This window comes from Paludisphaera sp. (genome assembly GCF_037189885.1).
Lineage (GTDB): Bacteria > Planctomycetota > Planctomycetia > Isosphaerales > Isosphaeraceae > Paludisphaera.
Genome location: NZ_JBBCIR010000009.1, coordinates 57,196 through 111,799, shown reverse-complemented (window position 1 = coordinate 111,799; position 54,604 = coordinate 57,196). Strand labels below are relative to the sequence as shown.

Here is a 54,604-nt window from a genome sequence, read left to right as displayed (position 1 = left end):
CCCCCCCCCCCCCCGACGCCGCTCGTCGTGTTGAGCGGCGTCGGGCATCTGGCATACGATGGCGGAGATTGAAAACCCCATGGCCACTCCGGGCGGCGATTCCATCATGATGGGGCAATGGCGCGTCGTGCTGCGGCAGGCCGAGGAGGCGGCGCGGGGCGGCCGTTACGAGGAGGCCTACGCCCTGGCCCGCCGCCCCGAGGCGGCCGACCACCAGCAGGTGGCGCGGTTCCGCGCCCGCCTGGCCCTGGACCTGATCGCCCGGGCCTCGCGCCGGGCGGCCTGCGACGACGTGGCCGGGGCGATCGCCGACCTGCGGCTGGCCGAGCGGTTCGAGGCCCCCCCCGACGCGCTGGCCGCCGCCCGGCTCGACCTGGCGGACCGGGCGGCCGGGGAGATCCGCGACGACCTCGACGCGGGCGAGCCCGGCCGGGCGCTGGAGCGGATCGACGCCCTGGGGCGCGACAAGGTGAGCGGCCCGGCGCTGCGGCGCTGCCGGGAGGTCGCCGAGGCCTGGGCCGTCGCGACCGCCGAGGGCCGCCGCGGCGAGTTCGGCCGGGCCCTCGAAGGGCTGGCCAGCGCCGAGCGGCTCGCGGCCGGCGCCGGCATGGACGCGGCGCGCGAGGCCGTCGCCGCCGCGCTTCGCGACCTGGAAACCCGCCGCAAGGCCGCCGGCCCCCTGGCGGAGGCGCTGTACGCCGCGCTTTCCGAGGGCGACTGGGCGCGGATCCTCGCCGCCGCCGAGGCGGTCCTGGCCGGCGTGCCGGAGCACCCGGCCGCCCGCGAGGCGCGGGCCCGCGCGTGGCAGCGGATCGCCGCGGTCGGCCCGTCCAGCGGCTCGCGATGGGCCCCCCGGCGGAGCGGCGCGGCCCCCACGCTGGACGTCGCCGCCGCGAAGCCCCCGCGCGAGCCGGAGCCCGACCGGCCCGTCGCCCGCTCCTCGGGGGATGGCCCGAGCGGCCGGTTCCTCCTGTGGGCCGACGCCGTCGGCGGCTACCTCGTCTGCCTGGACGAGCGCGTGCTCATCGGCCGCGCCGGGCCCGACGCCTCGGCCGACATCCCCCTGATGGGGGACCTCTCGCGGCGACACGCCGTGGTCGTCCGGGGCGGCGAGGGCTACACGATCGAGCCGATCCACGACACGTTCGTCAACGGCCGCCGCGTCGAGGGCCCCGCGATCCTCCGCGACGGCGACGTGATCCGCCTCGGCCCGACGGTCGAGCTGGAGTTCCGCCAGCCCAGCCCCTACAGCGCCACGGCGAGGCTGACGGTCGTCAGCCGGCATCGCCTGCCGATGGCCGTCGACGGCGTGCTGCTGATGGCGGAGACCTGCATCGTCGGCCCGGCCGCGCAGGCCCACGTGCCGGCGCCGGATCTGCGCGAGGCCGTCGTCCTCTATCGCCAGGGGGGCTCGCTGTGGTGCCGGGCCCGCGGCGGCTTCGAGGTCGACGGCCGGCCCGGCGCCGCGAGGGCGGCGCTCTCCCCGTCGTCCGGCGTCCGCGGCGAGGGCTTCTCGTTCAAGCTGGAACCCCTGGGGGCCTCCCCGGCCTGAGCCCGATCCCGACGGGAAATCGGCCGCCCCCGATCAAGATCCTCTCACGCTCGGCGAATCCTCTTAGGCCGGGAAGGACGAAGACGTGGCTCGACGCGACCTGCCGCCGGACCCTGGATTCGAGGAACCGATGAACGCGACGGCCGCCCATCGCCCCCTGTCGCCGCTCGAGGAGACGGTCCCCGAGCGCCTCGACGACGCCACCCGCGCCGGGGGCATCTCCCCGGGGCGCTACTCCATGCGATCCGCCGCCCCCTCGCGCGGCCCCTCCGGCCGGTTCGCCTTCGCCGGCGGCGAGCGCCCGCTGGACGGCTACACGATCAAGCGGGCCGTCGGCCGCGGCGGCTTCGGCGAGGTGTACTACGCCGTCTCGGACTCCGGCCGCGAGGTCGCCCTGAAGCTGATCCTCCGCAATTTGGAGATCGAGCGCCGGGGGGTCGTGCAGTGCATGAACCTCAAGCACCCGAACCTGCTGACGATCTTCGACCTGAAGGACAACGAGGCGGGGGACTCCTTCGTCGTGATGGAGTACGTCGCCGGCCAGAGCCTGGCCGACGTCCTCCGCCAGCACCCGGGCGGGCTGCCGATGGACGAGGTCCGCCACTGGCTCAAGGGGCTGGTGGAGGGGGTCGCCTACCTGCACGACCACGGCGTCGTCCACCGCGACCTGAAGCCGGCGAACCTCTTCCTGGACGGGGGGGTCGTCAAGATCGGCGACTACGGCCTGGCCAAGCTCATCACCGCCAGCCACGGCAGCGACCACTCCGAGAGCATCGGCACCTGCCAGTACATGGCGCCGGAGATCGGCTCGGGCAAGTACAGCCGGGCGATCGACGTCTACGCCGTCGGCGTGATCCTCCACGAGATGATCACCGGCCGCGTCCCGTTCGACGGCGAGACCGTCAACGAAATCCTGATGAAGCACCTGACCGCCCGCCCCGACGTCTCCGCCCTGCCGGAACCATACCGCGGGATCGTGGCGAGGGCCCTGGCGAAGGATCCCAACCAGCGCCCCGCCCGGATGCACGACATGCTCCCGGCGGGCGACGCCCCCAGGACGCCCGAGATCCGCGTCATCGGCGCGAGGGGGCCGGCCGAGGCCCCGCCCGCCGAGGAGATCCATCGGATCGAGGCCGAGGAGCCGGTCTTCTACATTGGCCCGGACACCGTGCCCCCCCGGCCGTCGATCCAGGAGCGGGTGAAGTCCGACTGGCGACGGATGCGCCAGCGACAGGGGGGCCGACGCGGCCGCCCCGCCCCCGACGTCCCGCCGCGCGGCCACCGCCGCGACGAGACGCCCCCGCCCGCCCCGCCGCCGGCCGCGACCGGCCGGGCGCGCGTGGCCGAGGTCACGGCGTCGATGCTCTGGGCGGCGCTGCTGATCGCGCTGCTGGTCGCGCCGGCCGTCGCCCTGCTGGGGATCGACGCGGCCCACGAGACCGCCCGCGTGGTCTTCCTCTACGGCGTCGCCCTGCTGGCGACCTGGGCCGCCCTGGTCCTGAACAAGGCGCTGGAGGCCCGCGAGGTCGACTCGACCGGCCGTCGCGTCGCCGCGGCGATCGTCGGCGCGGCGGTCGGCGGCGGCGCCTGGCTGCTGGCCCGGGGGCTGATGCTGGACGAAGGCGAGATCGTCGCCGCGCCGATCTATTTCGCGGGGCTGGCCGTGGCGACCTCGGCCTGGTACGGGCAGACCGTCCGCGATCGCAGGCGGCGATTCGGCCTGCTGCCGGTCGCCTGGACCTTGATCGCCGCGTCGGTCCTATCGCCCTTGCTCTCCTCGCCCCCCGGGGAACGCGCGGCGGAGGGCGTGGCGATCGCCGCGATCGCCGTCGTGGCGATCCAGTTCGTCAGCCCCTGGGACGAGCAGGCCGCGCGATACGCCCGATACGTCAAGAAGCTCGGCAAGCGCCCCGGCCGCGCCCGGACGGCCTGAACGCGGATCGAAGAGGTCGTCGAACAGCCTTCGGACGGTGATGGACCCAACGCCATGAAGACCCTGATGAAGCTCCTGCTCCTCGGTTTCGCCGCCCTGTTGCTGCTGGGCTTCGTCGTCGTGTCGCCCGAGCATCGCGGCCACGGCCCGCGTCGCGCCCACGAGCACCACCGGCGCGTCTCGCACGACCGTCGCCAGGTTAACGCCCCGGAGACGCGCCAGGTCGCCGGTCGCGTCTCGGCCACGCTGGACCGGGCCAAGGAGGACGCCCGTCGCCGGCTCGACGCCGAGATCCGCGAGTGGCTGGCGCCGGACGCGGCGACTTCCTGGACACCCCCCGCGGCGCTCGTCGACGCGATGGTCGAGCAGGTCCGGGTCGCGCCGGAGGAGAAAGACTACGGCACGGTCTACACCGCGGTCATCGACGCCGACTTCGGGGGCGGCCACCGCGCCCGCCTGGTCGACGCCTACCGACGCGACGTGACCCGCGACCGGACGATGAAGTTGGCGGCGACTTTGGGCTTCGTCCTGGTCTGCCTGGGGGCGGTCTCCGGCTACATCCGCGCCGACGAGGCGACGCGGGGCTACTACACGAACCGCCTCCGCCTCGCCGCCGCCGCCGCCGTGGGCGCCTCGGGCGTCGCGCTCTACCAATTCCTCGCCTGACGCGGGACGTCCGCGAGTTGGCTTCGTTCGCGCGCCGACGTTTCCGCCTCCATGCGACTAAGCCATGGAATTTAACAGACTTGCGTCGAAAACACCTTGGCTTCGTTCGTCGTCCTCGAAGTGGTTTTTTCGTCCCCCGCCGGACTCGGCGAGGGTGAAACGCGTCCCCTCTCCCGCCGGGTGAGGGTCGTCGGATCGTGGAGATAGCGGCGGGCCATGGCAGGCGCGGCCGACGCCGTCCCCGCAGCGTGACGGCTCTCGCCCGCCGCTGGCGCGGCCGCCCTCGCCCGGCGGGGGAGGGGACGGGATCGGGCCGGAGACCCGCGTTTTGTTGTCGCGCGGACGGCCGCCCTCCGCCCGAAGGAGAGGGACCGGTCCCGCGTGATCTTCCGGGGCCGCTGGCCCATTGATGCTGACTGCTTCCGGGATGCCAAGGAACATCGTCATCAAACACCCTCATGGTCAGCGCCGGGGTCGACGAGATTTCACGAATCCGGATTTTTTCTCGGGACTCGGCCACTGTTCAGCGGCCCTTCGGCTTCGCGGCCCGTGTCCGACGAGATCGAAAGGGATTCCCTCGGGGCGGAATCGATACCAATAAACCGCCGGGGGAGATAGAATCCCCTCAGAGGGCCGGCCGCGACGATCGCGGGCCGGGCCCCAGCCCGGCGGGATCCCATCGATGGCCACGTCCGAATCCGACCTCCTGCTCGTCCGTCAGGTCCGCGCCGGCAGCGCGCCGGCGTGGCGTCAGCTCATCGAGCGGTTCGAGGGCCGGCTGCTGGCGTTCATCGACAGCCGCCTGCGCGACCGCGCCGCCAGCGAGGACGTCGTGCAGGAGGCGTTCATCGGGTTCCTGACCAGCCTGCCGCACTACGACGAGCGTCGCGACATCGAGGCGTACCTGTTCTCGATCGCCGCCCACAAGCTGACCGACCACCTCCGCAAGCAGGGCCGTCGGCCGATCGACCAGTTCGGCTCCGACGATCACGGCCGGCCGCTGGACGAGGTCCCCGGCGAGGCCCGAGGCGCGTCCAGCATCGCCCGCAGCGGCGAGCGCCGGCGCGAGGAGGAGCGGGTGCTGGGCGAGTCGATGGGCAAGCTGGTGCGCGAATGGCTCGCCCGCGGCGACTTCGACCGGATCCGCTGCCTGGAGCTGCTGATGGTCAAGGGGCGGGCCAACAAGGACGTGGCGCGCGACCTGGGCCTCACCGAGCAGGCGGTCGCCAGCTACAAGTTCCAGACCATCGCCCGGCTCAAGGACATGGCCCGACGCGCCGGGCTGAGCCTCGACGCCGCCCCCCCCGAGGGCTGACGCCGCCATGAACCGCGACGAACCGACCGCGATCGACATCGACGAGGCGACGCTCCGCGACTACCTGGCCGACCGGCTCGCGCCCGGGGAGTCCGCCCGGGTGGAGAAGGCCCTGCGCGACTCGGCCTCGCTCCGCGCCCGGCTGGAGGACGTCCGCGACGATCGCGAGGACCTCCAGCTCCACAGCCTGGGCGCCATCTGGATCCGGGCCCGGCTCACCTGCCCCACCCGCCAGCAGCTCGGCAGCCTGCTGCTGGACGCCCTCGACCCCGACCTGGCGGACTACTTCCGCTTCCACCTGGAAGTCGTCGAATGCCCCTTCTGCCGGGCGAACCTCGCCGACCTGGAGGCCCAGGGGGCCGCCGCGGACGCCTCGCGCGGCCGTCGCCAGCGCATCCTCAAGTCGAGCGCCCACCTGCTCGGCGACGAGGCCATCTGAAGGGATCGCTGGTAGAATGGCGAGGTCGGGACGCGGATCCTTCTCCCGGGCTTGGTCGCGACCCAGCCCGCGCATGCCGAAGCTTATCCCGGAGATTGGTCGCGACCCAGCCTACGGGAACTAGACTCGGAGGGCCGAGCGATGGGAACCTCGATCGCGCGATCGCCGGAAGACCTGCTCCTCTATCCCGACGACGACGGCGAGCCGATGTCGGACAACACGGTCCAATTCCGCTGGATATGCACGATCGTCGAGGGCCTGCAATTCCTCTTCCGCGACCGCCCCGACGTCTTCGTCGCCGGCAACCTCCTCTGGTACGCGCGAGAAGGATTCCCCGAGGTCCGCACGGCGCCCGTCGCCATGGTCGTCCTCGGCCGTCCCAAGGGGGAACGCGGGTCGTACATGCAGTGGCGGGAAGCGGGCGTGCCGCCGACCGTCGTCTTCGAGGTCCGCTCGCCCAGCAACACCGACGCCGAGATGAAGCGTAAGCGAGTCTTCTATGAGCGACACGGGGTCCGGGAATACTACTTCTTCGACCCCGACGGTCGAACTCTCCAGGGCTGGATCCGCCGCGGCGACCGGCTTGATGAGATCGACGACATCCGCGGCTGGACGAGCCCGCTGCTCGGGATCCGGTTCGAGCCCGAGGGCCCCGAAGGCCTGACCATCTATCACCCGGACGGCTCCCCCTTCGACACCGCCCTGGAAGCCCGCGAGGACGCGCTCGCGGCGCGCGAGGCCGCCATGGAAGCCCTCGAGGCCGCGCGCGAGGAGCGCGGCCGCAAGCTCGCCGAGCGTCGTCGCGCCGAGGAGGCCGAAAGCCTCGCCGAAGCCGAACGCCAGCGGGCCGAGGCCGAGCGGGAGCGCGCCGAGCGATATCTGGCGAGGCTGCGAGAGCTGGGCGAATTGGAAGACTGACCGCCGCCGGCTCCGGCCGTCAGGGCCGCGGGCCGACTTCGGCCGGGTTCGCGCCATAGGAGGCGCCGCCGGGGCCGAGGAGCGAGTAGGAGGAGGGGAGCAGGCGGCCGTCGGGGGTCTGGCCGTTCATCGAGAAACGCACGCCCGTCTCGTCGAGGTTCCTTTCGGGGTAGAGCCGGGACCAGTCGGCCGAGGTCGCCGCGATGGCCTCCGACACGCCGGCCGTCGCCCAGGTCTCGCCCGTCACGTCGAACCGATTGCCGGAACCTTCCCAGGCGAGGGCCTTCGGGTCCCAGGGGGGCGAGGCGTCGACCAGCCGTTCCACCCTCGCGGCGCACGAGACGGCCTCGACCCGCAACGGCGACGTCTCGGGGAAGCCTTCCAGCTTCAGCAGCCCCTCGCCGGCGATGGTGCAGCGGGTGATCCCCACGAGCCGGCGGCCGTCGCGGACCCCGCCCCCTTCGAACACGGCCCGCGCGGCCCAGCCGCGGCGGACGGGGAGGTCCGCGTTCGCCGCCTCCATCGGCGTCCCGCCGGGCACGAACATCGAGCCCCGGAGCCGATGCTCCACGCCCGCCATCGCCCGGATCTCGACCGCCGCGTCGAAGCCCTCGAACCAGCAGCCCTGGGCCTCCAGGGCCCCCCCCTTGGCGACCACGGCGGTCGAGCCCGCGTATCCCAGCGCCGGGATCGTCCGGAACGCGCAATTTTCGAACTTCGCCCGGCCAGTCGCCAGGAACAGGGGAGGCGGCGGCTGGTCGGATGACGCGGATCGGGCGACCTCGATCGTCAGGTCGCGGAGCACCAGGTTCGCGCTCGAACCGGTCGAGATCCAGGGCTTATCCCCCAGCTCGACGCGCAGGACGGCCGCCCCGCCCGCCTCCCCCTCGATCTCGATCGTCCCCCGGCCGGAGAGGGTGCGGGCGGCGTCTGCCGGGATCGCGACGGGTTCCCCCCCCTTCACGACGACCACGCCCCGTCCCCCCAGCGCGGCCTCCAGCGCCGCGGAGAGGTCGGGCGCCGGGCGAGTGGAGCCGTCGCGGGCTCGGATCACGGCCGATGCCCCGCCCCAGTCGATCGTCGGCGCCTTCTTCGTCGCGGGCCTCGCCTTCGCCTCGATCGTCTCCGCCCCGCCGGTCGGCCACGCCTCCCCGAGCTTGCCCCGGCGGGCCGCCTCGACCCCCACCCCGACGGCGACGACCGCGAGCGCCGCCGCGGCGATCAGCCAGGGCCGTCGGGCCGGGTCGCCGACCCACGAGCCGACGGCCACGGTGCCCGTCTCGGCCGACGGGGTCGCCGAGGTCGAGGACGGCCTGGAGCCCGACCCGCCGAACCGCGCCCGGGGATTTCGGACGGATTCGGTGAGCGAGGGCCGCGGCCCCAGGTCGACCCGGAAGGGGAACGCCTCGGCGGCCGTCGCCGGCGCCGGATCGGCGTCGGGCGTGCTCGCCGCGAGGCCCTCCCCCGAGCCATGCCCCGCCCGCCGCGCCCCGACCAGGGCCGTCGGCTCCGAGGCCCCTCCCCCGGCGAATGGCAGGAGGGCGGCGGCGACCTCGCCGGGCGTCGCGAACCGCTCGCTCGGGTCCTTGCGCATCATCTTGCGGACGACGTCGGCCAGCCCCGTCGGCACGCCCGGCGCCTGCTCCTCCAACCGCGCCGGCTCCCGCGACTGGTGGGCGAACAGCTTCTCGGCGAGGCCGGGCTGAGGGAACGGGACCTGCCCGGCCATCGCGTGATAGAGCGTGCATCCCAGCGAATAGACGTCGCTGCGGATGTCGGCCGAGTGCGAGTGTCGCGCCTGCTCAGGGGCCACGTAGTCGAACGTGCCGACGGTCGCGCCGTCGCGCGTCACCTTGCCGTCGTCGGCCAGGTCCATCGCCAGGCCCATGTCGGCGAGCTTGGCGACCCCCTCGTGGGTCACGATCACGTTGTACGGGTTGACGTCGCGGTGGATCAGGCCCTTCTGGTGGGCGTGGTCCAGCCCCAGCGCGATCTGCCGGCCGAAGCGCGCCGCGGCCTCCGGCGCCAGCCTCCCCTGCGTGGCGATGTGGAACCCCAGCGTCTTGCCCTCGATGTACTCCATCACCAGGAAGTGGCGGCCCTGGACCTCGCCGAAGTCGTAGAGCCGCACCAGGTTCTCGTGCTGGAGCTGCGCCCCGACTCGCGCCTCGCGCTGGAAGCGGGCGATGGCGCGAGGGTTGTTGATCCGCTCCGGCGACAGGATCTTCAGCGCCACCTGGCGGCCCAGGCGGGAGTCGCGAGCCAGGTAGACTCGCCCCATCCCCCCCTGCCCCAGCAGGTCCAGGAGGACGTAGCGGTCGACCTTGAAGCCCGTGGACCGCCCCGCCAGCAGTTGCTGCGCCTGCCAGAGCGTCAACAGCTTGAGCTGCACCGCCTGGCGGCCGAGCCGGCGGTCGACGTGGTCCTCGTCGTGGCGCTTCTCCGGGACGATCGCCTCCCAGCACGCGGCGAGGCCCTCGGCGTCGATCAGCCCGCTCTGGAGCGCGGCCTTCCAGAATCGCGTCTTGGTCGGGTCGAGCATGGCGCGTCCAGGGCCGACCCGCGTCGCGGCGGGAGGGTCGGTGGGGTCGTCTCGGTGCCGAGGTCATTTGCCTCGCAATCGCGACTCTTAATCTAACCCGCGAGCGGCCCTGGCTTCAACCAAGCCCCCGCGCGAGGGGATCCGCCTCCCGCGGATCGGCGACGGACATCGGCGAAATCGGGCCGGCCTCACCTGGAATCGGCGTCACCGAACGGGCCCCGACTCCGTTACTCTCTCGCACGCATTGAGCCATTGAGGCACGCGGTGATCCCGCACGCCAAAACGCGAGGGCGGCGGTCAGGAAGGAAGGAGGGGGAAGGGACATGGAAGCTGGACGCCTGCTCCACGATCCCCGGAGGTTCCCGCGCATGTGGACGAATCTGATCCAACCGAAGTTCGACCCGACGTGCCGACGCGTGTTCCATGCCGATCGACAGGGCGCCCAGGCGCAGCTCGTGGCGCTCGAGGTCTGGAATCGGGCCACCGGGAGGGATCTCGGGGGGCGTCGCCTGGTCGTCTATCAATGCCCCCGATGCGGCGGGTATCACGTCGCGGCCCGCTTCGCCCCCCCGCCGAAGCGGCGCCAGGCGTCGGTGGCCATCGCCCGGGAGGCCGACGTGCTGTCAATCGACGCCGGCGACGAGGCCGACGTCGATTGACCGCGTGTCCGATCAGCGCGAGGAGGCGGCGATGTCGTCGGCGAGGCGTTCGACGACCTCGCGGGTAAAGTGGCAGCGGGCGGGCGACCGGAGCCGCTTGACCTCGTCGAAGGTGACGCGCTCGACGCGGCAGACGCCGTCGCGGCCGAGCCAAATCTCGTAATAGCCGCGGACGTCGCCGCGCCGGGAGGGCTCGCGGCTGCGGAGCAGGACCAGCCCCGCCCCGGCGTCGCTCTCCAGGATGCCGACCGGCTCCAGCAGGTACGTCAGCCGGGCGGACAGCCGCTCGCCCCAGGCGTTCAGGGCTTGCGGCGTCCAATCCCGGCGGTCGAGGGCCGCGTACTCCAGAGCGTCCAGGGCGACGCCCACGGAGTCCAGCGCCGCGATCTCGAGCCTCACGCGGTCGGGGCCGTCATGCACCTCGGTGGTGTAGGGCGGGGCGATGACCCGGGTGCTCTCGTCAAGCGCGTCGGCGATCTTTCGGCTCAGCGTCATGGGGAACGCCTCCCAGTGGTCGGATGGTGTGATCGGTCCCGTCGAACGAGAGGAGCGTCGGCCGACCGTCCACGACGGTCTCCAGGTTGACCGGGCGCGTCCACAGGCGGTGCAGGTGCCGGATCGTGTCCTGGGCGTAATCCAGGCGCAGGTCGACGCCGAAGTGTTCGTGCGTCAGGTACATCTCGCCCCGGTTGCGATGGTTGCCGTCCTTCACGCGGATGATCGGCTGGCCGAAGTTGGTCAGGTTGAACAGGAGCCGCTCCTTGATCTTCTTGAACTCGCGGCTCTCGATCTCGTACAGGTCGCTCTGGTCGTTGTGCTTGAAGCTGAAGAGGTTGTAGCGCTTGCAGAAGTCCTGGGTCAGGAAGGTGTCGATGAACGTGACGTCGTTGTGGATCTTGCGGACCTCGAAGATCTTCTGGCGCCCCAGGCCGAGCTGCCTGTCCCAGCGGCGCTTCTCCTCGTAGTCGTCGCACGCGTCCCACTCGGGCCCGAACTGGCCCTTGTTCCAGCGCTCCTCGACGTCGCGCAGCAGCTCGATGCCGAGCTTGTACGGGTTGAGGCGGCCGGGCTGCGTGGCCATGGTGCCGGAGTGATGATCGGCATAGTCCAGCACCTCCGATGAGTGCAGGAGTTTCTGCGTCATCATGGTCGAGTGCCAGTATGACGCCCATCCCTCGTTCATGATCTTGGTCTGGCCCTGGGGGGCGAAGTAGTACGCCTCGTCGCGGATGATCGCCAGGACGTCGTGCTGCCAGGGCTTCAGCGGGGCGTGCTCCAGCAGGAACAGGAGGACGTCGCGCTCGGGGCGGTCGGGGAACGACGAAGGCCGGGCATTGCGGCGCTCCTCCTCGCGGGCGAGACGCTCGCGCTCCAGGACGTCCTTCGGGTTGATGAAGTCGTCCATGTACGGCTTGCTCTGGAACCTCGACGGCCGGGCCTCGTCCTCGGCCTCCTGCTCGAAGTCGTAGCGGTCGACGGGATCCCTGCGCTTGATGTGGGGGGAGTAGACGTCGATCAGGTTCTCCAGCGACAGGCACGAGTCGATGAAGCCCTCGACCTCGTCCTCGCCGAAGCGGTCCATGTGCGACCGGATCCGGCTGCCGTGGTTGGCCGTCTCGTCCATCATCTTGCGATTCGTCTGGCCGAACCAGATGTTGTTCTTGAAGAAGTCGTTATGCCCGTAGACGTGGGCCATCACGAGCTTCTGGTCGACGAGCTGGTTGCAGCGCAGGAGGTAGGCGTAGCAGGGGTCGTTGTTGATGACCATCTCGTAGATCTTCTGGAGCCCGTAGCGATAGCCCTTGGAGAGCTGCTGGTACTCCATCCCGAACCGCCAGTGAGGATAGCGGGTTGGGAAGCCGCCGAACGCGGCGATCATGGAGATCTCGTCGTAGTCGCAGACCTCGAAGATGCAGTCGTAGAAGTCGAGCCCGTACTCGCGGGCGTAGCCCTCGGTCTCGACCTGGATGGCCCGAAGGTCGGCGGGCAGGTCGTGGCTGTTGGCGATCGACATGGCTTCGGCCCTCCGTCTCGGGATCGGTCGCGAATCACAGGCCCGCGGGCGAATCTCGTCGGCTCATGGCCTCCCCCCGCGACGGCGAGGGGCGACGACCTCGGCGGCCCAGCGCCGGACCTCGTCCATCCAGGCGGTCACGCCGGCGGCGTTCGCCCGCGCGACCCAGTCTCGGACCTCGGCGGGCTTGACGCCGGGGATCGCCACGCTCGCCTCGGCCCCGGCGTATCGGCCGTCGTCCCCGAGGACGAGCATGAGCACCTCCTCGGGCGTGCAAATCCAGACCTCCGGCACGCCTAGCCGCCGATAGACCTCGATCGAGTCGTCGGCGTCGTGGGCGACCACCACCTCGACCGCCAGGTCGGGGGGCGGGTCGCGCCTCGGGTCGATGGTCGCCTTCCCCTGGATCCGGGCGTGGTTGGCGATGTAGTAGGTCTCGTCCCCCTCGACGCCCCCCCTCTTCCCACGGCGGCGGAAGGTCGTCGAGCCCGCCGGGATGAACGCCAGGCCGAGCCCGGCCAGGGTCGACGCGATGAAGTAGTCGACGAGCTTCTTCAGGTTCTCGTGGCGATAGGAGGGCGACACCAGCGACAACCTCCCGTCGAGATAGGTGATCCGGGGGAGGCCGCGCGGGCCGCGCAGGCGGAGCATCGCCACGTAGCCGGCCCAGTCGACCCCCTCCAGGGCGACGAGCTGGTCGCCGTCGGCCTCGCGCGTGGAACCGGTCGTCGCGGCGGTCGCCATCTCATCGCCCCCGGCCGAGGAATTCCTTGATGGACTCGTAGATGCCTTCCTTGTTTCGGATCTCGGACAGGGCGAGGTTGGGGACGTTCTCGAAGGCGTCCTCCAGCTCGCGGTAGAACTCGCCCGAGCCGTAGGGGCTCTCGACCTGGCCGTAGCCGAAGAGGTTGCACCTGGGGAGAAGGCGGTCGCGCAGGAGCGAGATGCAGTTGCGGTTGTCCTCGCCCCAGTTGTCGCCGTCGGAGAAGTGCAGGACGTAGACGTTCCAGTCGATCGACGGGTGGTCCTCCTCGATGATCTTGTCGGCGAGGGTGTAGGCCGAGCTGATCCGCGTCCCGCCGCTCTCGCGGGTGTGGTAGAAGGTGTGCTCGTCGACCTCGCGGGCGAGGGCGTCGTGGATGATGTAGCGGGTCGTCACGCCGTCGTACTGGCTCTTGAGCCAGGCGTCGATCCAGAACGCCTCGGTGCGGACGATCTCCTTCTGGTCGTCGGTCATGGAGCCGGAGACGTCCATCAGGTAGAGGACGACGGCGTTGAACCGCGGCGCGGTGATCGGGTTCCACGAGCGGTAGAGCTTGTCCTCGCGGATCGGGATCACCAGCGGGTCGCGCGGGTCGTACTGGCTGGAGGCGATCTGCCGCCGCAGCGCCTTCTTGTAGGTCCGCTTGAAGTGGCGGAGGCTCTCCGGGCCGGTCTGGCGGATCCCGGTGTACTTGTCCTTCTCCTCGACGATGTTGGCCTTCCCCTTCGGCTCGATCCGGGGGAGGGCCAGCTCCTCGCCGAGGATCTCGGCGAGGTCGTCGAGGGTCATCTCGACCTCCAGGATGTGCCGCCCGGGGGCGTCGCCGGCGCCGGGGCCGGACTCGCCGTCGCCGGAGCGGCCGATGGGGTCGCCGACGTCGCCGGGCCCCTGCCCCACGCCGCCGCGATTCTTGTCCCCGTAGCGGAACTCCGGGATCTCGATCTGGGGGAGCGGGATCGACACGAACTCCCCGCCCGTCTTGCCGATCAGCTCGCCATGCGTGATGTACTTGCGCAGGTCGGACTTGATCTTGCCCCGGACGATCTGCTTGAAACGATTGGCGTCGCGATCGATTTTTCGCACCACGGCTGATTGGCCCCCGCCGCTCGCTTGTGGTTGACGGTTCCCTTCCCCCGCGCCTCCGGCGCGTGCGGGACGTTGGACGCTCCGGCGGGCTTCATCCCGCCGGATCCCGGTTTGGCAAAGAGCGGTCTGGACGTCCCGGGCGGCGACGCCGGGGGAGGGTCTGGGACGAGGCTCGCGGTCGGAGGCCGGGCGAGCCGCCGCGCCGGGCCCCTCGCTGGCGAATTGTAGGGCTTCGCCGGGTTCGTTCAAGGCGTCGCGCGGGCGCCAGGTCGTCGCGGCTTCGGGAGGATCGTCGGCCCGCGGTCCGTCTCGGGCGCGTCTCCCCCCCCCCGCGAGGGGAGAACGGGGAGACGCGAGCCCGCGCCGGTTCGCGACGGCCCCCTGCCGACGGGCGGGGCCGCGGCCCGATCAGTGGCCGCCGCGCTTGACGTCGCCGCGGGCGAAGATGCTGGCGACGTAGTTGAGCACGTCGGTCGCCGAGTCCTCGTCGTATCCGTAGGTGCGGATCAGGCGGGACTTGACGATGTCGATCTTCTCCTGGGTGTCCTTGTCGACCACGCTGGAGACCAGGCTGGTGAGCTTGATCGTGTCCTTCTGGTCCTGGAACAGCTTGAGTTCCAGGGCCTTCTGGAGCCGCTCGTTGGTCCGGTAGTCGAACTTCCGGCCGTCGAGCGCCAGGGCGCCGATGTAGTTCATGATCTCGCGCCGGAAATCGTCCTTGCGGCTCTCCGGGATGTCGATCTTCTCCTCGATCGACCGCATCAGCCGCTCGTCCGGCTCCTCGGTCTGGCCGGTGTACTTGTTCTTGACCCGCTCGCGCTGGGTGTACGCCTTGACGTTGTCGATGTAGTTGCCGCAGAGGCGGGTCAGGGCGTCCTCGTCGGCGGCGATGGCCCGCTGGACCTCGTTCTTGACGATGTCCTCGTACTCCTCCTTCACCAGCGACAGCAGGTGGCGGTAGTGCTTGCGGGTCTCGTCGCTGTTGATGAGCGAGTGGTGCTTGAGGCCGGACTCCAGCTCGTTGAGGACCATGAACGGGTTGATGGACCGCTCGTTGGGGTGGGCGACCAGGGCGTTGGAGATCTTGTCCTGGACGTAGCGGGGGCTGATCCCCTGCATCCCCTCGCGCTCGGCCTCCTCGCGCAGCTCCTTGATGTTGTCCTCGGTGAAGCCGGGGAGGGTCTTGCCGTTGTACAGCTTGAGCTTCTGCATGAGCGTCAGCCCGGCGTTCTTCGGCTCCTCCAGCCGGGTGAGGACGGCCCACATGGCGGCGACCTCCAGCGTGTGGGGGGCCAGCCGCTTGCCGCGGACCTTGCGATCGTTGTAGTCCTTCTCGTAGATCTGGATCTCGTCGGCCAGGCGGGTGACGTAGGGGACGTCGATCTTGACCGTCCGGTCGCGGAGCGCCTCCATGAACTCGTTGGACTGGAGCTTCTTGTACTCGGGCTCGTTGGTGTGCCCGATGATCACCTCGTCGATGTCGGTCTGGGCGAACTTCTTGGGCTTGATCTTGTGCTCCTGGCTGGCGCCCAGGAGGTCGTAGAGGAACGCGACGTCGAGCTTGAGGACCTCGATGAACTCGATGATGCCCCGGTTGGCGATGTTGAACTCGCCGTCGAAGTTGAACGCCCGGGGGTCGCTCTCGGTGCCGTACTCGGCGATCTTGCGATAGTTGATGTCGCCGGTCAGCTCGGTGGCGTCCTGGTTCTTCTCGTCCTTGGGCTGGAACGTGCCGATGCCGACGCGGTCCTGCTCCGAGAGGATCACGCGACGGACCCGGACGTCGGCCGCGACGCGCGACCAGTCGCCGTCGTACCGCTCCATCCGATCGTTGAACATCTGGCGGCAGAACGGGCAGAGGTCGCCCGTGACGTCCAGCTCGTAGTGGTGCCCCCCGCCCTCGGCCAGCCTCGCCAGGACCTCGCCGCGGACGTCGCGGGGGATCAGGTGGAGCGGCTCCTCGTGCATGGGGCACTCGTGGTAGACCGTCTCTCCCTCGTGGCCGACGTCCTCCCAGCCGAAGCTGAAGAGCCGGCCCTCCTCGGAGCGGGAGTATCGCTCCAGCCCCTTCTTCAGCAGCCGGGCGAGCGTGCTCTTGGAGCTGCCCACCGGCCCGTGCAGCAGGAGCACGCGGCGCTCGGTGCCGTAGCGATGCGCGGCGCTCTTCAGGACGTTGACCAGGCTGATCATCGTCCGTTCCAGGCCGAAGATGGCGTCCTGGCCTCCGTCGTCGGGGTCGTCGAAGAACTTGTAGCGGACCAGCTTCTCCTTGTCGACGACGACTTCCTCGGTCCCCTTGCTGATGATCATGTCGTAGAGGCGCTGGTACGCCGTGCGGACCACCCCGGGGTCGTCGCGGACGACCTCGAGGTACTCGGCGAACGTGCCGGTCCAGTGCTTCTGCCGGTATTCGTCGGGATCCTGGCGGCGGGCGACGAGGGCGATCAGATCCGATCCTGCGGACATGTCTGGGCTCCTCCTGAAAGTCGATCGATGAGGGCGTAGACGACCGAGAGGGCCGATCGAGGCCGTGGAGGCGGGTCGGGGCGCGCCGCCCCGCACCGGCTCCGAGGCGCGACCGCATTGCCAACGTGACCGAGGCGACGGGGAGGGCTCGACCGGTCGGATGTCCCGAGCAGATGGCGACCGGCGGGCGAAAGGGGATCGAGACCGGGATGGATGAGACGGACGGGCCTCCCGAGGGAATCCGCGGGCCGCATGCCGGCCGCGCCCCGAGGGCGGGCCGACGATCGTCATTACAACCCCGTCGTCTCGGATCTGTCAAGCGAGGCGGCGGCCCCCCGCCACGCCCGTCGCCCCCCGTCGACATCCCGCCGGGCCGCGCGCCCGGCGCCGCGTCCTCGGCGCTCTCCCGGCCGTCGGCCCGGGGTTAGGACGTCGCCGACCCCCCGGAGGTTCGGCGCGAGGCTCGCATTGGGGGCGGATTGCGACCTTGCGAGGAGGGTCGCGGGTTTTCTCGGCGGGGCTTGCAATGCGTCGCCGAATCCCTCCCAATGAAGCCTCCGGCCTCGCCTCCGCCCCGGGCCGGGCCTTCGAGGCGGGGGGGCGCCATGTCACCGATGGAGTCGAAATCCGTGGCGCTCCCGGTCGTCCCAGGCTATGAGGTGGTCCGCCTGATCGGCCAGGGGGGGATGGGTCGCGTCTACCTCGCCCGCCATGGACGTCTGGGGCACATGGTCTGCATTAAGCTGCTGGCCGCCGGCGCCGGCCCCGACCCGTCCGTCGCCCGCGAGCGCTTCGAGCGAGAGGCCAGGCTGCTGGCCGCGGCCTCGCACCCCCACGTCCTGACCGTGATCGACTTCGGTGTCCTCGACGACGGCTCCCCCTACCTCGTCACCGAGTACGTCGAGCACGGCGACCTCCGCAAGCTCATGGCCGCCGGCCGCATCCCGCCGGCGCGGCGGCGGTCGATCCTGGGGCAGATCGGCGCGGCGCTGGCGCACATCCACGCCAAGGGGATCCTCCACCGCGACCTCAAGCCGGAGAACATCCTCGCGCCCACCGATTCGCTGGTGAAGGTCGCCGACTTCGGCCTGGCGGTCCTGGAGGACGACCGCGGCCGGCTGACGCGCACCAGCCAGGGGATCGGCACGCTGGTCTACGCCTCGCCGGAGCAGCAGGGGGGCGGCGCGGTCGACGCGCGCTCGGACCAGTACTCGCTCGCGGCGATCGCCTACGAGCTGCTGACGGGCAAGCGGCCCGTCGGGTCGTTCCGGCGGCCGTCGGAGGTCGACCCGACGCTCGACCGCCGCGTCGACGCCGTCGTGATGAAGGCCCTCTCCCCCTCCCCCGCCGACCGCTACGCCACGCTGGGGGCGTTCCTGGAGGATCTCGACCGCGCGCTGGCCCCGCCGACCTCCGCGCGACTGGGGACGGCGCTGATCGGCGTCGGCCTGATGGCGGCCGTCGCCGCGGTCCTGACCGGGCTCGTCCTCCGTCCCGTCCCCGAGCCCCCGCCGGTCCCACCCCCCGCCCCCGCCCCCCCGACGGCGGACGAGCCCCTCCCCCCGGCCGAGCCCTCCGAGGCGTTCCGCCGGCTCACCGAGATGCGCGCCCATGAGATCTGGCTCTCGCAGGGCTCCCCCGAGGGGGAGGCCGGCGAGGCCGTGAGCTTCTCCAACTGGGTGGAGGCCGAGAACCAGGTCCGCGAGGCCGTGAAGGGCCGCGCCTTCGAGATCTGGAAGTCGCAGGGGAGCCCCACCGGGGCCGCCGGCGACGCGCTCCGCGAGCCGAACATGCGGCTGGCGGAGGAGCAACTCCTCCGCGAGGCCCTGGGCGCAACCCCTTGAAGCCGCGGTCGAGGGTCGGGGCCGGCGACGCCCTGGGCCTTCGCAACAAATTGGGCTATCCTGGCAATCTAAACAATGTGCATTCGATCGATGCAAACCTGAAGAAATTTTTTTCGCGCTTAAGATCCGTTCGATCCGAACGTAGATAAGAGCGACGGAGGGGCGATCACGCCCGGGGGTCTCGACCCCGCGTGGGGGATGCGGCCCGGCGGGACCCCGCCCCGAGGCCGTCGACCGTGTCACGGACACCAAGGGAGCGACATCGATGAGGAAGCACCAGTTCACGCCCGACGGCGTCGTCGCGATGGAGGAGCGGGCCCTGCTCAGCGGTGGGCTCCGGTTCCCCGCGATCGCCGGGGGGGCCCACACGCTGGGCTACAGGGGGGCGTTCGTCCTCACGAGCCGGACCTACCAGCAGATCCAGGCCGGCGTGGACTCGGCCATCCAGAACTTCAACCGCACGGCGTTGACGCTATACGACCGCCAGGGCGGGTTCAGCCACGCGTTCTACTCCAGGCTGGGCGTGGGGACGTACGGCGACGGGGCCCGGCCGTACCTCTACGCCCGCGGCACGGCCCTGGCGAACGTCGACGCCCGCATGACGTCGCTGGAGTCCCGGCTGCCGTTCGGCGGCGGGCGGGGCGCGAACAACCCGACCGGCGGCTCGGGGCTGTCCAACCTCACCGCGCTGACCAGCCTGAACCCGGGGCTGGGGGGCTCGGTCGGCAACATGTCGGTGGCCGAGCTGCTGGAGACGGCCGTCGCCGTCTCGTCGACGCGCCAGGAGCTGGCGCAGAACATCAACACGGTCCGGACGCAGGTCCTGGCCTGGCACGGCCCCGAGATGGGCGTGCTCCCCTCCTACATCGCCGCGTTCGGCCCCGGCGGGGCCCGCTACTTCGGCACCCGCAACACCTGACCCCGGCGCGGCCCCGGCCGGCGAAGCCCCGGCCGGGGCCCCTCGAATCGTGCCTCGCCCCTTGAAGTCGGGGCCCCGCGGCGGGAGATTGGAGTCGCGCCCGCCCGAGATCGAGGCGACGAGGAGCGACCCCGCCGTGGATGCGACCCCCGAGCCCCCCGCCGAGTCGACCACGAGCGTCGACGCCGCCCCAGGACCGCCGCCGGGCGCGCCCCCCGCCGCGCCCTCGGCCGCCGACCTGCTGGAACGGGCCGCCGACATGGGGGGCCTGAACACCCTGGCTCTCGTCCTGGTCGTGGTCGCGACCAGCCTCTACCTGCTGGAGCGCCTGGAGCCGGTCCTCCGGCCGCTGCTCATCGCGGTCCTGCTCTGCTACCTCTTCCTGCCGCTCTACCATCGGCTCCGCCGCCGGACCTCGGCGATGGTCGCGTTCCTGCTGATCAGCGTCGGCTTCACCGTCGGCGCGCTGGGGATCGGCCGGATGATCTACCACGACGTCGCCACCCTCGACCAGAACCGGCCGCGATACCAGGAGCGCGAGGCCGAGCTGGAGCGCCTCGCCCGCGCGACGGCCGCCCGGCTGATCCCCGGCGCCGACCCCAGGCCCGCCGAGGGGGCCGAGGTCGAGCCCGAAGTCTCCCTGACCGCCGAGCTGTCGCAACGGCTGGTCCGGGGGGCGGCGTCGGCCTTCGTCTCGATCGGCCTGGAGTCGATCGTGATCGCCTTCTACATGATCTTCCTCCTCCAGTCGGCGGCCGGCCTGCCGGGGCGGATCCGGGCGAGCTTCTCGTCGGATCGCGCCGGGCGGATCATGGAGATCGTCGAGACGATCAACCGGGCGATCTCCGACTACCTCCGGGTGAAGGTCCAGGCGAGCCTGATGGTCGCCCTGCCGGTCTGGGGCCTGTGCGAGGCCTTCGGCGTCACGGGGGGGGCGACCTGGGGCGTGCTCACCTTCTTCGGCAACTTCCTCCCGTACATCGGGCCCCTGATCGCGATCATCCCCCCCCTGGCGATCGCGCTCGTGGAGTTCCCCATCATCTGGCCCCCGCTGGCCTTCGGCGCGGTCCTGCTGGCGATCCACGGGGTGACCTCGAACCTGATCGAGCCGGCCATGACGGGCAAGGCATTGGGGCTCAACCCGCTGGTGGTCCTGGTCGGCCTGGCGTTCTGGAGCCTGCTCTGGGGGTTCGTCGGGATGGTCCTGGCGGTGCCGCTGACGGTCATCTTCAAGATCGTCCTGGAGCACACGCCGGCCACCCGCCCGATCGCCCGCCTGATTTCGGAACAGGATTCGCTGTAATTTCCGTCGATCCCGGACGGCCCGTACAATTCACGCCGGGCGAAACGAGGGGCGCAAGGGGACGAGACGCGAATGCCGCAACCGAAGCGCGTGGTGATCGTCGGGGCGGGACCGGGAGGGCTGGCCTCGGCCATGCTCCTGGCGTCGGCCGGTTATCGGGTCACGGTCCTGGAACGCCAGCCGCGAGTCGGGGGGAGGACGTCGAGCTTCGAGGCCGACGGCTTCCGGTTCGACCTGGGGCCGACCTTCTTCCTCTATCCCCGCGTGCTGGAGTCGATCTTCCGGGCCGTCGGCCGCGACCTCCACGCCGAGATGCCGATGGTCCGGCTGGACCCGCAATATCACCTGGTGTTCGGCGGCGGCGGGGAGATCCGCGCGACGCCGGACATCCCCCGGATGGAGCGGGAGATCGCCGCGTTCTCGCCCGAGGACGCCGGCCGGCTGCGACGGTTCCTGGACGACAACCGCCGCAAGATGGACCAGTTCCGGGCGGTGCTGGAGTCCCCCTTCTGCCGCCTCCGCGACATGGCCTCCCCCCGGCTGACGAAGATGCTCCCCCTGCTCCGCCCCTGGCTCTCGCTGGACGGGGAGTTGAAGCGCTACTTCCGCGACCCTCGCGTCCGGCTGGCGATGACGTTCCAGTCGAAGTACCTGGGGATGTCGCCGTTCAACTGCCCGAGCCTGTTCTCCATCCTCTCGTTCCTGGAGTACGAGCACGGCGTCTTCCACCCCATCGGCGGCTGCGGCGCGGTGTCCGAGGCGATGGCCAGGGCCGCCGAGGAGATGGGGGCGACGATCTCCCTGGACGACCCGGTCGAGGAGATCCTGTTCCGGGGCCGGAAGGCGGTGGGCGTCCGGTCGCGGTCCGGGGTCCACGAGTGCGACGCCCTGGTCATCAACGCCGACTTCGCCCGCGCCATGACCCGCCTGGTCCCGGACCGCTTGCGGCCCAGGTGGTCCGACCGCAAGATCGCTCGCAAGCGGTTCTCCTGCTCGACGTACATGCTGTACCTGGGGATCGAGGGGCGGCGCGACGACCTGGCGCACCACACCATCTACCTGTCGCGCGACTACGTCGGGAACCTGGCGGACATCGAGAGCCGGCACGTCCTCTCGCGCGACCCGTCGTTCTACGTCCAGAACGCCTGCGTCACCGACCCGTCGCTCGCCCCGCCGGGGATGAGCACGCTCTACGTCCTGGTGCCGGTGACGCACCAGCACGGGAACGTCGACTGGCCTCGCGAGGCCCCGGCCTTCCGGGAGCTGGCGCTCGACCAGCTCGCGAAGGTGGGGCTCTCGGACATCCGGTCGCGAATCGTCTACGAGCGGCAGGTCACGCCGGCGGACTGGGACGTCGACTACGAGATCCACCTCGGGGCGACGTTCAACCTGGCGCACAACCTGTCGCAGATGCTCTACCTCCGGCCGCGGAACCGCTTCGAGGGGCTGGACTCGGTCTACCTCGTCGGTGGGGGGACGCACCCTGGGAGCGGGCTGCCGGTGATCTACGAATCGGCCCGGATCACGTCCGAGCTGGTGGGATCCGACCTGGGGCTGCCGGTCCCGGTCGGTCGCGACGAGATGCCGATGACGCCGACGGGCGTCGAGGCCGTGGCCCCGGGCGTCCCGGGGGGAGTGGACCTATGAAGAAGACGGGGCGCGTGGGGGTGGTCGGCGGCGGGCTGGCGGGGCTGGCCTCGGCCTGCGTCCTCGGGGCGCGGGGGTACGACGTCGTCCTGTTCGACAAGAACCCCTGGCTGGGGGGGAAGGCGGCCGTGCTGTCGGAGGGGGGGTGGCGGTTCGACATGGGGCCGACCATCCTGCTGATGCCCTCGGTCCTGGCCCGGATCTTCGCCGAGGCGGGCCGCGACCTGAAGGACGAGCTGGACCTCGTACCGCTCGACCCCCAGTGGCGGTCGTTCTTCGACGACGGCACGGTGCTGGACCTCCACGCCGACCGCGCCAGGATGGCCGAGGCGCTCGACGCCTTCGCGCCGGGATCGGGGGCGGGGGGGCAGTACGGGCGGTTCCTCGACTATTCCGAGCGGCTGGACGACATCTCGCGGCGGTTCTACTTCTGGAAGTCGATCGGCTCGGTCCGGGACATGTTCGACCCCGGCGCGTCGTTCAACGTCTCGACCCTGGGCGACCTCGTGAAGATGCGGCCGTGGAGCACGGTGGGCAAGACCGTGCGGTCGTTCGTGAAGGACGCCCGCGTGGCGCAGATGCTCGACCACTTCACGCAGTACGTCGGCTCGTCGCCCGACCTGTCGCCGGCCATCCTCTGCGGCATCGCCCACATGCAGACCGGCGAGGGGGTCTGGTATCCCCGCGGCGGCACCCGCGCCGTGGCCGAGGCCCTGGCCAGGCTCGCCGCCGATCTGGGCGTCGAGCTGGTGCCCGACGCCGACGTGACCTCGATCCGGACCGACGCCGCCGGCGCGGCCTCGGGCGTGACGCTGGCCGACGGCCGCGAGTTCCCGCTCGCCGCGGTGGTCTCGAACTCCGACGCCGTCCGCACCCATCGCGAGCTGCTCGCCGGCCGCCCGGCCGCGAGGGCCTTCGAGGGCCGTCGCAAGTACGAGGCGGCCTGCTCCGGCGTGGTCATGTACCTGGGGCTCGACCGCCGCCAAGAACAGCTCCGGCACCACGACTTCGTCTTCTCGCGCGACCCGCACGAGGAGTTCGACTACATCTACAACATCGGGGAGCCCGCCCCCGACCCCACCTGCTACCTCTGCGCCACCGCGGCCACCGAGCCCGAGACCGCGCCGCCGGGGGGCGAGGCGCTGTACATCCTGGTCCACGCGCCCTACCTCCGCCCCCATCACGACTGGAAGGCCATGTATCCGGCCTACCGGAAGGTGATCCTCGACAAGCTCGCGAGGACGGCGGGCCTGACCGACCTGGAAAGCCACATCAAGGTCGAGCGGTGGCTGACCCCCCAGGACATCCACGACCGTTACCGCGTCCTGGACGGCGCCATCTACGGGCTGGCGAGCCACGGGCGGCTGAACGGGGCGTTCAAGCCCGCGAACCGGAGCCCGGACGTGCCGGGGCTCTACCTGACCGGGGGCGCGGCGCACCCGGGGCCGGGGATGCCGATGGTGATGATGTCGGGCTGGATCGCGGCCGACGCCCTGGACTCCGACGGCATCGTCGAGCGCGTCCGCGACCGGACGCCGGCGGGCGCGGCGGGATGAGCCTCCCCAGGCGCTCGGAGTGGTTCTTCCGCGGCTTCCGGAAATACGCCCGACGGTACATCGCCCGCCACTTCCACGCCCTGCGGGTCGACCGCGACGGCCCGGCCCCCGTCGACCCGACGGGGCCGCTGGTCGTCGCCATGAACCACGCCTCCTGGTGGGATCCGATGACGGCCGTCGTCCTCAGCGAGCTGCTGGGCGCCGGCCGGGCCCACTACGCGCCGATGGACCAGCAGGGCCTGGACCAATACCGCGTCCTGGAACGGCTGGGGATCTTCGGCGTCGAGCTGGAGTCGGCCCGGGGGGGGATCGCGTTCCTGCGGAAGGCGACGGCCATCCTGGGCCGGCCGGAATCGGTCCTCTGGATCACGCCGCAGGGACGGTTCGCGGACGCCCGCGAGCGGCCGACGCGGTTCCGCGAGGGGTTGGGCCGACTTCTGCATCGGACGGCCGAGGTTTCCGTCATCCCGCTCGCCATCGAGTATCCTTTCTGGAACGACCGTCGCCCCGAGCTGCTCGTCCGCTTCGGCGGGACGATCGCCGTGGGCGACGGGGGTGCCCGGCCCGCCGAGGACTGGACCCGCCTGGTCGAATCCGCGCTCGAGGAGGCCCAGGACGCCCTGGCCGCGTCGAGTTGTTCGCGGGACGCCTCGCGCTTCGAGGCGTTGATCGCCGGGTCGGCCGGGGTCGGCGGGGTGTACGACCTGGGGCGTCGGCTGCGGTCGGCCCTCCGCGGCGAGGCGTTCTCGAAAGAGCATCGGATCCATCGATGACGGCGCTACTGATCGTCTGCCTGGCCCTGGCCCTCGTCCCGGCGGCGGTGTTCGCCGCGAACCTCCGGGCCTACCGGCCGCTCCCCCCGGCGGGGGACGGCCCGATCCCGCCGATCTCGGTCCTGATCCCGGCCCGCGACGAGGAGGCGGGGATCGGCGAGGCGCTCGCCTCCATCCTCGCCAGCCCCTCCCCGCTGGAGGTGGTGGTCCTGGACGACGACTCGGAGGACGGGACCGCCGAGGTCGTCCGCTCGATCGCCGCGAGGGACGACCGGGTCCGGCTGGTCTCCGGCGAGGGGCCGCCGCCGGGCTGGAACGGCAAGCAGCACGCCTGCTGGCGGCTGGCCCACGAGGCCCGCCACGACCTGTTCGTCTTCCTGGACGCCGACGTCCGCCTCGCCCCCGACGCCCTGCCCCGCGTCGCCCGGTTCATTGCGGATTCGGGCGCCGACCTGGCGAGCGGCATCCCGCGCCAGGTGACGGCGAGCCCGATGGAGAGGCTGATCATCCCGCTGATCCATTTCGTGATGCTGGGGTTCATGCCGATCTCGAGCATGCGGCGGACGCGGATCCCGTCGCTCTCGGCGGGATGCGGGCAGTTGTTCGTGGCGCGTCGCGACGGCTACTTCGACGCTGGGGGGCACGAGGCGATCCGGGCGTCGCGGCACGACGGGATCAAGCTCCCCCGGGCGTTCCGCGCGGCCGGGCTGAGGGTCGACCTGTTCGACGCGACCGACGCGGCCTCCTGCCGGATGTACCGCTCGGCCGGCGAGGTCTGGCGGGGCCTGTCCAAGAACGCCGGCGAGGGGCTCGCCGCGCCCAGGTTGATCGGGCCGATGTCGGTCATCCTCCTGGGCGGCCAGGTCGCGCCGTTCGTCCTGGCGGTCGCCGCGGCCCTCGGCCTCCCCCGCCCCTGGACGACGATCGAAGTCGCCCTGGCGGCCGCCGCCCTCCTCGCCGCCTGGCTCCCCCGGCTGGTCGCGGCGGCGCGGTACCGGCAGTCGTGGTTCGGCGCGGCGCTACACCCGATCGGCGTGGCGCTGCTGGTCCTGCTCCAGTGGAACGCCCTCGCCCGCGACCTGCTGGGCCGTCCCAGCACCTGGAAAGGCCGCGACCGGACGCCCGCGCCGGCCGAGTGAAGGGATGGCTCCGTTCTGGCTTCGTTCGTCGCGCCGCGACGCGTCGAAGTTTCACGCAATATCCATCATCACAACGACTTAACGATCGTTTCGCGTTGGCTTCGTTCGTCGTGTTCGAAGTGGTTTTTCGCCTCGCGTCGGGCTCGTCCGAGCGTGAAACGCGCGTGCCGTCTCCCAGGGGTTGAGACCCTGATACCTTTTCGGGGAGCGAGCCCGTTGAGCAGGCGTCGCGATCCTGGCGTCCCGAGACGGCGACGGTCTTCCCCCCTGGTGGGGGAAGACAGACTCCGAAGGAGTCAAAGGAGGGGGAGCCCGCCCGCCGAGCTTCGGAGTTCGGAACCTCGGCCCAGGCCGACGGCCGTGGGAAAGCCCCGGCAATCCGCGACGGCCATCCTACTCGCCCCCCCTCATCCGGCCCTTCGGGCCACGTTCCCCCACCGGGGGGGAAGGGCGTTGGGATGGCCGCTCGGGAGTCGTCGGCGAGGCCGCGGGCCTGGGCGCGCCAGGCAAGACGCGGCTTCCGTCGGCTTCCAATCCTGATGCCGGGTTGTCAAAGAACCGGGGAAGTCGCCTTCCCACGGTCATGATCCGCCGTGCGTCGGGAGGATTTCAGGAATATCGACGAAGGATGGGAAAAAACCACCAAGGCGTTCGGGGCGTCAGCCGACGTGGTGGAAGATGGCGAAGAGGACCAGGCCGAAGGCCGCGACCAGGAGCCACGACTTGACCTGAGCGCGGAGCGCCGGGGGCCAGAGAGGGGGATGGGCGCGGGCGCGGACGCGGCCGACGACCCCGGAGCAGGCGTGGTGGCGGGCGCGCAGGGCGAGGTCGGTGCCGCCGCAATCCAGGCAATGGTACTGGACCAGCGAGGAGGCGACGCAGGCGGCGAAGAGGGTGGAGAGGAACAGGTAGAGGTTCCGGACCTCCAACGAGTAGCGGAAGAGCGCCCAGACCCCCAGGAGCGCGACGGCGGCCAGCAGCGGGTTGGCGACCAGCCGTTGCTGCTCGACCAACGCCGCGTGGTCGATGATGATCGAATGCCTCGTCGTGTCGAGGTCGGGATCGAACGTGGTCATCATGCCCCCCTCCCCAAGTCTCCTTGACACCCTCCCGAACGGATCTCGATAATCCCTAGTCTTCAACGGAGTCAGATCGTCCCCCTTCCCAGGGCGCGCCTTCTCCGGGATCCTGCCGCGATGCGCGACGTCTCCCATGGCGGCCCACTTCCGATCGGATCCCAAGCATCGTGAGCAAGGTCATCCCCGCCGCGTCGTCGCGCCTCGAAGAAGCCCTGGCCGAGCGGATCCTCGTCCTCGACGGGGCAATGGGCTCGGTCATCTATTCGTACGAGCCCACCGAGGAAGATTACCGCGGGGCCCGGTTCGCGAACCATCCGATCCAGCTCAAGAATTGCACCGAGGTCCTGGTCCTCTCGCAACCGAAGATGATCGAGGACATCCACCGCGCCTATTTGGAGGCCGGCGCAGATATTATCGAGACCGACACCTTCAACAACAACCCCCTCTCCCTGGAAGAATTCGGCCTCGAGGAGCACGTCCGCGAGTTGAACGTCCGCGCCGTGGAGATCGCCCGGCGGGCGGCCGACGACTACACCCGGCGGAATCCCGCCAGGCCGCGGTTCGTGGCGGGGAGCATCGGGCCGACGAAGAAGCAGCTCTCGATGGGGATCCACGTCGAGGATCCGGGCCGTCGCGACGTGACGTTCGACGAGATGGTCGCCAACTACAAGGTGCAGATCGCCGCGCTGGTGGAGTCCGGGGTCGACCTGCTGCTGCCGGAGACCTCGTTCGACACGCTGGTGATGAAGGCGTGCCTGTTCGCGATCGACCAGTATTTCGAGGAGACCGGGCGGCGGCTGCCGGTGATGATCTCCGGCACCATCTTCGACAACAACCGCACCCTCTCCGCCCAGCCGGTCGAGGCGTTCTACTACTCGGTGTCGCACTACCCGGCGGTCAGCGTCGGCCTGAACTGCGCGGTGGGGGTCGACCAGATGCGCGGGTCGATCGAGGCGCTCTCGGCGATCTGCGAGACCGGCGTGAGCTGCTACCCCAACGCCGGGATGCCCGACGGCTTCGGCGGGTTCCAGGGGGACCGCGACCACACCGCCAAGGCGCTGGGCGAGTTCGCCCGCAACGGCTGGCTGAACCTGGTCGGCGGCTGCTGCGGCACGACGCCCGAGTGGATCGCCGCCATCGCGAAGGCCGTCGACGGCGTCCCCCCGCGCAAGGTCCCGGACCTGCCGGGGTACGCCACCTACAGCGGCATGGAGCCGCTGGTGGTGCGCCCCGAGACGAACTTCGTCATGGTCGGCGAGCGGACGAACATCACCGGCTCCAAGAAGTTCGCCCGGCTCATCAAGTCGGGCGACTACGAGGCGGCGCTCGCCGTGGCTCGCGACCAGGTGGAGGCCGGCGCGAACATCATCGACGTGAACATGGACGAGGGGCTCATCGACGGCGTCGCCGCGATGACGCGGTTCCTCAACCTGATCTCCGCCGACCCGGCCATCGCCAAGGTCCCCATCATGATCGACTCCTCCAAGTGGGAGGTGATCGAGGCGGGGCTGAAGTGCGTGCAGGGCAAGTCCGTCGTCAACTCGATCAGCCTGAAGGAGGGCGAGGAGAAGTTCCTCGAGCAGGCCAGGCTGGTGAGGCGCTACGGCGCGGCGGTGGTCGTGATGGCGTTCGACGAGACCGGCCAGGCGACCGCGAAGGACGACAAGGTGCGGATCTGCAAGCGGGCCCACGACCTCCTGGTCGAGAAGGCCGGCTTCGCGCCCGAGGACATCATCTTCGACGTCAACATCCTGACCGTCGGCACCGGGATCGAGGAGCACAACAACTACGCGGTGGAGTTCATCGAGGCCGTCCGCGAGCTGAAGCGGGTCCTGCCGAAGTGCAAGACGTCCGGCGGCGTGAGCAACGTCTCGTTCTCGTACCGCGGCAACGACGTGGTGCGCGAGGCGATGAACGCGGCGTTCCTCTACCACGCCATCCGGGCGGGGCTGGACATGGGGATCGTCAACGCCGGCCAGCTGGAGGTGTACGAGGAGATCCCCAAGGACCTGCTGGAGAAGGTGGAGGACGTGCTCCTCAACCGCCGCCCCGACGCGGCCGACCGCCTCACCGAGTTCGCCGAGACCATCAAGTCCGAGGGCAAGAAGGACAAGGGGAAGGACCTCGCCTGGCGCGACGCCCCGGTCGCCGAGCGGCTCAAGCACGCCCTGGTGACGGGGACCACCGACTTCGTCGAGCAGGACGTGGACGACGCGCTGAAGGAGTACCCCAAGCCGCTCTCGATCATCGAGGGCCCGCTGATGGACGGCATGAACGTCGTCGGCGACCTGTTCGGCGCCGGCAAGATGTTCCTGCCGCAGGTGGTGAAGAGCGCCCGCGTGATGAAGAAGGCGGTCGCCCAGCTCACCCCGCTGATGGAGGCGGAGAAGGCCCGCGCCCTGGCGGCCGGCGAGGCCGCGAGCGACCGCAAGGCCCGGGGCCGGATCGTGATGGCGACGGTGAAGGGGGACGTCCACGACATCGGCAAGAACATCGTGGGAGTCGTCCTGGCTTGCAACGACTACGAGGTGATCGACCTCGGCGTCATGATCCCCTGCGAGAAGATCCTGAAGACGGCGAGGGAGCACGACGCCGACGCGATCGGCCTCTCCGGGCTCATCACGCCGTCGCTGGACGAGATGGTCCACGTCGCCAGCGAGATGCAGCGCGAGGGCTTCGCGATCCCACTGCTGATCGGCGGGGCGACGACCAGCCAGAAGCACACCGCCGTGAAGATCGCGCCGCGGTACGAGGGGCCGGTCATCCACGTCAAGGACGCGTCTCGGAGCGTCGGCGTGGTCGACCGGCTGACGCGGCCCGAGGCGCTGGAGGCGCTCAACCGCGAGAACCGCGAGATGCAGGAACGCGAGCGCAAGGCGTTCGCCGGCCGTCGCGCGCGGAATCTGGTGTCGCTGGAGGAGGCCCGCGCCCGCCGCGCCCAGGTGGAGTGGGACCAGCCGCCGGCGAAGCCGTCGTTCACGGGGGTCCGCAGGCTGGACAAGTACCCGCTGGACAGGCTGGCCACGTTCATCGACTGGTCGCCGTTCTTCTCGGCGTGGGAGATGAAGGGGAAGTACCCCAAGATCCTGGACGACCCGACCTACGGCAAGGAGGCCCGCGATCTGTTCGAGAAGGGGAGCGCCCTGCTGGAGCGGATCATCAACGACGGCTCGCTGACGGCGAACGGCGTCTACGGCTTCTTCCCGGCCAACTCGGTCGGCGACGACGTGGTGCTGTACACCGACGAGTCCCGGACGGAGGAGCTGACGCGGTTCCACTTCCTCCGCCAGCAGTGGCAGCGCGACGGCCAGAACGAGTTCCGCTGCCTGGCCGACTTCGTCGCGCCGAGGGAGTCCGGGCTGGCCGACTACCTGGGGGCGTTCGCCGTCACGGCGGGGCTGGGCGCGCACGACCTCATCATGGAGTTCAAGCGCGACCTGGACGACTACAACGCGATCATGGTCGAGGCCCTGGCCGACCGGCTGGCCGAGGCGTTCGCCGAGGCGCTCCACGCCCAGGCCCGCCGCGACTGGGGCTTCGGCGCCGACGAGGGGCTGTCGCGCGAGGAGCTGATCGAGGAGAAGTACCGCGGCATCCGCCCCGCCGCCGGCTACCCCGCATGCCCCGACCACACCGAGAAGTCCACGCTCTGGAAGCTGATCGACCCGAAGAGCTCGGGGATCGAGATCACCGAGACGTTCGCCATGTACCCCGGGGCGTCGGTCAGCGGGCTCTACTTCTCCCACCCGAAGGCCCGCTACTTCGCCGTCGACTTCCTCCAGCGCGACCAGGTGGAGGAGTACGCCGCGCGCAAGGGCATGCCGCTGGCCGAGGTCGAGCGCTGGCTGGCGTCGAACCTCTCCTACGACCCGACGTGAGGCCCGCCCCCTGCCCCAACCCCGGCGGATGAACTACAATGGATCGTGCGTGCCCGGATCAGGGGGCGACTTTCGCCCCGTCCGGGCCGCGAATCCGCGGGGGTCCGACGCCGATGATTGTCACTCGTTCCCGCGCCGCGGCGCTGTTCGCCTCCGCCGCGGCCTTCGTCGCGATCGCGGCCCTCTCGCCCCCGGCGGCCTCGCAGGACGGGGCCGGCCTGCTCGACCTGGCGCGGGCCACGACCGATTCGGGCATGCCGTACCCGGACCACGTCCGGCCGCAGGCGCATCACCCGCAGCAGCGGCGGAGCGTGGTGCATCACTACGCGTACCCGTATCCCGGCTACTACCACGGCGACCCCGACGCGGGCTTCCGCAACCCCGAGGGCCGGGGCCGTTACGCCGAGTTCTATACGCCCCAGGACACCGCGACCCAGGGCAAGGATCCCACCCAGGTCGCGAGCTTCGCCCGATCCAACGGCGCGCCCGACCGCGCCGAGCAGCTCGCCGCCTACAACGCCGGCACCCAGCGCTACAACGCCATCCAGCGCCACATCGACAGCTACGCCCGCCCCTACTGGGGCGCCGGCTTCGGCGTCGGGGGCTTCGGCGGCTTCTGGTAAGCCGACGACATCCTCAGAATCAGAAGTCGTCGCCCCCGCGCGGGCGCTGGGGCGCGGCGGGCTTCCTGGCGGCCTTGGGGGCGTCGGCGAGCTTCTTGAGGTACTTCTCGGGGGACTCCAGGAACTCGTCGCGGCAGCCGGAGCAGCAGATGGGGTACGACTTGCCCTGGTAGGTCAGCGACATCGCCGCCGCGCCGCCGGTGACGACGCATTCGGGCCGGTCGGCCCGGCTCGACCCGGCGGCGAAGGTCTCGCCTTCCTTGGTGAGCCCGGTCTCCAGCACCTTGCGGAACGCCCCCGCGCGCGACGCCCGGCGCTCGGCGGAGAGGGTGTAGCGGACGTAGTTGGCGTTCGGCCGGATGGTGATCCGCTCGGCGGGCTTGCCGGGCGGGACGCCCTGGCGGTCGAGCGTCAGCAGCTTGCCGCCGCCGTCGAGCTTCCCCTCGTAGACGACCCCGTCGCCCCCCTCGGCGGCCTCGGCCGTCAGGACGTAGACCTCGCGGGCCTGGTCGTACGCGAGCTTGCCGGCCTTCAGGGTTTTGGAGTTCTCCAACGCGACCGACATCCCCACGGGCTTGCCGTCGGCGAAGGTCCAGGCCCAGGCGTGGGTCTCGGTCCACCCCCGCACGCGCTGGGATGGATCCTCCCGGTTCACCCCCTGCCCCTTCCAGCTCCCCACCAGGTATTCCAGCGGGGCGAACGGCGCGGGGATCGCCCGGTCGTCGGCCGGGGCCGGGGCCGCGATCAGGGCGAAGGCCAGGGCGAAGGCCAGGAGGTTTCGCATCGGCGGTCGGGCTCCGGGAGGGTCGAGATAGGTCGATGTTAACGTCCCCTCTCCCGCCGGGAGAGGGTGGCCCGAAGGGCCGGGTGAGGGTCGCCGGACTGTAGACATAGCGGCGGTTCCGGACTTCCGGCGGCCCTCACCCGCCGCTGCTCGGCTACTCAGCCCGGTGGGAAGAGGAGATGAGGAGACGGCGAATACCTTCCAGCACGCCATCCAGTTCGGCCAGGACGTCATCGTTCGTGTATCGGACGACACGTAATCCGCGGGCACGTAGCCACTCGTCCCTGCGGGAATCATACGCGCCGCGGTCCTCATGGCTCTCGCCGTCGATCTCGACGACCAGTCCGTGCTCGGCCGAGTAGAAGTCGAGGATGTATTCGCCGAGCACGACCTGCCGGCGGAACTTGGCACCGGCCAGCCGCCCGTTTCTCAAGGCGGCCCAGAGCAACTGTTCGGGACGGGTCGCCTCGCGGCGGAGCCGACGAGCCCGGCGGAGCGATTCCGGATCGGTGGGATGGTGGTTGTTCGGCATGGTCGCGGCCGGAGGGGGGCATACGTCACACGTGTCGGAGGCCGCTGCGGCGCGAGGGTCGGGAACGGTAGCTATCTCTACTGATCCGACGACCCTCACCCGCCGCTGCGCGGCTGCCCTCTCCCGGCGGGAGAGGGGACGAAATTCACCCCAGCCGCGTCAGGATTGGCGTACGTCACTCCGCGGCCGGCTTGTTCGCCGCCGGGGGGCGGCGGAAGAGGCCCTGGACGAGGGAGACGGCGGGGCTCCGGGGGGGGCGGAGGCCTTCGATGATGTTGGCGCGGGTGAGGCCTTCGCCGACGGGCAGGTCGACGTCGATGTAGCCGATCATCATCTCCTCGAAGGTCTGCTCGCCCCAGCGGACGGTCTTGGTCGGGTCGGGGTTGCTGGGGTTGTCGGCCGAGTTGTCGAAGTGGGCCGTGCAGTCGATGACCGTGCCGGCGGGGAGGGTCATCGGCTCTTTCAGCGTGTAGTAGCTCTGCCAGCCGAAGTCGTACGACGGGACCGACAGCAGGGTCGCGGGCTCCTCGCCGGGCCTCGTCACCACGTACTCGAAGCTCTTGCCCCGGACGTGCATGTGGGGGAACAGGCTCAGCAGCCGGACCTCCTTCGGCACCTTGAACGTGGCCGTGACCGGGACGTTGGGCTCGCCGGGGGGGATGACGAATCGCGGCTGGGCGATCGGCACCGTGTACGCCTCGCGGGTCACGGGGCCCTTGGCGAGGATCAGGCCGAGCTTGCTGCGGTCCTGGCGGGCCTTGCCGTTCGGGGTGTAGTGCAGCTCGAACAGGAAGTCGCTGCCGGCGGGGATCTTCTTGGCCGTCCCCTGGGGGAGATCCGTCGGCATGTCCCCGGGCGCGTAGCCGCAGAGGTGGGAGCCCCCCAGGCCCGCCCGACGCCGCCCGGTGTGGTCGTCGACGTAGACGATGACGTGGTGGACGACCGACCTCTCGCTCGGCATGATCTCGGCGGCGCGGACCCAGACGTCCTCCTTGAAGTTCGACGGGACGCGGACGTGGACGTAGTTCATCACCCCTTGCGCCGGGATGGACTGGGCCTCGGGGATCTCGAAGACCAGGTCGGGCTCGCCGATCGACCAGCCCTCGGGATAGTCCTTCGCGGGGGGGAGTTCCCGGGGGTCGCCCAGCGGCAGGCCCTGGTCGATCCAGGCGAGGAGCCGGGCGCGCTGGTCGGCGGAGAGGCTGCGGTCGTTGGCGAACTCGCCGTGGCGGGGGTCGGCGTGCCAGGGGGGCATCCTGCGCTCGTCGACGACCTCGCGGATCATGGCCGAGTGCTTCCGGATCTCGTCGTAGCTCGTCAGCGGGAACGGGGCGACCTGCCCCGGCCGGTGGCAGGACTGGCACTTCTCCTGGATGATCGCGGCGGCGGACGAGGCGAACGTCACCGGGCCGACATCCTCCGGCGAGGGGCCCTCGGCGTCTCGTAGGTGGCGGATCTCGTCGGCGGGGACGCGGACGCGCCGGGCTTCGGCCTTCGCGGCCTCGGGCTTCGGCGCGACCCGCTCGATCAGGCAGCCGGCGACCTCCGTGGCCGCGACCTCGACGGGGCGGCGGGCCAGGACGGACTCGATCGCCTCGCGGAGATGATGGCGCGTCGGATCGGGCTTGCGCTTGCCGATGACGTACTGGTCGTCCACCGAGCCTCGGTAGCGGACGGTCGCCGAGCCGTCCAGCAGGACGACCTCCGGGGTGCGCTCGGCCATCAGGGCGTCGGCCACGCGGTTGTCGGGATCCTTGAGGATGGGGAATTCGATGCCGAACTCCTCCGCCTTGGCGGCGATCTCCTCCTCGGTGTCGTGGGCGTTGGAGTCGATCGCCAGGAAGACGATGCCCTTCGGGGCGAACTCCCGGTGCAGCTCCGCCAGGCGAGGGTAGTACAGGTCGCCGACGGGGCACTCGGTCCCGACGAAGGCGATCACGGCGCCCGCCTTGCCGCCGAAGCCGTAGAGCCGGACGTCGGCCTTGGTCGTCGCGTCCTTCAGCGTGAAGTCCGCCGCCCGGACGCCGACCATGCGGTCCAGGGCCGGCGTCTCCTCGTCATCGGCCCAGGCGCGGGGGATCGCCAGGGCGGCGGCGATCGTCAGCAGGGCCGCCGTCGGTATCCGTGCGGAACGGAGCATTCAGTGACCTCGGATGGGATTGATGACGAGCCCTCGGCCCCGGGCGGCCGAAAGCGACCTTGTACGAAACCGGGATACCCCATAATACACGCGATGCGCCGTGGCGTCGGCGCGCGCACGCGCGGTCGGAGGCGCCGCGCCCAATGATTACCCTCCCGCCCCCGCGAAGGTTTCTCGTCCGCGAGTTTCCGGAACACGACGGGCCCACGAACCACGGAGAGATCCCAGATGAGCACGGACGCTCGCGCCGCCGACATCGCCGCGCCTCTGGTGCCGTTGGAGGCCGGAATTTCGACGGGCGAGGACGACCGCTGGTTCGTCCGCGCGAGCTGGATGCTCGTGGGGCTGGGGCTCCTGGTCCGGCTCGTCCGGTTCGCGGTCGACTACCCCATCTGGCACGACGAGGCGTTCCTGGCCGCGAGCCTGTGGGACCGCGGCCCCGCCGAGCTGGCCCGGCCGCTCGAATACGGCCAGGTCGCGCCCTGGATGTTCCTGGTCGTGGAACGGCTCTTCGTGGCGACACTCGGCTACAACGAGATGACGCTCCGCCTGTTCCCGACGCTCTGTGGCATGGCCAGCCTGGTGGTCTTTCGGCACGTGGCCTCGCGGATGCTGCGGGGCTGGGGGCTGGTGCTGGCGACGGGCGCGCTGGCCGTCGCGTTCTACCCGATCCGCCACGGCAACGAGATCAAGCCCTACGCGACCGACCTGCTGGCGGCGACGGTCCTCCTGGCGTTCGCCGTCGAGTACCTCCGGCGGCCGGACCGGTCGCGGTGGTGGTGGATCGCCGCGGCGACGACGCCCGTCCTGCTGGGGCTGTCGTATCCGGCCGTGTTCGTCGCCGGGGGGGTGGCCGCGGCGCTCGCGCCGACGGTCCTGCTCCGGGGGAGCAATCGGGTCCGCGCGGCGTTCGTGGCCTACGGCCTGGCGATGGTCGCGTCGTTCGGGGTGATCTACCTGGCGGCGACCTCCTCGCAGCAACAGGCGATGGGGGACCATTACCGCTTCGGATACTGGCGAGAGTCGTTCCCGCCGCTGGACGCTCCCCTGTGGATCCCCGCCTGGCTGCTGGACGTCCACGCCGGGAACCTGGCGGCATACCCGGTGGGGGAGCGTCGCGGGGGCAGCGCCGCGACCCTGATCTGCGCGATCGTCGGCGTGCTGGCCCTGTGGCGGTCGGGCCGCCGCGCGACCGCCGGCGTGCTGCTGGCGCCGTTCGGGATGGGGCTGGTCGCGGCGTTCCTGGGGAAATACCCCTACGGGGGCGAGGCGCGGGTGGTCCAGTACCTGGCGCCGTCGATCTGCCTGACGGCCGGGCTCGGGATGGCCGCGCTGGCCGCGAGGCTCCGACGCCCCGGCGCGGCGGAGCGCGTCCCGCGGCTCCTCCTGGGGGCGATGGTCGCGCTGGGGGCGGGGCTGATCGTCAAGGACCTGGCGATGCCCTATCGCGTCTACAAGGACGTGAAGGCCCGCGAGTTCGCGCGCGAGTTCTGGGCCGAGCAGGCCCGCGACGCCGACCTCGCCTGCGCGAAGGTCGACCTCGGCGTGGAGATCGACCCGCACTCGTGGAAGGCGGGGATGTCGGCGGTTTATTTGTTCCACCAGCGGCTTTATTCGCCGAGGCATCGCGCCGGGGAGCCGTTCCGGGCGACGCCCGATTCCTGGTCGGAGGGGCGTCCGCTGCGGCTGGTGCTGTACCGGGACTTCTCCGCCGACGACCCGAACATGCAGGCGCTGCTGATCGCCATGGGCCGCGACTACGAGCTGCTCGACGCGCGCGAGTACGTGGTGGATCCGGGGCCGACGAGGGAGTCGTGGCTGCGCGACGCCTACGGGGTGTTCGACTTCGTCCCCCGGCGGGGGGATGGGGAGGAGACGGCCGCCGGCGCGGTCGAGGGGGCCGGGCGGTTCTAAAACCGTTGGTTGTCTCTGGCCTTCGGGGCGACGCGGGGATAAGCTGAGAGGTGAAGTGGGCGCGAGGCCTCTCCCGGCCAGGGGGGGGCGTCGCGACCCGAGGTTGACGATGTCACAATTCGTCGCGACGGGGCCCGTCATGCACGTGGAGGCGGTGATCCTTCCGGAGCTTGGGGCGGGACCCGAAACGCCGATCGTCGTCAGCTACTGGTACGTCGGGCGAGGCGGCTTCGTTTGGGAGGGGGAGCGTCTGGTCGAGATTTCGGCCGGCCCCCTGACCTTCGACGTCCCCGCGCCGGCGACCGGACGCCTCGTCGAGATCCGCGGCCGGGAAGACGACCTCGTGAAGCCGGGGGCGATCCTCGGCTACGTCGCGCCGGCCGAGTGAGATCGGGCGGAGGCGTCCGGGATCCGGGCGACGACCGGGGCGTCGGCGGTCGCGGCGACGTCACGCGCTGGCGCTAGCTTGTCAGGTCGCCGTCGGTCATGACCACGTTTCACGAACGATCCGCGGGCGTCATCCCCTATCATCGCGGCGAGGACGGGAGCTACAGCTTCCTGGTCCTCCACTCCGCGACGGTGAGGAACCCCCGCGCGAAGTGGGAATTCCCCAAGGGGGGCGTCGAGGCCGGCGAGTCCACGCGCCAGGCCGCCGGCCGCGAGTTCCAGGAGGAGACCAGCCTGTCGGAGTGGGAGTTCCGCGAGGGCTTCGAACGCACCCTCTCGTACACCTACATCCGGCGCGGGCGGAAGGTGGTCAAGACGGTGGTCTACTACCTGGTGTGCGTCCGCGCCCCCATCCTGCCGACGCCCTCGCTGGAGCACGTCGAGGATCCCCACGGGCACTGGTACCACTGGGGGAGCTTCGAGGAGATCAACCGCCTCCTCTACCATACCAAGATCCGCCAGGTCTTCGCCGACGCCCAGGCCTGGCTCCTCGACGCCGACCGCGACGGCCCGCCGGCGGGGGATTGAGCTTGGAGGGCGGGGCGTCCGGTCGCGCGAACGCGGGCTACGATACCCATCCTTCGCCCCCCTGGTGGTGCTCCGTCGAAAACCACGATGGAGCCGGGACGGGCCTCCCATCACCCCTCGTGGGAGAAGGTGGCCGAAGGCCCGATGAGGGGGGGACCGGCCCCGCATCCCCCGGCCCGCGAGGGATGCCAATCCGACGGCCGCCGCTCGCGCCTCCCTCATCCGCCCCTACGGGGCACCTTCTCCCCCGAGGGGAGAAGGGAGGCATGGCAGCAGTTCCATCCCGCCGCCGATGCGCCGCCCCCAGGGCGGTCGCCGCTCGCCTTGGGGCCATCGCGGGGGTAGGATGCCATCAAGGAGGATCGCCGCGTGACGACCCAGGCCAATGAGACGCCCCGGCCCCATCCGGGGTTCTTCCTCGCCCTCGAAGGGCCCGACGGCGGCGGCAAGTCGACGCAGGCCGCGCGGGCGGCGGACTGGCTGCGCTCGCTGGACTTCGACGTGGTCGCCTGCCGGGATCCCGGCGGCACGGCCCTGGGCGAACGCCTCCGCGCCGTGATCCTCGCCGACGAGTCGGTCCACCCGACGATGCGGGCCGAGATGCTCCTCTACATGGCGAGCCGGGCGCAGCTCGTGGACCAGGTGGTGCGGCCGGCGCTGGCGGCTGGGCGGATCGTGGTCTCGGACCGGTTCCTGCTCTCCAACATCGTGTATCAGGGGGTCGCCGGGGGGCTGGACGCGGCCGAGGTCGCGCGGGTCGGCGCGGCGGCGACCGGCGGCCTGCTCCCGGACCTGACGCTGATCCTGGACGTCGCGCCGGAGGTCGCCCGCGAGCGGACGGGCCCGGCGCGCGACCGGATCGAGCGCCGGCCGGCGGAATATCAGGCGAAGGTGCGCGCGGGGTTCCTGAACCCCGCGGGGCTGTACGACGCCCCGGTCGTCACGATCGACGCCGGGGCCGGGCCGGACGCGGTGTTCGGGCGGATTCAGCGGGAGGTGGAACGTGTCCTGGGGCTCGGTTCGCGGCCATGACCGCGTGGTCGACGAGTTGCGGAGGGCCGCCCGCTCGGGCCGGTTCCCGCACGCGTTGCTGTTCGTCGGCCCCGAGGGGGTCGGCAAGCGGACGTTCGCGCTGCGGCTGGCCCAGGCGCTCCTGTGCGAGGAGCGGCCCGAGGCCGAGCTGGAGCCCTGCGGCTCGTGCCCCGGCTGCGCGCAGGCCGAGGCCCAGACCCACCCAGACCTGCTCACGGCCGGCCGGCCCGAAGACAAGCAGGAGCTGCCGATCAAGGTGATCCGCGACCTCTGCGACGACTTCGCCCTGAAGCCGGCGCGCGGGGGCCGCAAGGTGGCGATCGTCGACGACGTGGACTCCATGAACGAGGAGGCGGCCAACGCCTTCCTCAAGACGCTGGAGGAGCCCCCCCCCGGCGCGGTGCTGGTCCTGCTGGGGACCTCCGCGGAGCGGCAGCTGGAGACCGTCGTCTCGCGCTGCCAGGTCGTCCGGTTCGACCCCCTGCCGGTCGAGGTGCTGGCCGAGGCGCTCCTGGAGCGGGGGGTCGCGACGGAGCCGTCCGAGGCGACCCGGCTGGCGACGCTGGCCGACGGCAGCTTCGGCCGCGCGGTCGGCCTGGCGGCCCCCGACCTGGGGCGCTATCGCCGCGACCTGATCGACGGCCTGGCCTCCGAGGGGGGGATCGACCCGGCAGAGCAGGTGAAGCGGCTGGACGCCTTCGCCAAGCAGGCGGGCAAGGAGTCCGCCGCGCAACGCCGGCGCGTGCGGCTTATGCTTTGGGAGCTGGCGCGACTGTTCCGGGGGGTCCTCTGGCAGACCGCCGGGCTGGAGCCCCCCTCCCCCGACCCCGACGACCGCCGCGCCATCGCCCGGCTGGCCGAGCGGCTGGAGCCGGAGGACGTCTTCATCCTGGCGGAGCGGGCCATGGACGCGGACTTCCACGTCCAGCGCAACCTGTACATGCCCCTGGTGCTCGAATCGCTGTTCCACGACCTGGCGAAGGTCGTCAACCGTCCGGGCCGGCCCTGACGCCGGCCTCGGGAGAGGAGGCCGCGATGTCCCAGCCGCCGCGCGAGTCCACGTCCATCGGCCGCTACCTCGTCGACCGGATCGCCGGCCTGGGGGTCGATCACGTCTTCGGAATCCCGGGCGATTACGTCCTGGGGCTGTACAAGCTGCTGGAGGAGAGCCCGATCCGGCTGGTGGGGACCACGCGCGAGGACAACGCCGGCTACGCGGCCGACGCCTACGCGCGGATCCGGGGCCTGGGGTGCGTCTGCGTGACGTACTGCGTCGGCGGGCTCTCCACGGCCAACAGCATCGCCGGGGCGTTCGCGGAGAAGTCGCCGGTCGTCGTCTTGAGCGGGTCGCCCGGGATCGGCGAGCGGGCGCGGAACCCGCTGCTGCACCACAAGGTCAAGACGTTCGAGACCCAGTTCGACGTCTTCCGCCAGTTCACCGCCGCCGCCGCCGTCCTCGACAACCCGGAGACGGCCTTCGCCGAGATCGACCGCGTGCTCGACGCCGCGCTCCGGTACAAGCGGCCGGTCTACCTGGAGCTGCCCCGCGACCTCGTCCACGAGGTCCCCGAGGCGCCCCACCGCCGCCGCGAGGCCCCCCCGGAGAGCGACCCCGACGCCCTCCGCGAGGCGCTCGACGAGGCCGAGTCGATGCTGGCCGCCGCCCGGCGGCCGATGATCCTGGCCGACGTGGAGGTCAACCGCTTCCACCTCCAGGACGACCTGATCGAGCTGGCCGAGGCGACCGGGATGCCGTTCGCCACCACGATCCTGGGCAAGAGCGTGGCGTCCGAGGCCCACCCGCTGTTCGCCGGCGTCTACGAGGGGGGCATGGGCCGGCCCGAGGTCACGGAGTTCGTGGAGTCGTCCGACTGCCTGCTGATGCTCGGCTGCTTCATGACCGACATCAACCTCGGCGCGTTCACCGCCAACATCGACCCGTCGCGCTGCATCGACGCGACCAGCGAGGATCTGCGGATCCGACGCCACCACTACCGCGACATCCGCCTGGACGACTTCATCCGCGGCCTGATCGGCCGGCGGATGACCGTCGCCCGGAGGCCGATCCCGCCGCGGACCAACCCGTTCGCCGGCGTGGAGATCGGCCCGGGGGACTCGCCCGCGACGTCGTCGAAGCTCTTCGCGCGGCTCAACCGCCTGCTGAAGGGGACCACCGGGACGACGGTGATCGCCGACGTGGGAGACTCGCTGTTCGGGGCGGCCGACCTGGAGATGGACCGCCGCAACGAGTTCCTCGCCCCGGCGTACTACGCCTCCATGGGCTTCGGCGTGCCGGCGGCCGTCGGGGCGAACATGGCCGCGCCGGGGTCTCGGGTGCTCGTGATCGTGGGTGACGGCGCGTTCCAGATGACGGGGATGGAGCTGGCCACCGTCGCGCGGCACGGCTTCAACCCCATCATCGTGGTCCTCAACAACCACGGCTACACCACCGAGCGGTTCCTGCTGGAGGGCTCGTTCAACGACGTGCACAACTGGCAATACCACCGCGTCCCGGAGGTCCTGGGGACCGGACTCGGGATGGAGGTCCGCACCGTGGCCGAGCTGGACGCCGCGCTGGAGCGCGCGTGGGCCAACACGTCGAGCTTCAGCCTGCTGAACGTCCACCTGGAGAAGACCGACCGCAGCCCGGCCCTGGGGCGGCTGACCGCCCGCATGAGCCAGCTCGTCCGCGGCGAGCGTCCCTGACGCCGGATCGTTCGAAACGCCGACGGGCCGGCCCCCCGGGTGGGGGCCGGCCCGCGACGGACGGCGACGCGGCCGGGGGCGCGATCAGTCGCGGAGGTGGCTGCGGTTGTTGTACCGCTGGACCTTGGCCTGGACCGGCACGACGCGGCCCTGGTGGTGCCAGGCGTAGTTCTTGCCGTTCTGGAACTTGCCGCGGGTGAAGACGTCGCTCCCCAGGGTCCAGATGCCCCGCCCGGCGTCGCTCCGGCCGCTGTGGGTCTGCCGGCCCTGGATCCTCTGGCCGTGGAAGGCCTGGAGCCGCTGGCGGAAGCCCCCCTGCGGGAGGTACTGCCCCATGGCGACGCTGACCGGGATCGGGGCGTAGTTGAACCGCGAGAGGGACGCGATCGTCGGCGTCATCGCGCCGCCGAAGTGCGACTGGAACGTCACCGGGGTGAAGGCGCCCGGCGGGACCGCCACGGCGACGCCGCCGCCGCCCCCGCCGCCGCCCCCGCCGCCGCCGGTGTTCACCTGCGTCGTCGCGCCGAAGGGCTGGAGGGGGTCGTCGGCGTCGGCGTTGGTGAGGCCGGACACCGTGAAGGTGGAGATCCCGCTGGGGAGGTTGAGCCGCGACCGGGGCGAGATGGTGATGATCGCCCGGTTGGGGTTCGTCGGGTCGGCGGCGACCGTCGCGTTCGGGAACGCGACGCCGTTGACCACGATGGACGTCGGGTCGATGTCGGTCGCCGGGTTGAAGGTGCCGCCGGAGGGGGTGGTCCCGCCGACGATGACGATCCGCACCTCGTCGGGCGTCGTGGCGCTGATGCGGAAGGGGGCGGTCGTCGCGTTGTCGATCTGGATGATCTGGCCGACGATGACGTTGGAGGCCGGCGGGATGCCGACGAGGTTGGTGATCGCGGCGCCCTCGACGATCATGCCGGCGCCGGCGAGGTTGGCCGAGGGGGTGATGGTGAAGCCCGGGGCGCCGACGATGAAGTCGCCCAGGAGGTCGCCGTCGGCCGTGAACCGCTGGCCCGAGGAGAGCAGCCGGCCGGAGACCGACGAGCCGAACCGGGTCGGGTAGGTCGCGACCGGGAAGGCCGGGGTGGTCGCGGTGAGCTGCAGGCCGGCCAGGGTGTTGGGGTTCTCGGCGTCGGTCAGCGAGAAGACGCCGGTGTAGAGCCCGCCGTGGCCGGGCAGGTAGTAGGCGGCGCCGCGCTCGCCCAGGTAGCCCGGCGAGCCCACCAGGATGCCGTTGGGCTGCCCGCGGCGGACCGCGGCGGCGGCCGAGACCGAGTAGCCCGCCTCGTCGCCCGGCGCCGTGCCGACGACGGTGAACGAGCTGATCCCCGCGGGGATGGCGTCGACGGCGAAGGCGCCGGAGACGGCGTGGTTGCGGGCGCCGTAGATCAGCACCGCGCGGCCGGCGCTGGCGACGAAGCCGGGCCCGCCGACGATGAAGTCGCCGATGTTGTCGTTGTTGAAGTCGCCGGCCCCGGCGACGGAGAAGCCGAACGCCTCGCCGGCCGACCCGGCGATCGCGGCGCCGGCCACGGGCGCGGGGGTGGAGCCGGAGGCGGTGCCGACGCGGGCGAGGGAGAGCGAGCGGTAGCCGTTGGTGACTATCGCCTGGTTGGTCAGGTTGCCGCCGTAGACGAGATACGCCGCGCCGCCGACGCCGACCCCCGGCGCCCCGATGATCAGGTCGGCCACGCCGTCGGAGTTGACGTCGCCGCCGGAGCCGCCGACGGAGAAGCCGGCCTGGCTGCCGCCGCCGGGACCGGCGATCACCAGCCCGGGGACGCTCCCCTGGCCGATCGCAGTGACGTCGATGGTCTGCGGCGTGGTCGGCAGGTTGTTGGCCGACATGACGTACACGCCGCCGGAGATCGTCGAGCCGCTGATCGACGCCGCCGGGGCGCCGATCGCGATGGCGCCGGAGCCGTCGTTGAGGAAGTTGCCGATCCCCGCCACCGAGGCGCCGAGCTGCGAGTTCAGCCCGGAGCTGACGAACGTGACCACGGTCACGCCGGCCGCCTGCGCCGACGCCGGGTCGTCCAGGTCGATCGTCTTGTTCGTCAGGGTGGCCAGGTTGGTCGCGCCGTAGACGAGGTACGCCCGGCCGGTGCCGACGCCGCTGACGAACGTGCCGGCCGAGGTCCCGCCCGGCGCCCCGATCAGGAACGCCCGCGTGCCGCGGATCACCCCCGCGTCGGCCACCGAGGCGCCGAGCTGCGAGTTCGGCTGCTGGCTGGTGATGAAGGTCACGCCGTTGAAGTTGTAGGCGTCGGTCGTCGAGCCGGTGATCGGGTTGGCCTGGGTCACCGAGCCGAGCTGCGGCAGGTTGCCGACCCGGCCGTCCGGCGTGACGTTGAGCCAGTCGGCGGTCCGCGGCCCGGCGGTCGTGTTCTCCTGCGAGCCGAAGACCAGGTACGCGGCGGCCCTCGTGTTCGTCCCCGTCTGGTTGAGGGCCGGGGCGCCGATCAGGAAGGAGTCGTATCCGCTGTTGTTGACGCTCCCCAGGTTCGCCACGCTGGTGCCGGCGCCCTGCAGCGCGTCGGCCGAGTTGACCATCGCGATGCCCACGTTGCCGCCGGCGATGTTCGGCAGGGCCGGCGGGGCCGTCCCCCCCAGGTCGATCGACAGCAGGACCTTCGCTTCCAGGGCCTCGCTCTTGGGGACGCACTTCACCGGCTTGCGCCGCGCGCCGAGTCCAGGACCGCGCTTGCCGTATAGCATCTGGAGACTCCCTTCTCCCAGGCTTCGTTCCGCGTTCCCGCACGCGAGGCGTCTCGCCGCGGCGCCGGCGCGGCGGCCGTCCCTCGTGGGGCTCGCCGGGGCGACGACTTCGGCCGTCGTCCCGGACGGGCTCGGCGCGCTTCCGGCGCCAGGGGGCCCGATTGACTCTTGGGATTTCGGCCTTGACGACCCCCCCGCTGAACAGGAAACCCCGCCGGACGCCGCCGGACCTCGCGGGGCCCCCGCGCCTTCGGCTCAACTCGCGCAACCCGCACGCCCGATACAACCGTTGACGCGGCGGCCGAACCCGGCGCGGCCCGGCCGGTCCGGGCCCGACGCCCGGTCGCGGCGCCGCGGCGCGCCCGGTGGGGCGGTGGTCCGTAGGTAAGCCAGTCGAGGCGAGAAGAATGGCCGAAAAAACGATCACATCCCCGGGCGGCGCGCCGGCGAGGCTCGGCGCGCTGCCGATCCTGCTCGCGGCCGTGCTGGGGACCCAACCGGGATGCACGCGCGAATTCTTCCGCGACTGGGCGAACCAGGACGTCACGGAAGCGATCTTCGAGAAGAGTCGCGACCCGCGCTGGCGGCTCGACACCTTCTCGGTGGAGCCCCCCGCCCTCTCGCGCTACGCCGACCCCTACGACCAGGACTTCCCCCCGGCGCCCCCCGACGACCCGGCCGCCGAGGCCCTCTCCCCCATGCCCCAGTGGCCCGACAACCGGCTCATCGTGCCGGCCGAGGGGACCGGCTACATCGAGATGCTGGAACGCTGGGACGATGAGCGCCGCGCCCAGGCCGCGCTCACGCCCCCGCGCGACCCGGCCCCGGAGATCCCGACGCCGACGCCCCCGCCCGGCCCGCCCGAGACCCCCTCGCCGTTCAACCGGCCCGGGGAGGAGCCCCCGCCCGGCCCCGTCCCCGTCTCGGCCAGCCTGGACAGGCCCCGCGACCCCGAGGCGGCCCCCGTCCTGATCGGCGACGCCCGGCCCAAGATCCCGCCGCCTCGCCGCGACCTGGCCCTGAAGCCCGCCGGGCTCCAGCAAGACCCCTCCACCGACCCGGACCGCCCGCTCTCCCCCGCGCCCGCCACCCCCCTGGACCCCAACCCCCTGGGGCGCGACCTGGCCGACCCGAACCTCCCGCGGCCCGACCGGATGATCCCCGAGCGCGGCGACGGCGCCTTCACCCAGGAGCAGGCGGCCGAGCTCTCCGGCATCCTCGTCCCCACGATCCCCCGGCTCGACGAGGCCGCCGCCGCCGGGCTGCCCCCGGGCGCCAAGTACTACAAGGTGAACATGCAGCAGGCGTTCACCCTGGCCCTCATCAACAGCCGCTACTACCAGGTGCAGCTCGAGGCGCTCTACTCCTCGGCCCTGTCGGTGACGCTCCAGCGGTTCGCCTTCCAGCCCCAGTTCTACGCCGGCCTGTCCCCCCAGGCGAGCCCCCTGGGAGCGGGGTTCCCGGCGCTGAACCCGGCGAACGTCTTCAACTACCAGACGCGCTACGCCCCCGGCGGCCAGTTCTCGACGCTGCAGCTGGGCGAGGTGGCGGGCGTGGGCAAGCTGCTGAACTCGGGCGGGCGGCTGCTGGCGGGGTTCGCCAACCAGGTCGTGTTCAACCTCGTCGGGAGCCGACCGTTCCAGCCGACGGTGCAGTCGTCGCTGCCGCTGACGTTCGTCCAGCCGCTGCTGCGCGGCGGCGGCCGGGCCGTGACCCTGGAGGCCTTGACGCTGGCGGAGCGGTCGCTGCTGTACCAGGTGCGCTCGTTCGCCCGGTTCCGCCAGGAATTCATCGTGTCGGTGCTGATCGCCGGCTCGGTGCAGAACCTGGGCTCGACGTTCGCCCTGGCCGGCTTCTCCAGCGCCGGCAACACCGACCCGGTCGTCGGGTTCATCCCGGTGGTGCTCAACGCCGCCCAGATCGAGATCGACAAGCGGAACGTCGCCACGCTGGAGCAGATCGTCAACCTGTACCAGCAGCTCATCGACGGCGAGGCGTCGGGCCTGACGCAGCTCCAGGTCGACCAGGCCCAGAACTCGCTGATCAACGGCCGCCGGCAGCTCGCGCAGGACATCCTGACGTACCGCAACAGCCTCGACAGCTTCAAGATGCAGATGGGCCTGCCGACCGACACGCCGCTGATCGTCGACCTCGGGCTCTACCAGCCGTTCAAGGACGTGTACACCGAGCTGGACGCCTGGCAGCGCAACCCGAGGCGCGACCTGAAGGAGCTGCCGCGGATCGTGGGCAACGTGCCGTCCCTGGAGGACGTCGTGATCGACGGCCGCTCGGTCCTCGCCCCCTACAAGAACGAGTCCGGGGAGGCCCAGGAGGACAACCTGGAGGACATCCTCCAGGCGGCCGTGCGGACGGCGCTGGAGCACCGCCTGGACATGATGAACAACCGGGCCCAACTCTACGACGCCTGGCGACAAATACGTTTCCGGGCGAACGCCCTCAAGGGTATACTCAACGTAGGCCTCACCAACCAGGTGCTGACCCCCCCCACGACAACCAACCCGTTCGGCTTCGACTCCCGGGCCCAGCAGCTGAGCCTGGTCCTGAACGCGGAGCTCCCCCTGATCCGGCTCTCCGAGCGTAACGCCTTCCGACAGGCGATCATCGACTACCAGCGCCAGCGTCGGAGCCTGCAATCCCAGGAAGACGCCCTGAAATTGAACCTTCGCCAGTCCGTCCGCCAGATGCAAATCGCCTATTACCAGTATGAGATCTCCAAGCAGCAGCTGGAACTCCAGGCGCGGCTGAAGGACCAGGCGTTCGAGCAGCTGGTGGCGCCCCCGGCGGCCACCTCGGGGAACAACCTGGCGGCGACGGCCAACGCGGCGGCCCAGACCCAGAACCTCCTCCAGGCCCAGTCGCAGCTGATCGGCCAGCAGGGGACGCTCCTGTCCGGTTGGCGGTCCTTCCAGACCGCCCGCCTGACGCTCTATCGCGACATCGGCACCTTGCCCTACGACGAATGGGAGGCGTTCAGTGAACTTTTCCCTGCAGAATACCGAGGCCCCAGCCTCGGGCCCGGCACGAGCGACCCGCGACCTGCCGCCCCTGCAGCGCCCGAGACGCCGTAAGGTGGGCTTCGGCAAGATGTTGGCCCTGGCCCTCGCCGCCCTCGTGGCGGTGGGGGGCGTGGCCCTGGTCAGCGTCCCCGGCCTGAGCAAGCCGATCCACGGCTTCTTCGCCCCCGCCGCGCTGGACGTCATCCCGTTCGAGGTCAGGCGCGGCTCGCTGCTGATCACCGTCACCGAGAAGGGGTCGCTGGAGAGCGCCAAGAACGAGATCGCCTACTGCCAGGTGGAGGGGACGACCACCATCCTGAAGATCCTGCCGGAGGGGACCCCGGTCAAGAAGGGGGACCTGGTCTGCGAGCTGGACTCGGCCACCCTGAGCGAGTCGCTGACCAACCAGCGGATCTCCACCGAGGGCGCCAAGGCCGCGTACGAGCAGGCCAAGCTCACCCGCGAGGTCGCCGAGATCGCCGTCAAGGAGTACGAGGACGGCATCTACGGCCAGGAGAAGGCGACCATCAACGGCGAGATCAAGCTCGCCGAGTCCGACCTCGCCCGCGCCGCCGACCGCGTCGAGTGGGCCAACCGGATGTTCGACAAGGGCTACGTCTCGCTCGCCCAGAAGAAGACCGAGGAGCTGAACCTCCAGAAGGCCCAGTTCGCGCTGGAGCAGGCCAACAGCAAGCTGAAGGTGCTGGAGCAGTTCACCAAGGCCAAGACCATCAAGGAGTTGCGCAGCGACGTCGAGAAGGCGCTCTCCGACGAGAAGGCCAAGGAGCAGACCTTCGACCTGGAGAAGCAGAAGGAGGCGAAGTACGAGCGGCAGATCGCCAACTGCAAGCTCTACGCGCCGGGGGACGGCCTGATCGTCTACGCCAACGACCCGGGGCGGAACTTCGGCAGCAACACGCCGCAGATCGAGGAAGGGGCGACCGTCCGCGAGCGCCAGGCGATCTTCAGCCTGCCGGACGTCACCAACATGCAGGTGAACGCCAAGATCCACGAGTCGCAGCTCGACAAGATCGCCTCGCGCATGGGCGCCGGCCGGCTTCGGGCCAAGATCCGCGTCGACGCCTTCGCCGACCAGGAGCTGGACGGGACCGTCACCGACGTCGCCCCCCTGCCCGACCCGACGAGCTTCTTCAGCTCGGACATCAAGGTCTACACCTCGCACATCAAGATCGACAATCCGCTGCCGGGCCTCCGCCCCGGCATGAACGCCGAGGTCGTCATCCTGGTCGACCGCAAGGACGACGTCCTGACGATCCCCGTCCAGGCGGTGCTGGAGTACAAGGGCAAGGCCCACGTCGCGGTCCGCGGCCCCGAGGGGTACGACCGCAAGGAAGTCGCCCTGGGGGCGACCAACGACAAGTACATCGAGGTCGTCGGCGGCCTGGACGCCGGCCACGTCGTCGCCCTGAACCCGATCGCCCTGCTCACCGACGAGGAGCGCCGCGAGCTGTTCGCCGTCGGCAAGGGGGGCGGGGGCGGCCAGCAGGAATGGGCCAAGGCCGACGGCGCGGGCGAAGGCCCCGACGGCGCGCCGGCCGCCGGCGGCCCGCCGGGAGCCCCGGGAGCCCCCGGGAGCCCCGACGCCGCCAAGGCCAAGGGCAAGGGGGGCCGTCGCGGCGCCGGCGGGCCCGGCGGCGCGATGGGCGCCATGTTCCAGAACCTCTCCGCCGAGGAGAAGGGCAAGCTCCGGACGGGCACCGAGGAGGAGAAGGCCGAGATCCTCAAGAAGGCCGGCGTCACCCCCGAGATGCTCGAGCAGATGAAGCAAATGCGCCAGAACGGCGGCGGCCCCGGAGGCCCGGGCGGCCCCGGCGGGCCGGGCGGACCGGGCGGCGGGGCGGGCGGCCCCGGGGGGGGGAACTGACCGTGCAGCCCCGACCCGAACCGGCGCCCCAGGGCGTCAAGCCCCTGGTCTCGATCGTCGACGTGCGCAAGACTTACGTCATGGGGCACGCCCCCTCCGGCGGCGGATTCTTCGGCCGCCGGGGGCCCAGCCAGACCGTCACCGTGCACGCCCTCCGGGGCGTGTCGGTCGACTTCTACCCCGGCGAGTACGTCGCCATCATGGGGGCGTCCGGCTCCGGCAAGAGCACCATGCTCAACCTGCTGGGCTGCCTGGACCGCCCCACCTCCGGCGAGTACTTCCTGGGGGACCGCGACGTCGCCCGCCTCGACGACGACGAGCTGTCCGAGGTGCGTTCCCGCTACCTCGGCTTCATCTTCCAGTCGTACAACCTCATCCAGCAGTACACCGTGCTGGAGAACATCCAGCTCCCCCTGACGTATCAGGGGGGGGGCGAGCTGAGCCCCGAGGCCGTCCAGCGCTCCATCGAGCTGGCCACGATGGTCGGCCTGGGGGAGCGCCTGGACCACCGCCCGACCCAGCTCTCCGGCGGCCAGCAGCAGCGCGTGGCCATCGCCCGGTCGCTCATCAACGACCCGTACATCATCCTCGCCGACGAGGCCACCGGCAACCTCGACACCAAGACCAGCCACGAGATCATGGACATGCTCCAGCGCCTCAACGACGCGGGCAAGACCATCATCATGGTGACCCACGAGGACGACATCGCCGAGCACGCCAAGCGGATCATCCGCATGCGCGACGGCCAGATCATCGAGGATGGGCCCAGCCCCCGGATGCTCGCCGCCGCGGGGTCGCCGGCCGCCGTCGAGGCCTGAGACGGCCGCCCGCCCACCATCCACCGCGAGGACCTAGACCATGCGACGCATCTGGCGCGGCCTGAAACTCGGGATGAAGAGCCTCCTGCTCCACAAGCTGCGCTCCGGGCTGACCGTGCTCGGCATCGTCTTCGGCGTGGCCGCGGTCATCTCCATGCTGGCCATCGCCGAGGGATCCAGCCGCGACGCCCAGGAGCGCATCCGGGCCCTCGGCGCCAACAACATCATCATCCGCTCGGTCAAGCCCAGCGACGAGGCCCAGGCCTCCGCCGGCCGCCCGGCCCGCATCCTCAACTACGGCATCAAGTACGAGGACTACGACCGGATCATGGCCACCGTGCCCACGATCCGCAAGGCGTTGCCCATCCGCGAGATCCGCAAGGGCATCCGCCGCCTCCAGCACACCCTGGACGGCATGGTGGTCGGGACCACGCAGGACTACGCCGAGTTCAACCGCCTGGAGATGGAGCGGGGCCGCTTCCTCACCGCCGCGGATAACGAGAAGTACCAGAACTACGCCGTCCTCGCCTCCACGACCGCCAAGACCCTGTTCCCCTACGAGGACCCCATCCACCAGACGATCAAGCTGGGGTCCGACTACTACACCGTCGTCGGGGTCACGCGGGAGCGCGAGAGCACCGCCGGCATCGGCGGAAGCCTCGCGGCCAAGGACTACAACAAGGACGTCTACATCCCGCTGAACACCTGCAAGGTGCGGTTCGGCGAGCGGATCATCAACAACCGCTCCGGCTCCATGGAGGCCGAGGAGACGCAGCTCTCCCAGATCACCCTCCAGGTCGGCAACATCGACCAGGTCCAGCCCACGGTCCCCCTCATCAAGGCGGCCTACGAGAAGTACCATCCCAAGAAGGACGTCGAGATGACCGTCCCCTACGACCTGCTGCTGGAGGCCCAGCGATCGGCCCGGCAGTTCAGCATCATCCTGGGGACGATCGCCGCGATCTCGCTGCTGGTCGGCGGCATCGGCATCATGAACATCATGCTGGCGACCGTCACCGAGCGCACCCGCGAGATCGGCATCCGCCGGGCGCTGGGGGCCAAGCGGAAGGACATCACCCAGCAGTTCCTGATCGAGACGGTGGTGCTCTCGGGCGTCGGCGGGATTTTGGGGGTCTGCATCGGGATCACGATCCCGCGGATCATCGTCTACTTCATCCCGGACCAGAAGGCGTTCGTGACCGGCATGTCGGTCCTGCTGTCGTTCGGGATCTCGGTGGCCGTCGGCATCCTGTTCGGCCTCTACCCGGCCCGACGCGCCGCGATGATGGACCCGATCGAGGCCCTCCGACACGAGTGAGCGACGTTGTTGCGTCGGCCCGCGCGGCGGGCTAGACTCGACGCACGCATGAATCGACCCGGGCTAGACCAGGGAGGATGCGCCGTGAGCACGGCCGACCCGCCGCCTTCGGCCCCCGGCCTCGCGCCGAGCGGGCTGTACGTCGACGCGCGCGACCCGACGTACCCCGACTCCGACGGCAAGCCCATGGCCGAAAGCACCCAGCAGTTCGACTGGATCGTCACCATCGAGGAGGGCCTGGAGGCCCTCTTCGACGCCCGGCCCGACGTGTTCGTCGCCGGCGACCTGCTCTGGTACTACACCGAGGGCGTCGTCAGGGATTGCGTCGCGCCCGACGCCATGGTCGTCTTCGGCCGCCCGAAGGGCCGACGCTATTCCTATCGCCAGTGGCTCGAAGGGGGCCTGGCGCCGCAGGTCGTCTTCGAGGTCTATTCCCACGCCAACACCCCGGCCGAGATGGCCCGCAAGCTGAACCTCTACGACCGGCTGGGCGTCGAGGAGTACTACGAGTACGACCCGCGCGGCGGCTCGCTCAAGGGCTGGCTCCGCGACGGTGCCCGGATGCGCCCGATCCCCGAGGTCGACGGCTGGCGAAGCCCCCGCCTCGGCGTCACGTTCGAATCGCCTCCCGAGGAAGACGCCCTGGTCATCCGCCGGCCGGACGGGACCCCCTTCGTCACCGCCGTCCAGGCGATGCGCCAGCGCGACGAGGAGGCCCGCCGGGCGGACGAGGAGGCCCGCCGGGCGGACGAGGCCGAGCGTCGCGCCCGCGCCGAGCACCGGCTCGCCGACGCCGCGCACCGCCGCGCCGAGGAGGCCGAGGAGCGGGCCGAACGGCTGGCCGCCATGCTGCGGGAGATGGGATTGAACCCGGATTGAGCGCGACCGATCGGAAGAGACCCCGCCGCCCGAATCGGGTTGGGCTTGCATCGCCGTGGAGCGATTACTAGGCTTGATGTCGGATGGACGGAACCGGATGCGGCCTAAGCATTCGGGACGTCTCATTTTTTTTTGCCCCGGCGGCGCGCCCGGGCGATCCCCGGAGTTCTTGGACTCGTTTTCGTCAACCCTCGAACCCGTCCCCAGGACGAGGACGACGCCCACGCCGATCGACCGACGGCGACGCCTCTCGGCGTCCCGCCGATTCGACACGCGCACCCGTGACGTCCGGAGAATGGAGCAGTTCGGCATGTCCAGCGACCGCATTCCGATGTCGAAGGAAGGCTACGAGAAGCTCTTCGCCCAGCTCGACAAGATGAAGAACGAGGACATGTCTCGGATCGCCGAGCAGATCGCCGAGGCCAGGGGTTTCGGCGACCTCTCGGAGAACGCCGAGTTCGACGCGGCCGTCGAGGCCCAGGGCATGCTCCAGGCGCGCATCAACGACCTCCAGGACAAGCTCAGCCGGGCCTACATCGTCGACAGGTCGACCCTGCCGAAGGACCGCGTCGTCTTCGGCTCGCGGGTCCGCGTCCTCGACGTCGACATGGGGGACGAGGAGGACTTCACCCTCGTCGGCCCCGGCGAGGAGGACTACGACAAGAACTTCATCCTCCTCACCAGCCCGATCGGCCAGGGGCTCGTCGGCAAGAAGGTGGGGGACGAGGTGGAAGTCCCCATCCCGCGCGGGACGCTCAAGCTGAAGATCGTCGAGATCGGCGTCGACTGAGCCCGATCGACGTTCAAGCATCCCGGGGGCCGGACGCGCGTTCGAGCCCCCAGGCGGCCCACGACGCGGGTGTCGGGGCGACGAGGATCAGCGGCGCCGACGTGGCCGGGTGCCGAAGCTGCAACGACCGGGCGTGGAGCGCGATCCCGGGCGCGAACGGACGGGTCGCCCCGTAGTGCGCGTCGCCGAGGATCGGCGTCCCGCGCGCGGCGGCCTGGACGCGCAACTGGTGCGTCCGGCCGGTCTCGGGCCAGAGGCGGAGCCATCGGAGGCCGTCGGGGAGGGTCGCGGAATCGTCGACGACCACGCGCGTCCGCGCCCTCCTGGCGCCCGGCGTCCCCTCGGCGACCACGCGCACCAGCCCCTCGGCGTCCGTGCGGGGGGTCAGCCAGTCCTCCCAGGCGTCGACCGGGGCGGGGAGCCCCGCGCCATCGGCCCGGGGCGCGGGGTCGGGGCCGGCCTCGACGACCGCCCAGTATTCCTTGATCGCGGCCCGGTGCTCGAACTGGCGGGAGAGCCGGCGGGCGGCCTTGGGGGTCTTGGCCCAGACCAGGATGCCCGAGACGGGGCGGTCGAGGCGATGGACGATCCCGAGGTAGGCGTCGTCGGGGGAGGCGGGGTGGAGATGGCGGCGGGCGTCCTGCTCCAGGGTCGTCTCGCCGGGGGGGGCCCAGTTCCCCTGGACGAGCTGCCCCGCCGGCTTGAGCAGGGCCAGGCAATGCTCGTCCTCGAGGAGAATCCGGGGCGTTCCGCTCACGGCGTCGCCAGGGGGGGGTTGGCCTTCAGGTCGCGGGTGAGCGACCTCGTGGCGGACTCCTCGGGCTTCATCAGCTCGTCGGCGAGGTCGCCGGGGGTGGCGCCGGCGGTGGGGTCGACGCCCGCGGTCCCCGGCGGGCCGTAGGCGTTGATCGTCGGCCGCGCGGCCTTCTCGCCCGCGGTGGGCATGCCGAAGGTCGTCGCCGCCTTGGCCCGCGCGCCCTGGTCGTCGGCCGCCGCGCCGGGGCCGATGTTGTAGTTGAACGCGTCGGCCATGGTCGCGGGACCGGGGCGCGGGTCGGAGCTGAAGCCCACGACCGGCGGCTCGCCCGTGCGCGCGTAGGGCCGGCCCGGCGGGACCTCGCTCTTGGTGCTTCGGCAGCCGGACGACGCGGCGAGCGCCAGCACCAGGATCCCCCCGATGGGCGCGAGCGACGAGCGGAGGACGTGGGGTCGTTCCATCGACGGGACTCCTCCTGTGGAAACGCGACCGGACGCGAGGGAGCGAAGGCCCGCGCGTCCGGATGATAGCGAACCCGGGGGCCCGGTCAAGCCGAGCGACCGGGCCGGCCGGGCGCCGACCGCATCCCGAGCGGGCCGGCATGAAGCCCTTCCGCTCTCGCCGGGGAAGGTAGCCCGGGGGCCGGACGAGTCGGCGCCCGCGCCCGTCGTCCCCTCTTCGGGACTGCCTCGCGGTCCGTCCTCCCCCGCGAAGGGGGAGGACGTTCGTCACGACCCGGGGCTCACTTGCCCTTCGCGGCCTCGTAGCGGCGGGAGACCTCGTCCCAGTTGACGACGTTCCAGAAGGCGGCGATGTAGTCCGGGCGGCGGTTCTGGTACTTCAGGTAGTAGGCGTGCTCCCAGACGTCCAGGCCCAGGAGGGGCGTGGCGCCGTCGGAGAGGGGGGTGTCCTGGTTGGGGGTGGAGGTGACGGCGAGCTTGCCGTCCTTGATCGTCAGCCAGGCCCAGCCGGAGCCGAAGCGGGTGGTGGCGGCCTTGTTGAAGTCCTCCTTGAACTTGGCGAAGCCGCCCAGCTCGGAGGCGATGGCGTCGGCCAGGGCGCCCTTGGGCTCGCCGCCGCCGCCGGGGCCGATGATCTCCCAGAAGAACGAGTGGTTGGCGTGGCCGCCGCCGTTGTTCCGCACCGCCGTCCGGATCGCCTCGGGGATCGCGTTCAGATCCGCCACCAACTCCTCGATGGGCTTGCCCTGGAGCCCGGGATGATC

At 71.1% G+C, this 54,604-nt stretch carries 42 protein-coding genes (1 of these 42 cut by a window edge); 28 read left to right on the top strand and 14 right to left on the bottom strand.

Annotated elements, in window-relative coordinates; translation table 11 throughout:
- Window positions 1-79 precede the first annotated feature (79 nt).
- The 6 genes from WG209_RS04115 (at window position 80) to WG209_RS04090 (ending at window position 6,823) form a co-directional block, all read left to right on the top strand.
- On the top strand, window positions 80-1,552 hold the full coding sequence (locus tag WG209_RS04115; protein WP_337173738.1) for an FHA domain-containing protein: 1,473 nt from the start codon (window positions 80-82) through the stop codon (window positions 1,550-1,552).
- Window positions 1,553-1,637: 85 nt separating this feature from the next.
- Complete coding sequence (locus tag WG209_RS04110) at window positions 1,638-3,485, top strand: serine/threonine-protein kinase (protein ID WP_337173737.1); 1,848 nt, start codon at window positions 1,638-1,640, stop codon at window positions 3,483-3,485.
- A 54-nt stretch (window positions 3,486-3,539) separates the two neighbouring features.
- Window positions 3,540-4,151: a hypothetical protein gene (locus WG209_RS04105; RefSeq protein ID WP_337173736.1), complete on the top strand. Its 612-nt coding sequence runs from the start codon at window positions 3,540-3,542 to the stop codon at window positions 4,149-4,151.
- Window positions 4,152-4,833: 682 nt separating this feature from the next.
- A complete protein-coding gene (locus WG209_RS04100; RefSeq protein WP_337173735.1) occupies window positions 4,834-5,466 on the top strand; it encodes a sigma-70 family RNA polymerase sigma factor in 633 nt (210 codons plus the stop codon).
- Between the two features lie 7 nt (window positions 5,467-5,473).
- A complete protein-coding gene (locus tag WG209_RS04095) occupies window positions 5,474-5,905 on the top strand; it encodes a hypothetical protein (protein ID WP_337173734.1) in 432 nt (143 codons plus the stop codon).
- A 141-nt stretch (window positions 5,906-6,046) separates the two neighbouring features.
- Window positions 6,047-6,823, top strand: coding sequence for a Uma2 family endonuclease (locus WG209_RS04090; RefSeq protein ID WP_337173733.1), 777 nt, complete (start codon window positions 6,047-6,049; stop codon window positions 6,821-6,823).
- A gap of 19 nt (window positions 6,824-6,842) precedes the next feature.
- Here the strand turns inward: WG209_RS04090 and WG209_RS04085 are convergent, their stop codons facing one another.
- Window positions 6,843-9,365, bottom strand: a complete 2,523-nt coding sequence (locus WG209_RS04085) for a serine/threonine-protein kinase (protein WP_337173732.1) — start codon at window positions 9,363-9,365, stop codon at window positions 6,843-6,845.
- A gap of 323 nt (window positions 9,366-9,688) precedes the next feature.
- Between WG209_RS04085 and WG209_RS04080 the strand changes: the two genes are divergently transcribed.
- Window positions 9,689-10,024 carry a hypothetical protein gene (locus tag WG209_RS04080; protein ID WP_337173731.1) on the top strand — a complete coding sequence of 112 codons (336 nt, stop codon included), beginning with the start codon at window positions 9,689-9,691 and terminating at the stop codon, window positions 10,022-10,024.
- A 12-nt stretch (window positions 10,025-10,036) separates the two neighbouring features.
- Here WG209_RS04080 and WG209_RS04075 read toward each other — a convergent pair whose 3' ends face one another.
- From WG209_RS04075 to WG209_RS04055, 5 genes are all read right to left on the bottom strand, one after another.
- Window positions 10,037-10,519, bottom strand: coding sequence for a hypothetical protein (locus tag WG209_RS04075; protein WP_337173730.1), 483 nt, complete (start codon window positions 10,517-10,519; stop codon window positions 10,037-10,039).
- The gene (locus WG209_RS04070; protein ID WP_337173729.1) at window positions 10,485-12,038 is read right to left on the bottom strand and encodes a SpoVR family protein; all 1,554 of its coding nucleotides are present in this window, start codon (window positions 12,036-12,038) and stop codon (window positions 10,485-10,487) included. Before WG209_RS04070 ends, WG209_RS04075 begins: the two co-directional genes overlap by 35 nt.
- A 63-nt stretch (window positions 12,039-12,101) precedes the next feature.
- The gene (locus WG209_RS04065) at window positions 12,102-12,782 is read right to left on the bottom strand and encodes a Uma2 family endonuclease (RefSeq protein ID WP_337173728.1); all 681 of its coding nucleotides are present in this window, start codon (window positions 12,780-12,782) and stop codon (window positions 12,102-12,104) included.
- Window position 12,783: 1 nt separating this feature from the next.
- On the bottom strand, window positions 12,784-13,887 hold the full coding sequence (locus WG209_RS04060) for a DUF444 family protein (RefSeq protein ID WP_337173727.1): 1,104 nt from the start codon (window positions 13,885-13,887) through the stop codon (window positions 12,784-12,786).
- A gap of 408 nt (window positions 13,888-14,295) precedes the next feature.
- Window positions 14,296-16,353: a serine protein kinase gene (locus WG209_RS04055; RefSeq protein ID WP_337173726.1), complete on the bottom strand. Its 2,058-nt coding sequence runs from the start codon at window positions 16,351-16,353 to the stop codon at window positions 14,296-14,298.
- Window positions 16,354-16,982: 629 nt separating this feature from the next.
- On the opposite strand from WG209_RS04055, the gene WG209_RS04050 reads away from it, so the two are divergent.
- The 7 genes from WG209_RS04050 to WG209_RS04020 all read left to right on the top strand — a co-directional run bounded on the left by WG209_RS04050 (window position 16,983) and on the right by WG209_RS04020 (window position 25,534).
- The gene (locus WG209_RS04050; protein WP_337173725.1) at window positions 16,983-18,197 is read left to right on the top strand and encodes a serine/threonine-protein kinase; all 1,215 of its coding nucleotides are present in this window, start codon (window positions 16,983-16,985) and stop codon (window positions 18,195-18,197) included.
- Between the two features lie 265 nt (window positions 18,198-18,462).
- Window positions 18,463-19,116 carry a hypothetical protein gene (locus WG209_RS04045; protein WP_337173724.1) on the top strand — a complete coding sequence of 218 codons (654 nt, stop codon included), beginning with the start codon at window positions 18,463-18,465 and terminating at the stop codon, window positions 19,114-19,116.
- 136 nt (window positions 19,117-19,252) lie between these two features.
- Entirely contained in the window at window positions 19,253-20,419 is a 1,167-nt protein-coding gene (locus WG209_RS04040) for an AI-2E family transporter (protein WP_337173723.1), read from the top strand.
- 72 nt (window positions 20,420-20,491) lie between these two features.
- Entirely contained in the window at window positions 20,492-22,066 is a 1,575-nt protein-coding gene (gene crtI, locus WG209_RS04035) for a phytoene desaturase family protein (RefSeq protein ID WP_337173722.1), read from the top strand.
- On the top strand, window positions 22,063-23,622 hold the full coding sequence (crtI, locus tag WG209_RS04030; RefSeq protein WP_337173721.1) for a phytoene desaturase family protein: 1,560 nt from the start codon (window positions 22,063-22,065) through the stop codon (window positions 23,620-23,622). The genes crtI (WG209_RS04035) and crtI (WG209_RS04030) overlap by 4 nt, the downstream gene beginning before the upstream one ends.
- The gene (locus tag WG209_RS04025; protein ID WP_337173720.1) at window positions 23,619-24,395 is read left to right on the top strand and encodes a lysophospholipid acyltransferase family protein; all 777 of its coding nucleotides are present in this window, start codon (window positions 23,619-23,621) and stop codon (window positions 24,393-24,395) included. Before crtI (WG209_RS04030) ends, WG209_RS04025 begins: the two co-directional genes overlap by 4 nt.
- Window positions 24,392-25,534: a glycosyltransferase family A protein gene (locus tag WG209_RS04020; RefSeq protein ID WP_337173719.1), complete on the top strand. Its 1,143-nt coding sequence runs from the start codon at window positions 24,392-24,394 to the stop codon at window positions 25,532-25,534. The genes WG209_RS04025 and WG209_RS04020 overlap by 4 nt, the downstream gene beginning before the upstream one ends.
- Window positions 25,535-26,193: 659 nt before the next feature.
- Here the strand turns inward: WG209_RS04020 and WG209_RS04015 are convergent.
- The gene (locus WG209_RS04015; RefSeq protein WP_337173718.1) at window positions 26,194-26,613 is read right to left on the bottom strand and encodes a hypothetical protein; all 420 of its coding nucleotides are present in this window, start codon (window positions 26,611-26,613) and stop codon (window positions 26,194-26,196) included.
- A gap of 167 nt (window positions 26,614-26,780) precedes the next feature.
- On the opposite strand from WG209_RS04015, the gene metH reads away from it, so the two are divergent.
- Complete coding sequence (gene metH, locus WG209_RS04010; RefSeq protein WP_337173717.1) at window positions 26,781-30,491, top strand: methionine synthase; 3,711 nt, start codon at window positions 26,781-26,783, stop codon at window positions 30,489-30,491.
- A 113-nt stretch (window positions 30,492-30,604) separates the two neighbouring features.
- Window positions 30,605-31,114, top strand: coding sequence for a hypothetical protein (locus WG209_RS04005; protein ID WP_337173716.1), 510 nt, complete (start codon window positions 30,605-30,607; stop codon window positions 31,112-31,114).
- Between the two features lie 19 nt (window positions 31,115-31,133).
- Here the strand turns inward: WG209_RS04005 and WG209_RS04000 are convergent, their stop codons facing one another.
- The 3 genes from WG209_RS04000 to WG209_RS03990 all read right to left on the bottom strand — a co-directional run bounded on the left by WG209_RS04000 (window position 31,134) and on the right by WG209_RS03990 (window position 34,570).
- Entirely contained in the window at window positions 31,134-31,898 is a 765-nt protein-coding gene (locus WG209_RS04000; protein ID WP_337173715.1) for a hypothetical protein, read from the bottom strand.
- 154 nt (window positions 31,899-32,052) lie between these two features.
- Entirely contained in the window at window positions 32,053-32,430 is a 378-nt protein-coding gene (locus WG209_RS03995; RefSeq protein WP_337173714.1) for an endonuclease domain-containing protein, read from the bottom strand.
- A 175-nt stretch (window positions 32,431-32,605) separates the two neighbouring features.
- Window positions 32,606-34,570: a redoxin domain-containing protein gene (locus WG209_RS03990; protein ID WP_337173713.1), complete on the bottom strand. Its 1,965-nt coding sequence runs from the start codon at window positions 34,568-34,570 to the stop codon at window positions 32,606-32,608.
- A 228-nt stretch (window positions 34,571-34,798) separates the two neighbouring features.
- Between WG209_RS03990 and WG209_RS03985 the strand changes: the two genes are divergently transcribed.
- From WG209_RS03985 to WG209_RS03960, 6 genes are all read left to right on the top strand, one after another.
- A complete protein-coding gene (locus WG209_RS03985) occupies window positions 34,799-36,484 on the top strand; it encodes a hypothetical protein (RefSeq protein ID WP_337173712.1) in 1,686 nt (561 codons plus the stop codon).
- Between the two features lie 109 nt (window positions 36,485-36,593).
- Window positions 36,594-36,872: a biotin/lipoyl-containing protein gene (locus tag WG209_RS03980; RefSeq protein WP_337173711.1), complete on the top strand. Its 279-nt coding sequence runs from the start codon at window positions 36,594-36,596 to the stop codon at window positions 36,870-36,872.
- Between the two features lie 98 nt (window positions 36,873-36,970).
- Window positions 36,971-37,459, top strand: coding sequence for an NUDIX domain-containing protein (locus WG209_RS03975; RefSeq protein ID WP_337173710.1), 489 nt, complete (start codon window positions 36,971-36,973; stop codon window positions 37,457-37,459).
- Between the two features lie 369 nt (window positions 37,460-37,828).
- Window positions 37,829-38,491, top strand: coding sequence for a dTMP kinase (tmk, locus tag WG209_RS03970; protein ID WP_337173709.1), 663 nt, complete (start codon window positions 37,829-37,831; stop codon window positions 38,489-38,491).
- Window positions 38,463-39,500: a DNA polymerase III subunit delta' gene (holB, locus tag WG209_RS03965; RefSeq protein ID WP_337173708.1), complete on the top strand. Its 1,038-nt coding sequence runs from the start codon at window positions 38,463-38,465 to the stop codon at window positions 39,498-39,500. Before tmk ends, holB begins: the two co-directional genes overlap by 29 nt.
- Before the next feature lie 26 nt (window positions 39,501-39,526).
- Entirely contained in the window at window positions 39,527-41,197 is a 1,671-nt protein-coding gene (locus WG209_RS03960; RefSeq protein ID WP_337173707.1) for a thiamine pyrophosphate-dependent enzyme, read from the top strand.
- Between the two features lie 84 nt (window positions 41,198-41,281).
- On the opposite strand, the gene WG209_RS03955 is transcribed toward WG209_RS03960, so the two are convergent.
- A complete protein-coding gene (locus tag WG209_RS03955; protein WP_337173706.1) occupies window positions 41,282-43,915 on the bottom strand; it encodes an integrin alpha in 2,634 nt (877 codons plus the stop codon).
- Between the two features lie 407 nt (window positions 43,916-44,322).
- Here WG209_RS03955 and WG209_RS03950 point away from each other — a divergent pair, with 407 nt between their 5' ends.
- From WG209_RS03950 to greA, 6 genes are all read left to right on the top strand, one after another.
- Entirely contained in the window at window positions 44,323-47,004 is a 2,682-nt protein-coding gene (locus WG209_RS03950) for a TolC family protein (protein ID WP_337173705.1), read from the top strand.
- Between the two features lies 1 nt (window position 47,005).
- Entirely contained in the window at window positions 47,006-48,817 is a 1,812-nt protein-coding gene (locus tag WG209_RS03945; RefSeq protein ID WP_337173704.1) for an HlyD family efflux transporter periplasmic adaptor subunit, read from the top strand.
- Window positions 48,818-48,819: 2 nt separating this feature from the next.
- Window positions 48,820-49,635, top strand: a complete 816-nt coding sequence (locus WG209_RS03940; RefSeq protein WP_337173703.1) for an ABC transporter ATP-binding protein — start codon at window positions 48,820-48,822, stop codon at window positions 49,633-49,635.
- A gap of 40 nt (window positions 49,636-49,675) precedes the next feature.
- Window positions 49,676-50,953 carry an ABC transporter permease gene (locus WG209_RS03935; RefSeq protein ID WP_337173702.1) on the top strand — a complete coding sequence of 426 codons (1,278 nt, stop codon included), beginning with the start codon at window positions 49,676-49,678 and terminating at the stop codon, window positions 50,951-50,953.
- An 84-nt stretch (window positions 50,954-51,037) separates the two neighbouring features.
- Window positions 51,038-51,832 carry a Uma2 family endonuclease gene (locus WG209_RS03930; protein ID WP_337173701.1) on the top strand — a complete coding sequence of 265 codons (795 nt, stop codon included), beginning with the start codon at window positions 51,038-51,040 and terminating at the stop codon, window positions 51,830-51,832.
- 310 nt (window positions 51,833-52,142) lie between these two features.
- Complete coding sequence (greA, locus tag WG209_RS03925) at window positions 52,143-52,622, top strand: transcription elongation factor GreA (protein WP_337173700.1); 480 nt, start codon at window positions 52,143-52,145, stop codon at window positions 52,620-52,622.
- 13 nt (window positions 52,623-52,635) lie between these two features.
- Here the strand turns inward: greA and WG209_RS03920 are convergent, their stop codons facing one another.
- The 3 genes from WG209_RS03920 to WG209_RS03910 all read right to left on the bottom strand — a co-directional run.
- Window positions 52,636-53,379 carry an RluA family pseudouridine synthase gene (locus WG209_RS03920; protein WP_337173699.1) on the bottom strand — a complete coding sequence of 248 codons (744 nt, stop codon included), beginning with the start codon at window positions 53,377-53,379 and terminating at the stop codon, window positions 52,636-52,638.
- A complete protein-coding gene (locus WG209_RS03915; RefSeq protein WP_337173698.1) occupies window positions 53,376-53,840 on the bottom strand; it encodes a hypothetical protein in 465 nt (154 codons plus the stop codon). The genes WG209_RS03920 and WG209_RS03915 overlap by 4 nt, the downstream gene beginning before the upstream one ends.
- Window positions 53,841-54,121: 281 nt before the next feature.
- A protein-coding gene (locus WG209_RS03910; protein WP_337173697.1) for a superoxide dismutase crosses the window boundary here: on the bottom strand, window positions 54,122-54,604 show its 3' portion. It continues 135 nt past the right edge of the window; the window shows 483 of its 618 coding nt (coding positions 136-618); its start codon lies off the right edge, out of view; it ends in the stop codon at window positions 54,122-54,124.

Bases quoted from the DNA above. Each gene is read 5' to 3' on its own strand.
- WG209_RS04085 (WP_337173732.1), bottom strand. From the start codon at position 9,365: ATGCTCGACCCGACCAAGACGCGATTCTGGAAGGCCGCGCTCCAGAGC.
- crtI (WP_337173721.1), top strand. From the start codon at position 22,063: ATGAAGAAGACGGGGCGCGTGGGGGTGGTCGGCGGCGGGCTGGCGGGG.
- WG209_RS04115 (WP_337173738.1), top strand. From the start codon at position 80: ATGGCCACTCCGGGCGGCGATTCCATCATGATGGGGCAATGGCGCGTC.
- WG209_RS03950 (WP_337173705.1), top strand. From the start codon at position 44,323: ATGGCCGAAAAAACGATCACATCCCCGGGCGGCGCGCCGGCGAGGCTC.
- WG209_RS03960 (WP_337173707.1), top strand. From the start codon at position 39,527: ATGTCCCAGCCGCCGCGCGAGTCCACGTCCATCGGCCGCTACCTCGTC.
- WG209_RS04080 (WP_337173731.1), top strand. From the start codon at position 9,689: ATGGAAGCTGGACGCCTGCTCCACGATCCCCGGAGGTTCCCGCGCATG.
- WG209_RS04105 (WP_337173736.1), top strand. From the start codon at position 3,540: ATGAAGACCCTGATGAAGCTCCTGCTCCTCGGTTTCGCCGCCCTGTTG.
- WG209_RS04090 (WP_337173733.1), top strand. From the start codon at position 6,047: ATGGGAACCTCGATCGCGCGATCGCCGGAAGACCTGCTCCTCTATCCC.
- crtI (WP_337173722.1), top strand. From the start codon at position 20,492: ATGCCGCAACCGAAGCGCGTGGTGATCGTCGGGGCGGGACCGGGAGGG.
- WG209_RS03915 (WP_337173698.1), bottom strand. From the start codon at position 53,840: ATGGAACGACCCCACGTCCTCCGCTCGTCGCTCGCGCCCATCGGGGGG.
- WG209_RS04005 (WP_337173716.1), top strand. From the start codon at position 30,605: ATGATTGTCACTCGTTCCCGCGCCGCGGCGCTGTTCGCCTCCGCCGCG.
- WG209_RS04045 (WP_337173724.1), top strand. From the start codon at position 18,463: ATGAGGAAGCACCAGTTCACGCCCGACGGCGTCGTCGCGATGGAGGAG.
- WG209_RS04065 (WP_337173728.1), bottom strand. From the start codon at position 12,782: ATGGCGACCGCCGCGACGACCGGTTCCACGCGCGAGGCCGACGGCGAC.
- WG209_RS04015 (WP_337173718.1), bottom strand. From the start codon at position 26,613: ATGATGACCACGTTCGATCCCGACCTCGACACGACGAGGCATTCGATC.
- WG209_RS03980 (WP_337173711.1), top strand. From the start codon at position 36,594: ATGTCACAATTCGTCGCGACGGGGCCCGTCATGCACGTGGAGGCGGTG.
- WG209_RS04095 (WP_337173734.1), top strand. From the start codon at position 5,474: ATGAACCGCGACGAACCGACCGCGATCGACATCGACGAGGCGACGCTC.
- WG209_RS03955 (WP_337173706.1), bottom strand. From the start codon at position 43,915: ATGCTATACGGCAAGCGCGGTCCTGGACTCGGCGCGCGGCGCAAGCCG.
- WG209_RS03985 (WP_337173712.1), top strand. From the start codon at position 34,799: ATGAGCACGGACGCTCGCGCCGCCGACATCGCCGCGCCTCTGGTGCCG.
- WG209_RS04025 (WP_337173720.1), top strand. From the start codon at position 23,619: ATGAGCCTCCCCAGGCGCTCGGAGTGGTTCTTCCGCGGCTTCCGGAAA.
- WG209_RS04055 (WP_337173726.1), bottom strand. From the start codon at position 16,353: ATGTCCGCAGGATCGGATCTGATCGCCCTCGTCGCCCGCCGCCAGGAT.
- greA (WP_337173700.1), top strand. From the start codon at position 52,143: ATGTCCAGCGACCGCATTCCGATGTCGAAGGAAGGCTACGAGAAGCTC.
- WG209_RS03995 (WP_337173714.1), bottom strand. From the start codon at position 32,430: ATGCCGAACAACCACCATCCCACCGATCCGGAATCGCTCCGCCGGGCT.
- WG209_RS03990 (WP_337173713.1), bottom strand. From the start codon at position 34,570: ATGCTCCGTTCCGCACGGATACCGACGGCGGCCCTGCTGACGATCGCC.
- WG209_RS03975 (WP_337173710.1), top strand. From the start codon at position 36,971: ATGACCACGTTTCACGAACGATCCGCGGGCGTCATCCCCTATCATCGC.
- WG209_RS04100 (WP_337173735.1), top strand. From the start codon at position 4,834: ATGGCCACGTCCGAATCCGACCTCCTGCTCGTCCGTCAGGTCCGCGCC.
- WG209_RS04075 (WP_337173730.1), bottom strand. From the start codon at position 10,519: ATGACGCTGAGCCGAAAGATCGCCGACGCGCTTGACGAGAGCACCCGG.
- WG209_RS04020 (WP_337173719.1), top strand. From the start codon at position 24,392: ATGACGGCGCTACTGATCGTCTGCCTGGCCCTGGCCCTCGTCCCGGCG.
- WG209_RS04070 (WP_337173729.1), bottom strand. From the start codon at position 12,038: ATGTCGATCGCCAACAGCCACGACCTGCCCGCCGACCTTCGGGCCATC.
- WG209_RS03935 (WP_337173702.1), top strand. From the start codon at position 49,676: ATGCGACGCATCTGGCGCGGCCTGAAACTCGGGATGAAGAGCCTCCTG.
- WG209_RS04000 (WP_337173715.1), bottom strand. From the start codon at position 31,898: ATGCGAAACCTCCTGGCCTTCGCCCTGGCCTTCGCCCTGATCGCGGCC.